The organism is Pseudomonas sp. NPDC079367 (genome assembly GCF_044542195.1).
Classification (GTDB): domain Bacteria; phylum Pseudomonadota; class Gammaproteobacteria; order Pseudomonadales; family Pseudomonadaceae; genus Aquipseudomonas.
On sequence record NZ_JBITTW010000006.1, the window covers coordinates 1 to 56702 of the forward strand.

Below are 56702 nucleotides of genomic sequence, written 5' to 3' on the forward strand. Positions count from 1 at the left end.
CAAGCAAGGCGGGGAAGCCGAGGTGTTCTACATCTCCGGTGGTTTCCTCGAGGTTCAGCCGAACATGGTCAAGGTACTTGCCGATACCGTGCAACGTGCTGCTGACCTGGATGAAGCTCAGGCGCAGGCCGCTCTCAAGGCTGCCGAGAATGCCCTGAACGAAAAAGGCGCGGACTTCGATTACGGCGCCGCTGCCACTCGTCTGGCCGAGGCAGCAGCTCAGCTGCGCACCGTCCAGCAGATCCGCAAGAAGTTTGGCGGTTAATCCGTCAGCCGCTTGTTGTGCGATTGATAAAAAAGGGTAGCCTCGGCTACCCTTTTTTCTTTTCCGAATTCAAACCCCGGTCGCAGTCGCTGACCACCCAGGATTGGTAGCCAGTCATGTCTCTTGAAATCGTTATCCTCGCGGCCGGTCAAGGCACTCGTATGCGCTCGGCGCTGCCCAAGGTGCTGCACCCGATTGCCGGCAACTCCATGCTCGGCCATGTTATCCACAGCGCTCGGCAACTGGATCCACAGCGCATTCACGTCGTGATCGGTCACGGGGCCGATGTGGTGCGTGAGCGCCTGGCGGCTGACGACCTGAATTTCGTGCTGCAGGACAAGCAGCTCGGCACGGGTCATGCCACCGCTCAGGCCGTGCCGTTCATCAATGCGGACACCGTGCTGATCCTTTACGGTGACGTGCCATTGATTGAAGTCGAAACGCTGCAACGTCTGCTCAAGCATGTCGTGGCCGGACAAATGGGCTTGCTCACCGTGCAACTGGATGACCCGACCGGTTACGGCCGCATTGTGCGCGATGCGGACGGCAAGGTTGCGGCGATCGTCGAACACAAGGACGCCAGCGAAGCGCAACGTGCGATCACCGAAGGCAACACCGGCATCCTCGCCGTGCCGGCCAATCGTCTGGCGGACTGGATGAGTCGCCTGTCGAACAACAACGCGCAGGGCGAGTACTACCTCACCGACGTGATCGAGATGGCTGTCAGCGACGGCTTGGTGGTGGCCACCGAACAACCCCACGACCCGATGGAAGTGCAGGGCGCCAATGATCGCAAGCAGCTTTCTGAACTGGAGCGTCATTATCAGCTGCGCGCCGGCCGTCGCCTGATGGCCCAAGGGGTGACCCTGCGTGACCCGGCGCGTTTCGATGTGCGTGGTGAAGTCAGCGTAGGCCGCGATGTGCTGATCGACATCAACGTGATTCTCGAAGGCAAGGTGGTCATCGAAGACGACGTTGAGATCGGCCCGAACTGTGTAATCAAGGACAGCACCCTGCGCAAAGGCGTGGTGATCAAGGCCAACAGCCATATCGAAGGCGCCATTCTGGGCGAGGGCAGCGACGCTGGCCCTTTCGCGCGTTTGCGCCCGGGCACGGTACTCGAGGCTCGCGCCCATGTGGGTAACTTCGTTGAGCTGAAAAACGCGCACATGGGCGAGGGTGCCAAGGCTGGCCACCTGACCTACCTGGGCGATGCCGAAATCGGCGCACGCACCAACATCGGTGCCGGCACCATCACCTGCAACTACGATGGCGCCAACAAGTGGAAAACCGTGTTAGGTGCTGACGTATTCATCGGCTCGAACAACTCGCTGGTGGCGCCTGTGGATATCTCCCACGGTGCGACTACCGCAGCCGGCTCGACCATCACGCAGAATGTGGATAACGCCCAGTTGGCGGTTGGACGAGCACGTCAGAAGAACATCGACGGCTGGAAGCGGCCGGAAAAAATCAAAAAGTCCTGATTTATCCACAGCCTCACTTTAGCCACGCCAATTCAGTGTGGAAGCGGGCTTCGCGAAGGCGTCATGTCAGTCAACACCAAGTTGAATGATCCACCGCTTTCGCGAGCAGGCTCGCTCCCACCTAATTTCAAGCATTCTGAATTTTTCTCCTTGCGACTTGACGGCAACCTTTCGATAGAGTTTCATTGCTTGCGTTATCTTTCGAATCGAAACTTAGGCCGCCATGTCCAAGCGCAATACTCCTCAGCGTCGCCATAACATCCTCGCCTTGCTCAACGAGCAGGGCGAAGTCAGTGTGGATGAGCTGGCCAAGCGTTTCGAAACTTCCGAAGTTACGATTCGCAAGGATCTCGCGGCGCTGGAAACCCATGGTCTGTTGCTACGTCGCTATGGCGGGGCGATCACCATGCCGCAAGAGCTGGTCGCGGAAACCGCGCAGAGTATTTCCAAGTACAAACAGGCGATTGCCCGTGCGGCGGTCAAACGCATCCGCGAACACGCACGCATCATCATCGACAGTGGCAGCACCACCGCGGCGATGATTCCCGAACTGGGCCAGCAACCTGGCCTGGTGGTGATGACCAATTCCCTGCATGTCGCCAATGCCCTGAGCGAACTCGAACACGAGCCGGTGCTATTGATGACCGGCGGTACCTGGGATCCGCATTCGGAATCCTTTCAGGGCCAGGTCGCCGAGCAGGTACTGCGCTCCTACGACTTCGATCAACTGTTCATCGGCGCCGACGGCATCGATCTGGTGCGCGGCACCACCACTTTCAATGAACTGCTCGGCCTCAGCCGAGTGATGGCCGACGTCGCGCGCGAAGTCATTGTGATGGTCGAGGCCGACAAGATCGGCCGCAAGATTCCCAACCTGGAGCTGCCCTGGAGCAGCGTCCATACCCTCATTACCGATGATCGCCTGCCGCAAGAGGCACGCGATCAGCTTCAGGCCCGCGGGATCACGTTGATCTGTGCGGCTGTCAGTCAGGAGAAATAACCATGTGTGGCATTGTCGGCGCTGTAGCTGAACGTAACATCACCGCCATCCTTCTCGAAGGCCTGAAGCGCCTCGAATACCGCGGCTATGACAGCGCCGGCGTGGCGATTTATACCAACGATGAAACCCTGGAACGCATGCGCCGTCCGGGCAAGGTCAGCGAACTGGAAACCGCGTTGGCCGAGCAGCCGCTGGCCGGCCGTCTTGGTATTGCCCACACCCGTTGGGCCACCCATGGCGCGCCGTGCGAACGCAACGCTCACCCGCATTTTTCCGGTGACATCGCGGTGGTGCACAACGGCATCATCGAGAACCACGAACCCCTGCGCGAACAACTCAAAGCGCTGGGCTACGCGTTCAGCTCCGACACCGATACCGAAGTGATCGCGCACTTGCTGACCCACAAGCTCAAAGAACAACCGGACCTGACCGCCGCGCTCAAAGCGACCGTCAAGGAACTGCACGGCGCCTACGGTCTGGCGGTGATCAATGCCCGGCAACCTGATCGTCTGGTTGCCGCGCGCAGTGGCAGCCCACTGGTGATCGGCCTGGGTCTGGGCGAGAACTTCCTCGCTTCCGACCAACTCGCTCTGCGTCAGGTCACTGACCGTTTCATGTACCTGGAAGAAGGCGATATCGCTGAAATCCGTCGCGACAGCGTGCAGATCTGGGACGTGAACGGCACCGCCGTCGAGCGCCAGACCGTGCAGTACACCGACGGCGCCGAAGCCGCTGACAAGGGCGAGTTCCGCCACTACATGCTCAAGGAAATTCACGAGCAACCGACCGTGGTCCAGCGCACCCTCGAAGGTCGCCTGAGCAGCAATCAGGTGCTGGTGCAGGCCTTTGGTCCCCAGGCCGCCGAGCTGTTCGCCAAAGTACGCAATGTGCAGATCGTCGCCTGCGGCACCAGCTATCACGCCGGCATGGTCGCGCGTTACTGGCTCGAAGAATTGGCCGGTATCCCGTGCCAGGTCGAAGTCGCCAGCGAATTCCGTTATCGCAAGGTGGTCGTGCAGCCGGATACGTTGTTCGTGACCATTTCACAGTCCGGCGAAACCGCTGACACCCTGGCCGCATTGCGCAACGCCAAGGAGCTGGGCTTCCTCGCCAGCCTGGCCATTTGCAACGTCGGCATCAGCTCGCTGGTGCGCGAATCCGATCTGACCCTGCTGACCCAGGCCGGCCGCGAAATCGGTGTGGCTTCGACCAAAGCGTTCACCACGCAACTGGTCGGCCTGTTGCTGCTGACTCTGTCGCTGGGGCAAGTACGTGGCACGTTAGCCAACGGTGTTGAAGCCACGCTGGTTGAAGAGTTGCGTCGCCTGCCGACTCGGTTGGGCGAAGCGCTGGCAATGGACAGCACCGTGGAGAAAATCGCCGAGCTGTTCGCCGAGAAAAACCACACGCTGTTCCTCGGCCGAGGCGCGCAATTCCCGGTAGCGATGGAAGGCGCCTTGAAGCTCAAGGAAATTTCTTACATCCACGCCGAAGCCTATCCGGCTGGCGAGCTCAAACACGGCCCGCTGGCGCTTGTGGATAACGACATGCCGGTGGTCACGGTCGCGCCGAACAACGAACTGCTGGAAAAGCTCAAGTCCAACCTGCAGGAAGTCCGCGCCCGTGGCGGCGAGCTGATCGTGTTCGCAGACGAGAAGGCTGCCATGACTAACGGCGAAGGCACTCACGTGGTGCAGATGCCGCACATTCACGACATCCTCTCGCCGATCCTTTATACGATCCCCCTGCAACTGCTGTCGTACTACGTCGCCGTGCTCAAGGGCACTGATGTCGACCAGCCTCGAAATCTGGCGAAATCCGTCACGGTGGAATAAGTTATCCACCGTAGATTGACGCTGGGTCAGGCATCCGGTTTTCATCACGAACAAGCATTGGGACATCGCGCAGTTGGTTTTTAACAATAAAGATTGACACAAAACAATAAAGTTTGACACTGGCGAACATAGATTGACACAAGGCTCAAACCCCCGTATCTACGGGGGTTTTCCTTTCCAGGCTTTCCCTTTGGTCTGGAATCATCGCTTCAACTTTCAGCGGGTGTAGTCTAGAAAACGTTTTGTATACGGCCGCTTTGCCGGTCGTGTCCTTCTACGACTTTTTCTCGGCGCGAGGTGAAGCGGTCCGCATCGACTGAGGAGGCGTGGGTTGCGAGGTCGTAAGTTTGCATCACAGCAGGACATTGAACGGCACATTGCAAATGGATTTGGCGAAGGCGCCGGGGCAAGCTACGTGCCTTGGCTGCGGGTACAAGATGTCCCGTCGATAGGTCGTTCGCACAAGATTCAAGGCGTGAAGATCGAGAGGATTCATCACCTCCTGTCAGATCTCGAGCGTTCGTACTTCCTTGTGTGTGAATTTTCTGAAGACGTCGTGGATATACGGGAGCAATACCCTTTACTACCCACAGAGCGTGCGCAAGCGATAGCGTCGGCGATCGATGTACGCTATCCAAGATACCCTAGAACAACACTGCCTTATGTGATGACAACAGACTTCCTGTTAACTGTTAAGGACCCGAGCGGAAACTTCAAATCGGTAGCTAGGACGGTGAAGTATCGTTCCGATTTAATTGGCAATGGAAGTAAAAGAACGCTTGAAAAACTTGAAATTGAAAAGCGTTTTTGGGAAAGCCAAGGTGTTGATTGGAAAATCGTAACAGACGAGTTTTTTACACGAGATTTGATTAAAAATCTTGGACTAATCAGGAGGTACTCGAAGCTCTCTCGTGATTTAATGAAAGCGCCGTTGCATTCGAGTTTTATCGAGTGCCTTGTAAACAGCCGGGAATATTCGTGGACCTTGGCCACCTGTCTAAGAAAAATAGCATCACTTCTGTCCATTTCCTATATAGACGCTCAAGCAATTTTCTTTCATCTGGTTTGGAACAAGATACTGAAAATCGATTTGGTTAACACTCCTCTCCACCTTACTGGTCTAGTTCCTGGCTTCGAAGTTTCACCGGGCCCTGTCCAAGTATCGTTGAAGGAGAAATTATCATGACTGTTCTCGTTAATGACGTTTTCGAGCCTGTAACCGATCTGTCGGTCATTGCTACGATAGCCAGGCTCCTTTACCAGGATGAAACGCATGACTTAGCAGTTTTGATGGATCTAGCTGACCCACCCCGGCAGCCGTACGCGGTTGGTCTGGATGAGCTGCGTCGCTCGATAGCGTCTGGTCACACCAAACCAGCAGCCATCACCACGCCCGAGTTTATGCTTGTGCTTGAGGAACAGTTGGATGAGAGAGCCAAGCAAGGCCGGGACGAAAAGTGGGCCGTCATCGCCCCTCTATTAGATCCTGAATACCCGGGACAAATATTTGTACGAGGTGAGTTAGGCCGGCTTGTTAGCAGACGGGCGTCAGAGCTCGGAATCCAGCGGAAAACGATCTATCGGCTTCTTTACCGATATTGGTTTTATGGTCAAGTTCGCAACTCATTGCTTAATAATTATACGGCGGTAGGTGTTGCCGATAGAAAATATGATCCGAGCAGGCCACCAGGGCGAAAGCCTAAATTTCAAGGCGTTCTTACTTCGCCTTCCAAGATGCTCAGTGCAGTTGATAAACGATGCATCCGTGTTGGATATGCTCTTTATGTAAGAGATAAGAAATCATCTATTTCGAGCGCATATGACGAAATGTTGAGACGATTCTACTCTGTTCGAGACATCTCTAAAAACAGTGAAGAAGAGCTTCGTTTGTTGCCTGGTTCAGAACTCCCCAGCTTGAGGCAGTTCCAATATTGGGGACAGATTTTTTTCGACGAGATTGAAACCGAGCGTGGCCGTAAAGGGTTGAGGAGGTGGTTAAAGGATTGCCGTCCGCTTTCAGGTACCGTTCGAGATTGGCTGCGTGGACCCTGTCATCAGTTCGAAATCGACGCAACGATTGCCGATATTTATTTGGTCAACAGCTACTCTAGACGGATGCTCATTGGTCGGCCCGTTGTTTATATCGTAGTGGATAGTTTCTCCGGAATAATTGCTGGTCTCTATGTAGGATTGGAGGGCCCTAGTTGGAATGGGGCGAGACAAGCGCTGTTCAACGCGTTTACCTCCAAAGTCGAGTTCTGCGCTCAGAACGGCGTTGACATCAATGCAGATGATTGGAATTGTCACCACCTGCCCCACCAGATTTACGCCGACCGGGGAGAGATGCTGTCACTCGCAGCAGAGGGGTTATCCTCAGGGTTGGGAATTGAGATGGGCACTGCCCCACCTTATCGGCCTGATTGGAAGCCTATGGTAGAAAGTCGGTTTGGCATTTTGAATGATTTGACGGGTATCAGGTGGCTACCTGGCGGGGTAGCTGCGCGGGACAAAGAGCGCGGCGAGCGAGATTACCGGCTCGATGCCACGCTGAACCTCAAAGAGTTCACCCAAATCCTCATCAATTGCGTGCTCCACTATAACCGTCACCATCGACAGCCTGACCGACTGACTCAAGCGATGATGAATGACGGCGTAGAACCTACGCCTAACGGTATATGGAATTGGGCCTGCGACAACGACCTGATCGAATCCAACAAACGTCCCGACGAGCTGGTTTATCTCCACCTTTTACCGCGTGAGCGCGCGACCGTTCAAAAGGGCGGAGTGATGTTTCGCGGCATGCACTACGTGTGTGATATGGCCATAGAGAAAGATTGGTTTGCCAAGGCTCGCAAAGGGGGCGTTTGGTCAATAGAGTGTTGGTTCGATCCGAACTCTGCGGCACACATTTGGATTCAAGGAGAGGCCAAGCAGTTTATCCGTTGTGATCTTCGACGATCGGATGCCGGTTACGCGAATTATCGCTCGGACGAGATTTTTGATCTGCTCGAAGCCTATCGCCAAAAACCGCCTACTCGCCGTCGAGCTGAGCTGGAAAGCCGTGTGCAGCTTAGCGATCAGGTCCACCAGATCATCAGTCACGCGCTCGCAGAACGAAAACAGGAACCTGCTCCGCCTACTAAGGCAGAGGCCACTGGAAACATCCGCGAGAACCGCGCAGAAGAACGTCTCCGCGAGCGTGAAAATGCGGTTGTTCCTGAAGGCGTCAGGGTGGAGCCAGCTTCACTTCAATCTGAAACGACACAGAAAGCGCATGATTCATATGCCGGTGAGCGCACCGCTCAGGTTATCGATTTGCTCAAAAGAATTCGGCCAGGACAGGCAAAATGAAAGGTGCACAGACGTTTGCCAATTACGTCAGACAGGACATTAGTGAGTATGCGGGTAACCCGCTTATCGAAGCTTTGCCTCCGATATTGTCGGAGGCGGCGGCTGTTGAACTGATTTCGAACTTTCCTCAGCCGGTGGATCCGAAAGAGCTGACGCTCGAAGGAGCCACTCGAATTCACTGTATCGACAGGCTGAGAACCGTCGTACAGCCGTTCTTGCTACATCTGGAACTGGAGGCCCTGTTCTCACTGCTCATCCGTCGAGGGTATGTCGGGCGTAACCCGATGTCGCCCGCTACCGTCCGGCATTTGCATTCTTTATCGGGAGCTCAGCGTTACCACGATGCGTTCAAGTCCACTGCAGAAACGTTTACGGTCGTCGGCCTGAGCGGCATTGGCAAGTCAACGGCACTCCACGCCATCTTGAGCCTTTATCCACAGACAATCCGTCATGAGCGCTATGAGGGAAAGCAGTTTGTTCATACCCAAATCACATGGCTGAAGCTTGACTGCCCTCGGGATGGATCGCTGGCTGGATTTTGCCAGCAGTTTTTTTATGCGGTTGGAGACGCTCTAGGAGACAAGGACTACCACAAGCGCTACCGGCATCGAAACATCAATGATGCGCTGCAACAGATGGAGCAGGTGGCCAGCACGTTTTTCATCGGCGCCTTGTTGATCGACGAGCTGCAAAACCTCCACCTGGCGAAAACCGGTGGTAAGGAGAGCATGCTGAATTTTTTCCTGCACTTGGTAAACAACATCGGTATCCCGGTGGTTTTCAGTGGCACGAACTCGACGATTAGCCTGTTCTCAGAAGCCATGCGGACTGCCCGCCGAGTTTGTGGTGCTGGTACGCTCGAATTCAAACGATTCGAAAAGGATGATGAGGAGTGGCGGTTGTTGGTCGAAAATCTCTGGAGCTATCAGTGGTGCAAACAGACGGCTGAGCTGACCGACGAGATTTTTGACACGCTGTATGAGCACACTCAAGGCGTCACGGATTTCCTGGTCAAGCTGCTGGTATTGAGTCAGCGTTATGCGGTCCAGAGTGGCTCGGAGTGTTTGACTGCCGAGATCCTGGTGAAGGTAAGCAACTCAAAAATGCAGATTCTAAAGCCAGCCCTTTCAGCTCTGCGTAGCCGTGATCCGAAGCGGATGCGACAGTTTGACGATTTGCTGCCGATTGAGGATCAGCTGAGCGAAATGATGGTTTTCGATGGATTGGCACGAGAGGATCGCCTCACCTTGCTTCGAAGCGTTGTATCCCGTGAGAAGCCGGTAGACCCATCTCCGACCATTTTTGCGAAAGATCACCCATCGCCGATTGCTACTGCTGTGGAAAACTCAGAGGCTAAAGCGCTTAGCGAACATGACGCTCCCCTCGACGCTCTGCGCGCTGCGGGCTGGCTCAACGAGGACCTGTTTGAGTTCTCACCGATGTATCACAAAGCGTGAGTCGGAGGGGGGGTGAAGTGCAACTTAAACTCCATTTCTTCCCCGCCGCGTTTCCCGACGAGACGCTGCACAGCGTGATTTCTCGTTATGCCCGTCTTTGCGGTGTTCGTAATTGCCAAGCAGCATTTGCCGGACTGAAATCGGCGGCAGCTTTTTCGCAAAATGTGGCATTCCCGAGTCATTTAGGGGATTTTGTCGATGCGCTACCCAGCGGTACTGAGCTATCGGTAGCCGAGGTCCTCATGCGCCACACATTATTACCCTACTATGCGCCGTTTTTGAGGATGAGCCAGGTCGAACACGCTCGGACGCTGATGACCGCTGATGGGAAAGGCTTGATGTTGAAGCTGGGCGTCAACGCGAGCCGTATTGGATTCGCCTCCCGAGTGCGGTTATGCCCAGAATGTATCGCACAAGATCAGGCTCAACGGGGAGTCGCTTACTGGCACAGGGTCCACATGCTTCCAGGCGTGCTGGTATGTCCGCATCACGGTACGTCACTCAGGATCCTTGATCCTCGCTGGTCCAGCCGCAGCTCTCGACAACTCAATCTGCCCAATGATGAGAATGTGCAAGCACACACAGTACTTCTCGACACCCCGTTGCGGTGCATGCCACCGCTTCACGAAATAGCGTTGCGCTCACTTCAGGTCCTCGAGTCTGACGTCACTGCTTTGTCGGCGGAGGCGGTGCGCTTCACGCTTTTACACAGGGCAACGCAGCTCAACCTTGCTTCTGATAACCATCGCTTGCACCTGCACATGCTGGCGCAGCACATGGCCGATTTTTTTGCTGCACTCCCGCGAGAATGGGAGTTTTCTATACTCGGAGATGTTCGTGCAGGTACACCCGCCTCATGGGTCACGAAGCTGCTTCGTACGCCTATAACCTCTCACCATCCGCTCAAATACATTTTATTGGCCGGTGCTCTGGGCGTTGAAATGGTGAGCTTGCTTCATGGTCAATGCCCAGTGAAAGAGGCGGTGGCATGTGATCCGAAAGCTCACATTCGGCTTCACGCGCGCCTTTCTCCGGTGATGCCTGGTGAAGGCCTGGACTGTTCGTCAGCCGCTGTGTGGCAACATGCTCTTGAAGGAGCTGATGCCAAAAAGATCGCTGCCGTTCTAGGCGTTTCATCAGCGTATGTCTATCGTCACATCAGAAATGTACCCGGCGGGCAAGATGCTTGGAGGGAGGCACGATTTCACACTGAGCTATGCGCAAGACGCGCGGCTTTCGAGGCTGATTATCGATTTTACAAAGCACATGCATGCAGGGGGTATGCGTGGCTGTATCGCCACGATAAGCAGTGGCTTTCGGAGTCAACTGCAAACCCAAGCCCCCATCGTACGCCTCGTCTAAATAGCACCGAAATGTTCGCTGCCCTCGATGCGAGACTGGCCGGCGAAGTCCGTCAGTGTGCCGACGCGCTTTATGCTCTTGCGGGTAAGCCTGTCCGCATTTCGCGTACCAGGATAGGTCGGGAGCTTCATGTTCTTTCTCGCTTCGAAAAGCAGCTTTGCAAGCTTCCTCTGTGTGCAGCAATGCTCGAAAAAGTATGTGAACCAATCGAAGGCTTTCACGATAGGCGTCTGCGATGGGCTAGACGCCAATTGCTCTCAGAGGGCAAGGCTGTATCACGTTCTTCGCTCTACAGGGTCGCGAGCATTCGACCCATGCTGTAATCCAGCTGGGCATTCCCCCTCCATCTAAAAAGTTCTAAATCAATTCACCATAAACCCATTATTTTTCTGTTAATGAAAAAATTCCCCTCCAGAATAGGTCCGGCATACGCTGGATCATCACGATCAGCATGTAAACGTACTAACCCGCGATCAACGGAAATAGTTTTGCAACCGGCATGGGCTGACCTACGCGGGTTTATCGATACGTGTTTTGTATTCGAGGAATACGGGCGCGGCAGGATTTAGATGAATTCACTACGATTCAAAGTTGAGCGGCTTGTCATTTCAAATCCAGACCGGATGCAGAATTTTAGGGGTTGCATATATACTGCCCCCGGATGCACATTCTCTTCGAGCCCTACCTTTAATCGGTAAATGATGTCTGATCTATTATTTTTCCCCGTTTCGATGCCGGATGAAATGCTTTACTCTCGTGTCACCCGATATCACTATCTGTCAGGTAACAGAACCGCGACGGAAACCTATCGCGATTTGTTCGCATCGAAACCCTTTTGCATCGGTGGCATCGTACCCAAGCAGATCGAGAGGCTCGCGCACAGGCTGCCGGGGCAATCGGAGAGCAATCTCGCAGAGTTGATCAGTAGCAATACTACTTTTCCTGCTTACCGGCCGTTTCTTGGCGTTAAGCAGGGGCCGGAGAACGACGTAGGGCCACTGGGTTATGACGGGGTGGTACGGGTGCCCCGCAGAGAAGAGTCCACCCATGGCAAGGCTAAGCTTTGTCCTACCTGCGTTCAGGAAGATCTGATTGAGCGGGGTTCTGCCTACTGGCATCGATCTCACCAGATACCCGGTGTTGCCGTCTGTTGGCGTCATGGCGACGCATTGATCCATGCCTGCCCCGAGTGCTCTCGCCCGTTCTACCGTAAATTGAAGCTGCTTCCCAATCTGACTGAGCCATGTGCATGCGGCTGGAGCCCGTTAAACAGCGCAGCAATACACAAGGGGTCAAAGATGGAACAGAAAGTCGCTCTGTTCGCACACGATATCCTGCAACGCAATATCCCTCCGATAGGCAGTACGGTATTGAGTTCGTGCTACGTCCGCCAATGCAAGAAGCGCGGATTCATTTTCGGAAAAAATGCGGGTATTGCAAAACTGTTCGACAGCATCCAAAGCGCTTACGGCGACGAGCTTTTGGCGCAAATTGATCCGGCCTATAACACCGGGAAGCATGAGCAATGGATCCGGCTCAAATCAGACAAAGGTCAGCTAAATATGCCGCTCGCGCGGCATTTGATCATTGCTCTTCACTTGTTTTCCAGTGCAGATGGCTTTGAAGAGGCTCTGAAAAATGAGTCTATCCTGCTGAGTGCCGCTGTTTCTCCGCGAGCGCCCAAAGTCGAAGAATCGCGTCTAAGCCAAAAAACTAGATATCGCCAAAAAATCGAGTTGCTTTTAGCGCTACGTACCGATGCCGATATCGAGTACCTCTGGAAGAAGGCGTACAAACCTACGCAATGGATTCTAGAAAATGATAACGCATGGTTAATGGCAAAACTCCATGCACCTAAAAAAGCTACAGTTAAGGTCGAAAAGTCCATCGACTCAAGAGACGACGCCTATGCAGCCCTTATCGAAGCGGGCGTAGATGAGCTGTATAAAGTTACGAAAGATCCGAAGAGAGTGAACATTCGGAATTTACAATCGCTGCTCCCAGGTTCGTTACCTCATGAGCTGGATCTACGCAAGCAGAGGTTCCCTCTTACTTATCAACAGATCAAGATTCATCAGGAGTCAGTATGGCATTTCCGTCTAAGAACTTTAGTGTGGACTGTCTCTGAACTCATCAGGATGAAGCTCCCCGTGAATTACTCGACGGTAAGATTGACCTCAGCGGTATCAAGCAAGGTTTTCCTGGCTTTTTGCAGTTTCTTCGAGTGGGATCTGGAAAGCCTGGCAAGAACCGGGGTCGACGCGGAGGTCCTGCTCAGGTCTACCGGCGTATCGAGGAATTGGGAGGGACCACCGGTTCAAATAAGCTTTTGAGGGCATCTTTGTTCCGTCACCGTCTGCCAACCTTGGGTGTTAACAAAAATCCTATCTGGCTTGAAAGCGTAAATGCGGGGTAGCGTCCACCTTTCACATTAGTAACCTTCGCGGCAGCTTTCTGAAAGCTTTCACTTGTTACTCTTTAACTCAGTAAATTGAGCTTTAGGAGAAAATCATGAAAGCAATGACAGCAGTGAAAGCGTTTTGCGCCGCTTCGATTTTGACCTTATCTTCATTAGCCATGGCTGAAGGAGGCGGTGACCGCGTGTATGGTCGAATGATGCAAGAGAACCAACAAGCAATGGAGCAATATGCCTCAAGGAACGGCAAGACTCCTCCTGAAGTTGTTCATTATGAATATGGTATGAACCTCGATATCCAGAAGGTCGTCAGTGTCACGCAAGCCAATAAAACCTGTGGGGTTGCTCCTTCACGCATGACCTATGAAGACTCTACGGGCAAGCTTAACACCGTGGAATATAAGGTCATGGCCGACAACTGCCCCCATGGAAGCTAGACAATGAAAATTATTTAAGAACTGCATAATTTTCCTTTGTCCGAAACTAGCTTACTGCTCGCTGACGTAGAAGTAATTTTCAGGAAAGCCTGAAGTTATCCACTTTATGAAATCATGTCCGTCAGTCGAGGGGTTTCTAACGTGCAGTAAACAATTGCTCGACCACCTGATACATCCCGCCTCCTTGTTTTTCCTTTGGTTTGGGAGGTGGCTTAGGCGCCCTAGTGGCGCCTTTTTTACGTTCGAAATGAGCTATGTCCTCTGCACGGCCATGACCTTCACCATGCAGGAGCGAGATTAGAAGATCAGTTTTCGGGGTATTCAGCGACGACGTGGTCTGTGCCTGCCTTTGACAAGCCGATTACCTTATACGCGTCATGTTTCCCGTCCACTTCCATTCCTGGGGAGCCGGCCGGCATGCCTGGAACGGCAATCCCGAGCAGGTCATCACGTTTGCTCATCGCAATGATTTGCTCGGCGGGCACGTGACCTTCAACAAACTTTCCGTTGATGGTTGCTGTGTGACAGGACGAGAGCTCAGGAGAAATTCCGAAACCGCGCTTGATCGCGCTCATGTTGGTTTCCACGTGATCAACGACGGTAAAGCCGCTGGCTTCAAGGTGCTGGACCCATTTCTTGCAGCACCCGCAATTAGCGTCGCGATGTACATCGATCGTCAATGGCTCTGCTGCGTGACTGGCTGAACTGATGAACAGAGCCACGAAAGCAGCGAGACGAAGTGCCCGTCTGCGACGAAGAGAATTATTTCGCATGGGTATGTTCCTTCCCATCAGTATGTGTATGTGATTTGGGCTGTACGGTTGGAGTCGGGGCCGCGTCATCTGAAGCTTCCCTACCCTTATGATCGGCGTGGTCAGCAGGCTCCTTTGCAGATGGCGCTGCGGAGGGGCCATGGGCATGTGCCGTGTTTTTCTCGTCATCATGAGCGCGGACTTCCGCCCTTTGGTCGGAAGCACCTGCGCCACTTTGCCCCTGGATCGTTCCATGCTGACCCTCATGGTTGTGCATCACGCTTTCGCCACCACCGTGTTGATGGCCACTGCTACTCGTGATCAGAGCTTTGTATTGCTCTGCATCCAGTGACGGAAGCTGCTGGAGAAATGCAACCATCCCCCATACGTAGGGATCGGCCATGCTTTTGCCCCACGCGGGCATGCCGGTGGATTTGATTCCGTGTTTGATGATCCAAAAAGCTGCAGCTGGGTGCCCGTCGACGCCCAGTTTCGAAAGATTCGGAGGTGCAGGGTAAAGGCTGTTACTCAGTTCGGTGCCTGCAAGCCCCGGAGCCAAATGGCAACCGACACACATCGAGTTGTAGTTGCCAGCACCTTCACGGATGAGAGCTTCTTGGCTCAGGTCGGGGACCTGAATGTCGCGCGAGCGCACGTGTATCGAGCGATCCCGAGCAATAGAAAGTAGCGCGTAGACGGGGGCAGAGTGGGGATCATCCGCCCCGACATTGATCACGCCGAAATACACCACGCCGGCAGCCGCTGCTACGGTGGCCAGACCAGCAGCTATTAGTGCCTTCAGTGTAATCTTCATGCCCGGTTCTCAGAACCACATCCGTATACCGGCGACAAAGCGTGCCTCGCTGGCATCTTCACCTTCCTCACGTGCAAAGTCTGCCGTATTGCCATAGGAACGGCTCCAACTCACCCCGATATAAGGGGCAAATTGGCGGACAATCTCATAACGCAATCGGAGCCCCACTTCGGTGTTGGCTAATCCGGACCCGATGCCGCGCTGAGGGTCATTCTTCCCATAAAAATTGACCTCGGCCGTCGGCTGCAAGATCAATCGATTCGTCAGCAGAATGTCGTAATCGCCTTCCAGTCGAGCAGCCGATTGACCGTTCTCACCGATGTAGGCAGTTGCTTCGGCCTCGAAGTTGTAGAGGGCCATGCCCTGAATGCCGAGTGCGGCCCAGGTTTGAGGGGACCCTGGTTTGAAATCCTGTCGTACACCGGTGACGACGTCCCACCACGGTCCGATGGAGTGCCCCCAGAGCGCGGATAATTCAGCGCTTTCCGTCACGCCATTGGTACGTTCGCCTTCCGAGCGCAACCACAGTCGATCAATGTCACCGCCGATCCATCCTTTCGCATCCCAGGCCAACGCACTACCGTTGTCAGCATCCTGGTATTCAAACTTATCCAGCAGCATGAAAGAGTTGATTGTTTTGTCGTGGACACCATGACCAGCGACATCTGGGAAGGCGGCTGCACGGTCAGCATCGGTAAGAACGGGGATAGGGGTTCGACTGGTTGTCGTCGTCCCTTCATCCATACTTTCCATGCCGGTCATTTGACCGTCGTCCATTTTCATCTTGCTGTGCTCCATAGCCCCCATGTTGCTATGGTCCATCGCTCCCATGGAGCCATGGTTCATCTTGGAGTGATCCATCTCTTCAGCGGCGTGAGCCACGGCAAAGAAGACAGGACTCGTAGAAACTGCCAATACCATCAACGTTGGGCGTAAAAAATTCCTGGTCATGATCTCAATCCGCCTTCTTGTTTTCTTGGTCATGATCCATCGACTCATGGCGCATCTTGGTATGAGGCATCGTCGCGTGATTCGGCGTTGCCTCGTTTGACGTGGTCGCAGTCTTGTTCGGCGCATCCGCAGAAGTAGCAGGTGAAGGATCACCACGTTCTTCGACTGCCAATGCTACGCAGGAGAATCCACCCATCAGGCCAAAGGCAAAGAGGCAACCGACCAGCGATTTACGATTTAGGTGTGTGCTCACAGATCGTCTCCTTTACTCATCAACCCGTACTTCACGGAACATGCCCATTTCCATATGGAAAAGCAGGTGGCAGTGATAGGCCCAGCGACCTAAAGCATCGGCGGTGACTCGATAGCTGCGCTTGGTACCCGGTGGCATGTCGATTGTGTGCTTACGTACCATGAACTTGCCGTTTTCATCTTCAAGGTCGCTCCACATTCCATGAAGGTGGATGGGGTGCGTCATCATGGTGTCGTTTACCAAGGTGATGCGAAGACGCTCCCCGTACTTGAGGCGAAGGGGCTCAGCATCAGAAAATTTGATGCCGTTGAAGGACCAGGAAAACTTTTCCATGTGACCGGTCAGATGCAGCTCAATGGTGCGATTGGGCTCTCGGCCATCAGGGTCCTGGAAAGTGCTCTTCAGATCTGAGTAAGTGAGCACGCGTCGACCGTTGTTCCGCAAACCGATACCTGGATCGTTCAGTTTTGGCGTTGGGTTCATGGCCTGCATGTCAACCAACGGGTTGTTGGTTTCGGAAGCTGGGTGAGATTGCATCTCGCCTCCCATGCCCCCCATGCCTCCCATCTGGCTGTGATCCATGCCGGCCATGTTGGGCATGTCACCTTTGTCCATCCCCGCCATCTTGCTGTGGTCCATGCCGGCCATGTTGGACATGTCACCTTTGTCCATACCTGCCATCTTGCTATGGTCCATGCCGGCCATATTAGTCATGTCACCACTGTCCATGCCGGTCATCCCGGTCATGCCACCTTCGTCCATTCCCTGCATCTTGCTGTGATCCATGCCAGCCATACCTGACATGTCACCCGGTTTCATATCGCCGCCGCCCATGCCAGCCATGCTGCCATGGTCCATGCCAGCCATACCGCCCATGCCCATGTCATCCATGGTCAACAGCGGACGCGGATCGATCGCCGGTACCGGTGCTTTCAGTCCTTCACGAACTGCCAAGGTCCCCCGCGCATAGCCGGTTCTATCCATGGACTGGGCGAAGATTGTGTAAGCCTCCTCGGTGGCAGGCTCAACAATCACATCATAGGTTTCCGCCACGGCGATGCGGAATTCATCGACACTGACTGGTTGGACATATTGGCCGTCGGCCGCCACCACGGTCATTTTCAAACCAGGAATGCGAACATCGAAATAGCTCATCGCTGAGCCATTGATAAAGCGCAGGCGCAGCTTCTCGCCAGGCTTAAAAATACCGGTCCAGTTGCCGTTCGGCGCTTGGCCATTCATGAGGTAGGTGTAGGTATCCCCGCTGACGTCTGCCAGATCAGTGGGGTTCATTTTCATTTCGGCCCACATTTTCCGGTCGGCGACGGCAGCAGACCAACCTTGCTTGCTGACGTCGTCGATGAAGTCGCCCACGGTACGTTTGTGGTGGTTGTAGTAGTCCGATTGTTTCTTGAGTTTGGCCATGACGCGACCAGGATCCTCATCGGTCCAGTCAGTCAGCATCACCACATAGTCGCGATTGTATTGAAACGGCTCAGGCTCTTTCGAATCGATGACTATTGGCCCGTAAACACCTGCCTGCTCTTGCAACCCAGAATGGCTGTGGTACCAGTACGTGCCGTTTTGATGCACCTTGAACTTGTATTCGTACATGCCGTCGGGCGCGATGCCGTGGAAGCTCAAACCCGGTACGCCATCCATGTTGGCAGGCAAAATAATGCCGTGCCAGTGGATGGAGGTGTCTTGATCCAGACGGTTCTTCACGCGCAGAGTGACCGTCTCCCCTTCGCGCCAACGCAGCAAAGGCCCCGGCAACGAGCCATTGATGGTCATGGCTGTGCGCGGCGAGCCAGTGATGTTTACCGGCGTTTCACCAATAAACAGATCAAATTCGTTGCCGGTGAGGACGCTCGGCAGGCCTGGACTGGTCACTGCCCATACAGGAGTGCGCCACAGACCAAGGCCGCCAAGGATGCCGCCGGCGGCCAGGCCTTTAACGAATGTCCGTCTAGAGGTTTTGGAATGCATGCCGTTTATTTCCAATCAGTCAAAAGGGAGCCGTTCAAATCAACCCGTGAGTTGGCAAGATGAGCTTCGCTTACCGAAAAAAAGACGAATTTTTCATTGCAGGCGAGCTTAGAAATTGCCACATCTAAACCACCTTCGTGATTACATTTCTGTCAGCTTGGCCGCGTGCCTAATCGTTCAGCAGTTTTTATGATCCATCGCTTTGGCTTTGCTTTCAGCGACAGGCGGTTGAGCGCTCTGCGTTTGAGCTACCTGGTACGATTCCATCGAATTCGTCCTGGCCACTTCCATACGTGCGAAAGTCCGGTCACCACCGCCTTCAGCCATGGCCAGAGTGGAAACAGTCAGCGCTGCGACGACGAACAAGGTTTTGATGGTGTTCATATGGGCTACCTCAGATGTGTGAAAATATCCCCTCTGAATCACATCATGGATTGGACTCTTTGGGGGTGAGCAATAGACTCAGTTGGACTATAAGAGACACCCCCTGTCAGGAAGCTTAGGCCAATATTACAGTTGTGTCAGTTTGGGATATTTTTCTTGAAGTACACGCTATTTAATACGTATGGTCTCCATCTTTTCGCATTGCGCGACTTTTATTGAATATAAGATTGAAGTGTAATCATTGCTTTGGGTTCCATTAATTCTCACGGAGGCGATGTTCTAGGTCTCTCCATTAAAATTAATAGGAGACTTGAATGCGCTGCTGCAACAGCTGAATGTTCAATGATCACAGAAGATAGTAATGCCACCGAGGGTGATTAATTGTGAGTATTAATTTTGAGAAAGCATTAGGCTCCGCAGAAAGAGCGTTAGTTTATCGTGGCCAAAGAGCTGAGATCTTGAGTAACAATATCGCGAACGCTGACACTCCGAACTTCAAAGCCCAGGACTTGGATTTTTCTACTGTGCTCGCCAGCCAAACCAAAGAACCTGCTACCACTGCGTTTTCTTTGAAAACAACAAACGCAAAGCATTTTCTTAAGAAAGAATCGGCGGTGGCTATATACGGGCGCGACTTGCTTTACAGCACGCCGGCTCAGCCTGCCTTGGACCAAAATACTGTCGATCAGCAGGTCGAGGTCGCCAAATACACAGAAAACGCAATACGTTTCAACGCGGCTTTTACTCGGTTGAATGGAGCATTCAAGGGTTTGCTCAAAGCTCTGCGCGGTGACTAGCAGCGCAGGCGCATGCGAGCCCATTTTGACCGACACAGCAGCTTAAGTACTCCTAGATTCAGAGGTATTCTCCTCCAGACGGCGCTCTACTTAGGAGCAGGAATCTCCGTTCAATGGCTGATCTTGGAAGGAAAGCCAACCGCCTCCACAGCTTTACGAAGCTGTTCCGCGTTTTCGCTACTTTCAACACTCACCTTACCGGTTGATCGATCGACTGAGACCGTAGCGTTGCCGTCCAGTGCCTGGATCGCTCTGGTGATTTTGCCGACGCAGCTGCCGCAACCAATGCCTGATACATCTAAGACGACCATGTTAATTATCCTCGTGCTGAGCGGTGTCTTTTCCCCGCAGCTAAAGCATCGACGTTGACACCGTGGCAAGGTCAACAATTATCTAATCAAGGCCGTGAGCGCAGATTTCGAGAAGTTTTACGGGACTTGACCACTCGGCTGCTAATTAGCTCGCTACCATTTGAACGGTTTCCAGGAGTGCGCCCTATTGTTCTCGTCGGTAAAGGTCGGCTAACGGCAACATTGCGGCTCTCTCGCTTGATCCAACGATTTTGTATGCCTCTCGTTTCGTCAACGGCTTTGATCTGTCCTCCCGCGAACCTTGCATAGGTATAGGGGGGAGGCCTATCATGCGACCCTATATAGGTAGGGGGGGTATAGCGTGGGTCATATCGCATCACACAAAGACGATCTTCTTAAACGTGTAAAACGTATTGCCGGGCAAATTCAAGCTGTTGAACGAGCATTGGAATCGGACTTCGACTGCGCCAAGACACTACATCTTGTTGCGGCCACTCGGGGTGCCATCAACGGGCTGATGGAGGAGATCATCGAGGATCACGCACGAGCACATGTCGCGAACCCCGCGCTCAGCGAAGAAGAGCGTAACAAGGGCGTCGAAGAGCTTCTTGAAGCTATCCGCCGGTACTCCAAGTGAATGCATCCAGGTAAACACGTATGAGCAGGACCGACATCGATTACACACACGACCACGTGTTTCTAGGCTCAGCGCACGATGAGAATGCCAAGCGTACGCTTTGGGTTGTAGCACTCACGGTGGTAATGATGATCGGGGAGATCACCGCCGGCTATATCACGGGTTCGATGGCGTTACTGGCCGATGGCTTCCACATGGCAACCCATGCCGGCGCATTGGGCATCGCGGCGGCCGCTTACGGATACGCAAAACGCCACGCTACCAGCCAGCGCTACAGTTTCGGTACAGGAAAGGTTGGAGACTTGGGCGGGTTCGCCTCGGCGCTGATTCTTGGCATGATTTCGTTGGGCATTGGCGTTGAATCGTTCATGCGTTTGTTGCAGCCAACACCGGTTCAGTTTGGCACCGCGACCCTCATCGCCGTTGTCGGTTTGCTCGTCAACATTGTCAGTGCCCTGCTGCTGGGTCATGGGCATGGGCATGGACATGGACATGGGCACGACCACGATCACCCTCATGCCCACAACGGAAACGACAACAACTTGAGGTCCGCCTATGTCCACGTCGTTGCAGACGCGCTGACGTCGATTCTGGCCATCGCTGCCTTGCTTGCCGGTCGATATCTGGGTTGGGTGTGGCTCGACCCGGTCATGGGTATCGTCGGCGCTATCGTTATCGCGCGTTGGGCCTGGACCTTGATGGGGGTAACTGCGGGCGTGTTGCTCGATCAGACCGACGCGCACGTTGCCGAGGAAATCCGCGAACTCGTTGAGAAACCTGGTGGCGCTACCATTACAGACTTGCACGTTTGGAGGGTGGGACCTCAAGCGTGCGCGGCGATCGTCAGCGTTCTAGGTGAAGCCACTGTGAACGCCGAGAGCATTCGTGAGCGTCTCAAAACAGTTCACGAAGTCAGCCACCTGACCGTCGAGTTCCGGCAGACATGACTCAGCGCCTGTCCAGCACAACCTCTATAGGACACACCGATGCCGCCCGGTAAACGTGAACTGGCTCGGATCGAGCGCCAGTTGATCGTCACGCTCACCGACGCGTGCGAAACAGCAAAGGACGAGATAAAGGGGTTTATTTGGCTCACTCACACCGCTGACCTAAGTGCGTTGGCTGAAACCCTGAAGGTCATCTGGGTGTTCGAAACCCTGGCTGACAGGAAGCGGGCCGAGATTGACGCGAAGGCCCGCATCTTTGAGTTGACGGCGATCGCCTTGAAAGAGGCCAATCTTGACCTGCCTGTTTCAGACCGCAATGTCCGCTTTGACTCGGAGCAAGAGTGCCAACGCACGCACATAGGCGACTGGAAACGTCGCGTGGCTCAACTACATAAAGCTAAGGGGGACTGACCATGGCAAAAGAAATCGAGAATCCTTGTATCTCGGTTTGCCAACTCAGTGGTGATCTGTGTGTGAGCTGCGGGCGGAATAAGGAAGACATCAGAAAGTGGAAGCGCATGAAGCGGCCCGAAAAAATGGCCGCTGTGCAAAGGGCGAATGCGCGCTTAAAGGGATTGAAGAAAGCACATGGATCGCCATTCCCCCCGAGTTAAAACCGCTGCAATTTTGAAGGTCAGTCAACTCGGGTATTCCTCAGCCTCAATGCATTGAAAACTACCGACGCGGAACTGACGCTCATGGCTATGGCAGCGATCATTGGCGACAGGAGGTGCCCCGTCAATGGATAGAGCAAACCAGCGGCAAGAGGTATACCCATTGAGTTGTAGAGAAAAGCAAAGCCCAAATTCTGGCGCATGTTTTTAACTGTGGCGACCGAAAGAGCTCGTGCTCGTAAGATCCCCATCAGGTCACCTTTGACCAGCGTGAGTTGCGCGCTATTCATCGCCACGTCAGTCCCCGTTCCCATGGCTATCCCCACATCTGCTCGCGCCAGGGCCGGAGCATCGTTGATACCGTCACCTGCCATGGCCACTTTTCGCCCGTGTTGCTGTAGGTCTGCCACCAGACGTTCCTTGTCTTGGGGTTTGACTTCACCGTGGACCTCTTCAATCCCCATCTCCCTGGCGACAGCCCGAGCGGTAGTAAGCCCGTCCCCAGTAGCCATGATGATTTTCACGTTGTGAGCCTTAAGCTTGGTGACGGCCTCTTTTGAGGTTGGCTTGATCGGATCTGATACGGCCAACAAACCTGCCAATGCGCCGTCGACGGCGAGGTAGATAATACTGATGCCGTCAAGTCGCAACACCTCAGCGCGCTCTTGTAGGGAGTTGGTGCTCACGCCTGCGGCTTCCATCAACGCTGTGTTCCCCAGCTGGAGCTTCTTGCCATCGACAACGCCACTGACGCCGATACCCGAATCCGACTCAAAGGATTCGGGCTTGGTGAGCTTTATGTTCTCGGCTCGGGCGTGATCGACGATCGCATGTGCTAAAGGATGCTCGCTGCCCTGATCAAGGCTGGCAGCCAGGTGAAGGACGTCGTCGGGATTGAAGGTGGGAGTGGCCTCCACGCTGTGAAACACGGGCCGTCCCTCTGTCAGGGTGCCTGTCTTGTCGACAATCAGCGTGTCGATTCTGCAAAGGCTTTCAATTGCACTGGCATCTCTGAACAAAACACCCATGCTGGCTGCTTTACCTGTCGACACCATGATCGACATAGGCGTAGCAAGTCCCAACGCACAGGGACAAGCGATGATCAGCACGGCGACAGCGTTGATTAGACCAAACACCCAACTGGGCTCAGGGCCGAAAAGCCCCCAACCGATAAATGTCATTATCGCAATCGCGATAACACCCATCACGAAGTAGCCGGCAATCGAGTCGGCCATTCGTTGCATCGGCGCCTTGGAACGCTGAGCTCTCGCGACCATCTGTACGATCTGGGACAGCATGGTTTCGGCACCGACCTTCTGGGCCTCCATCACCAGGCTCCCATGCGTATTCAGCGTGGCGCCGATCAGGCTATCTCCAGCTTTCTTCATTACCGGGACTGGCTCGCCAGTGAGCATCGACTCATCCACCGCACTTTCACCCTCAAGTACCGAACCATCAACTGGCACCTTTTCACCCGGTCTGACCCGTAAGTGGTCTCCCAGGTGCACATGTGTGAGAGGAATGTCTTCCTCCTGGCCATCGGCATTGATCCGGCGTGCAGTTTTGGGCGAAAGGCCGAGAAGAGACTTAATGGCGGCGGAAGTTTGTGATCGGGCTTTGAGCTCAAGGATCTGGCCAAGCAACGTGAGCGAGATGATGACCGCTGCCGCTTCGAAGTAAACGCCGATACGTCCATCTTGCATGAAATTGGAGGGAAAACTTTGGGGGAAGAGCGTTGCTATGACGCTGTACAGATAAGCTGCGGCGGTGCCCAACCCAATCAGAGTCCACATGTTGGGACTGCGATTTTTAACCGAGGCCAGTCCCCTTACAAAAAAAGGCCATCCTGCCCATAAGGTCACGGGTGTCGCCAGAGCGAACTCGATCCAGTTTTGAGCCGAACCATGAAGAAGTTGTAACGAGTGACCCGCCATCGCGAGCACGGTTACGACCACGGTTAAGGGCAGCGACCACCAGAAGCGGCGATTGAAATCCCGGAGTTCAGGATTTTCTTCTTCATCAAGCGCCGGCATGACAGGCTCTAGTGCCATGCCACATTTAGGACAGTTACCGGGGCCGGTCTGCCGTATTTCAGGATGCATCGGGCACGTAAATTCAGTGCCCGTTTGTACCGCAGACTCCGGCGTTGTGCTGCCTGACTCGTTGCGCACCACGTGGCCACTGTAGCGCTCAGGGTCCGCTCGAAACTTCTCCTGACATTTCAGGCTACAGAACCGATACGTCTGTCCTTGGTAAGTCTCAGCAAATTTACTCGACGAAGTGACTGCCATTCCACACACCGGGTCATGTAGATCAGCATCATCCCGGGAAGCAGCATGGGTGTGATTATGGTCGTGATGGCCAGAGGTGGTAGGCATGTCTATTCCCCTTGTAAGGTGCTACTAGAAATGAGCATATTCAGTACAACGCTGATTTGCGGCTCCACAGTGGTGCGGTGATGTTTCCGCACGGACCCCGGCTGAGAAGCGTTGCTATGTTACTTGCGACTTAGCGTAGCCAACTCTTGCGTCGGGCCGGCAGAAACAGCCGACTCCGGTTTATTTCAGATCAAATTCGCCGACCATTCCCGATTGGTAATGCCCCGGCACGTTGCAGGCAAACTGAAGCCCTGCACTGTCGTTGAAGGTCCAGATCAGCTCTTGGGTTGAGCCAGGCTCAATCAGGACACTGTTAGGGTCGTCATGCTCCATTGCGACCATCTTCATTCCGCCCATGCCGTGGCTCATGCCGCTCATCTTCCCGGTACCGGTAGGGCTTAATGTTCCGTTCTTGAACATGCTTGCCATTTCTTTCTGGTGTGCTGCATGAGCAGCGGCTTTGCCGATGTTGAACTCATGCAGCAGCGAACCCTCGTTGCGAAGGACAAAGCGGATTGTTTCACCAGGTTTTACGTCGATGCTTTTAGGCTTGAAAAAAATGTCGCCCATCTCGACCTCTACAGTGCGGGTAACGTCAGAGGCCACACCAGGCTGGCCTATGTCGTCTTGTCCATGCCCAGCATTAGCCATAGCCGTAGCAGCGAAAAAAAGGGTCATTGCTGCGATGAACGGGGTAGCGAGCGTAGTTTTCATGGTGACCTCAGGAATACGTGGGAACATTGGCTATGCTAATGATGCTCAGCTGCCAGCTAACTGACTTGGGCATTACTTCTTTGTCAGTTTTCTAAATAGATACGGCGTCCAATTGACGCCGCAACAAGATGCTGACAAGTACTTATCCTGGGGGCGTTTATTGATGGTTTTCTGAAAGCATCAATTTGTGCTCGCGCTGCATCTGGCGCAAAACGTCGTCAACAATTTTGTCGTGCTTCTCCATCCAGGCTAGATGCTGTTGGGGTGACATTGAGGCATCTGGGTGATCGTTGTGGAGCTGGCTCATGATGTCGCCAAGCATCTTCATGTGTTCTGCCATGTGGACGTGACGCTCTCCTTCAGGGGCTTGTTCAGCTTTCATCAACGTGGCCTCGGCCTTGTCGCGCAAACCTTCCATACGCTCAATCACACGATCTCCGCCGCTTTCAGCCCACACAGAAGCCGAGACCAGTATCGAGCTTACAAAAAACAGCATTTTCAGGTGGTTCATCGGGGTAGCTCCTCATGAGGGAATCCGACTTCCATACGATTCATCGCTCAGAGGTCGGTCGAGCACCAATGAAGTGCTCATGTCTGAACCCTAGCCAGCACTCGCTGACATCTACCTGAAGCCAAGATTACTTTTCTGTCAGTTGCTGGTTGGCTGCCAGTTTTCGTTGCAGACTCCGCTTAACCTTTATCTGAGAACGACCTCATGAGACTTCTTGTCGCTGAAGACGAACCAAAAATAGGTATCTATTTGCAGCAAGGGCTCAACGAGGCCGGGTTCAATGTCGACCGTTTCACGAATGGAAAAGAGGCGCTTCAGCACGCTTTGAGCGAAGCCTATGATCTGCTGATTCTCGACGTCATGATGCCGGGTTTGGATGGCTGGGAAGTCCTGCAGAAGGTGCGCGCTTCCGGGAAAGACGTCCCGGTGCTTTTTCTCACCGCCAGAGACCGCGTTGAAGACCGAGTGAAGGGACTTGAACTCGGTGCGGATGACTATCTGATCAAACCCTTCGCGTTTTCTGAATTGCTTGCTCGAGTCAGAACGCTGCTGCGTCGCGGTAGCAGCGCACCTTCGCAAACCTTTATGAAACTGGCTGACCTTGAAGTGGACCTGCTCAAGCGTCGAGCCATCCGAGGAGGCAAACGCATAGACCTTACGGCCAAAGAGTTCGCGTTGCTTGAGCTTCTGCTGCGTCGTCGAGGGGAGGTGCTGCCAAAGTCTCTTATCGCCTCCCAGGTTTGGGATATGAACTTCGACAGCGATACCAACGTTATCGAGGTTGCAGTGAGACGGCTCAGGGCCAAGATAGACGACGATTTTGAGGTCAAGTTGATTCATACCTCAAGGGGAATGGGTTACATGCTCGATGCACCAGATTCGGAGTCGTGATGAACCGGATGTCCCTGACGACTCGTATGAGTCTGATGTTTATGCTCGCGGTAACGGCCGTGCTCACGGTCGCCGGAGTCAGTTTCAATAACCTCAGCCGGCATCATTTCAAGATGCTGGATCAGCAGGCATTGTACGAAAAACTCCACTCGACCCAGCGGATCTTGTCCGGGCTGAGCAACATCGATCAATTCAGCGAGGCTAAACCGGAGTTAGAAGCGCTGCTGGGCGCACACCGTGATTTGACTGCGCTTATCATCGATGGCGACGGCAAGGTGCTGTTTGCGGATCCCGGCCCGGTCGACGTTCCGAAGGCGTTTCGAACAACCACAAACACAACCGTCTGGGAATGGCGGGAGCAAGAGCAGATGTTCCGTGGTGTGACTGCGCAATCCGTAGTGACGGGACAAGAAAGGCCATTAACTGTCATGTTGATTTTTGACGTTACGCAGCATATGTCCTTTTTCGAGACGCTCGAACGATGGTTTTGGATAGGGTTGGTGATCAGCGCATTGGTCAGTGCTGCACTCGGCTGGATGGTAGCTAGCAGTGGCATGCGGCCTATCCGCCAGGTCACATGGGTTGCTGCCTCCATGTCAGCAAAATCACTCAAGGAGCGTATTCCCCTGGCACCCGTTCCGAAAGAGCTTCAACAGATGGTGTTGTCGTTCAACGCCATGTTATCCAGGCTCGACGATGCATTTGTCCGGTTATCCAACTTTTCGGCAGACATTGCCCACGAACTACGGACCCCCGTGAGCAACTTGATGACCCACACTGAAGTGGTGCTTTCGAGAAAAAGAAACATCGAGGACTACGAAGACAATTTGTACTCCAATCTTGATGACTTGAAGCGCATGAGCCGGATGATTGATGACATGCTTTTTCTGGCGAAATCTGACAATGGTCTAATTACGCACGAGAGCAAGCCAATAGACCTGGTGGCTGTCGTGGAAAAATTGCTTGAGTACTACCGCCTGTTGGCTGATGAACGAGGGATCGAGCTCAAGGTTTCAGGACGGGGGAGCGTGCGAGGTGATGTTCTTATGCTCCACCGAGCGATTTCCAATCTGCTCTCAAATGCGCTGCGCTACACCTATGAAGGGACGTCAATCAGTGTCGATATTCAGCACAAGGATGCGTCGGTAACGGTTGTCGTGGAAAACTATGGTGAGCCCATTGCCCCCGAACACCTTGAAAAGCTGTTTGATCGTTTTTATCGCGTGGACCCAGCGCGGCGAGAAGGAAGTCCGAGCAACGCAGGGCTAGGTCTGTCAATTACCCGATCAATTGTCGAAGCGCACAATGGCAAGATCTGGTGTACGTCAGGCGACGGGAAAACGGCTTTTCATCTTGAGTTTCCGGCCGTCGATTCCACGGTTAGCTGAGCGACAAAACATTGGGACCAACGACGTCTTGGCGTTCTGCGTTTGCTACGCCTCTGCGGATTTTTCAAAGTGATTGAGCTCCCCTGTCCTGCGGTACGCCGTGTCTTTTCCAGGTCTTGCTACGCTCAACGATTAGATGCCAAACATCGGATCAAGCTGACTGAAATGTAATCGAACAGTTTGTGATCGTGTGGCATCGTGTTCTCGCACTGTGACGTTAGGGCTAGCGAGTTTCTCCTGTTCAACCTGGCGAAGAGGACGGGGGCTCCAAGTTAATCAACAGTGGTTTTTAAAGAAATTAAAAACTAGTTCCTCCCAAAAAACCTCGAATCAACAGCGCTTGCTGTGAGGAGTCTTGCATGTCATTCCTTAAAACTACGTCCGTGGCTGTTGCAATCACTGCTGGTTTGCTTCTGAGTGCAGTGGCCCAGGCACATCCAAAACTACTTTCTTCCACTCCGGCAGAAGGCTCGGATGCGGCGGCTCCGTCGAAAATCGAACTGCATTTTTCTGAGAATCTCACCACTCAGTTCTCCGGTGCAAAGCTGATCATGACCGACATGCCAGGCATGCCTAACTCACCCATGGGTGTAAAGGCCGCCGTCGCTGCTGGTGGTGATCCGAAAACCATGGTGATTACGCCGGCTGCACCGCTGACCACCGGCACCTACAAAGTTGAATGGCGTGCAGTGTCTTCGGACACCCACCCGATCACCGGCAACTTTTCATTCAAAGTGAAATAATCCATGAGCGACTCATTAAATATCGTGGTTCGCTTTGCTCTCTATTTTGACCTGATGTTGTTATTTGGACTGGCCATATTTGGCTTGTACAGCCTCAGGGGAAAGGAAAGGGTATCGGGCACGGTCTTGAACTTTGAGTCGCTTCTCTACGGTACTTCTGTTGCAGGTGTAGTTCTGTCCCTTGCTGCGATGTTGTTGCTTGCAAAAGCAATGAGCGGTGTATCGGAGCTTATGGAGCTACATCACCACATTTTTGAAATGGTCATCATGGGCACCGACGTTGGGCTGACCTGGATGGTTCGGATAGCCGCCTTGGTGGGGGCAATTCTGGGCGTCGCGTTGAATAAACGATATCCGACACCCAGCCTCTGGATCGTCACCGTCTGTGGAGCAATCGCGTTGGCCACGCTAGCCTGGACGGGGCATGGTGCCATGGACGAAGGCAGCCGCCGCTACTGGCATTTTCTCAGCGACATTTTCCATTTATTAGCGGCAGGTGGCTGGTTGGGTGCTCTAGCGGCCTTCGCTCTACTGCTACGGTTGAAATCGCTGAAGGGTGAGGAGGAAGCACGTATTCTTGCCCGCGTGCTGACTGGCTTTGAGTCGGCCGGCGGTGTGATTGTTGCGATCATAAGCGTTACGGGAGTAGTAAATTACCTTTTCATCGTCGGTCCCAACCTTGATGAGGTCATGCTCAGTACCTATGGCCAGTTGCTGTTTTTGAAGATCCTGCTCTTTGCCGGGATGATCGTTTTAGCGACGCTGAACCGCTTTCACTTAAGCCCGCTATTGGAGCGCTCGGTTCGCAATGGTCAATACTCTGTAGCGGTCAATGCCTTGCGCCGCAGCATGAAATTCGAATTCCTGATGGCAATCCTCATCATCTGTCTTGTCGCATGGTTAGGCACGCTAAGTCCTGAAATGGAAATGAGCGCGCAATAGAGGTTTCTGGCAGCTAACCCAGAAGCCTGGAGCGTGATTGTTAGCACCATTTCTACTGGCTACACTTCAGCCCATGACACGCTGTCTACGGCTTTGCCTGATTTTCCTGATTAGCCTGGCGCTTCCCCTCAGCGGGATGGCGGGTGTTCAAGCGCCGGAGAGCCATGTCCAATGAAACCCTTGGATGGCGGATGACAACATGGGCCAACGCTGCCGCCGTGACATGAAGTCCCCCGAACTCGGTGAACCCCGTAAGCCGAGCAAGGGTGCAAAACAGGCGGTAAGCTGCACATTTCAAAGCGGCAATGAATTTACCCTGTCGCACGGTTAAGCACTTTGCGTCAGAAATTTAATAAGCACGGAGGTGTCGGTGGTTCAATAATGATAACTGAGCACGGTTAACTTAGAGCTATTACCATCGATTTTCCCACATGTCGCCGCATGCGGTTTTAATGGGATGGCAAATTTGCGAACCACAGGACAATCCTAAGGCACGCATCCTGAAATAAACCAAGATAGCGGACTTTATTGCACAATGACGATTCTCACCTCGTACAATCTCTACGCACATGGAGTCTTTTGCCGCGTTAACTACGATTCGACAATGATTCAATGATGCGACATTGCTCTATAACACCACCGTGGCAGCAAACACTCAGTCGTGTCAGTTCGGCTTCTAAACCTCGTAAGTCCTGAATACGGATTCGAACTTGTTGGAGTTGCCCTTGCACTTTCGCATCCACAGCGGCGCAGGAAGCGTCGCGTCGGTCAGCCAGGCCGAGTAGATCGCGAATGTCATCGACGCTGAACCCAAGCGCGCGGCTGCGACGGATAAACAGCAGCCGGTTGCGCTCTTCATCTGTGTAAAAGCGATAACCCGACGGTGATCTTCCAGCAGAAGGCAGCAGCCCTGACTGCTCGTAATAGCGGATGGTTACGGCTTTGGTATCGGTCAGCTTCGCCAAGGCACCGATCGTGTACGTGGGCGCATTCATTTCTCTTGACCCTATAGTTGCTGGAATCCTCATTCTACTCGCGTCAGGCAACAAGCAAATCCTTGCTCACCGTTCTACCGATCGCCAGGCCTCTGATCGATGAAAACCCTCCCCGCCGATCTCTTCAACTCGAGTTTGGACGCTTTGCTCTGCACATGGCTGCTTACCTTCGTAGCAGAGCTTCTGTGCTGCTCGTCGGCCGCCGCATAGGGCAAGTGCCCTGTGTGCTTTGCTGTGAGGACGGGATGCCGCCTGATATTAGCGTCACGAAATAGGACGCCGTTGATGCCAACACCGTAGGCGCGAGGGGAAGCAGCATTTCCTATCTACTACCGGCCACTTACTCACTGTGATCACGTTGAACATGAATGGTCGCTGGTGGATGCCTTAAGGCATCGAAGAATCTCTTGACCTTATAGTGGCTATAAGGTGTTCACTCTCGCCATGAAAAGCGGAGAGCGTTCTCATGAAAAACTGTTGCGGTGACGAGCAAGCACCAAAAAAGCCAGCGGGCGTGGACGTTTTTGACCCTGTCGCATCCGGGAGCTGCTGTGCGACTTCCGCAACATCGGGTGAAGACGAAACCGATCGAGATCGAACTACCAGTTGCTGTTCTTCTAAGACCTCGGACGTGAATCCTGCGCTTTCAACAACCAAAAGTGCGGATGGCTGCTCTGCTGGAGGCAACGGCGGAAAGACAAGCTGCTCCACTTCATCTCCGACATCTTCTCAATATCCACCTACCGAACCGAACGAGCCCACCACCTCGGTTGTTACCGATGCATGTTGCTCTGCATCTGGAACGGATGGCCCAAGCGCGTGCGCATCCAAAGTGTCATCAGCCGTTGTCAACGACACGGCTCGCTTGAGTCGTTTCCGGATTGGGCAAATGTGCTGTCCTACCGAGCAGGCGATGATTGAGGGCAAGCTTGCAAAGATGCCTGGAATTCAGAAATTGGAATTCAACATGATGAACCGTACTCTAGGTGTCTGGCACGAATTGCCACATACCCTGGGAATCGAAGCGGCCGTGTCATCGCTTGGTATGCAGGCGGAACCGTTGAATGGCGCGGTCGACGTACCAGGCGCGGATAAGCAGCAAAGCCAGTTTGAAGCTGAATCACTGCGCAAAAGCACCTGGTGGCCGTTAGCGCTGTCTGGTATTGCTGCGGTAGGCGCGGAAATTTTGCATTTCACCCAGGCAGCCCCCGAATGGGTGATTGCTGCTGTAGCTTTAATCTCGGTAGCACTCTGCGGGCCCGCGACTTACAAGAAAGGTTGGATCTCTCTCAAAAATTTCAATCTCAACATAAACGCGTTGATGAGCATTGCGGTGACGGGAGCGGTCCTGATTGGGCAGTGGCCAGAAGCGGCGATGGTCATGTTTTTATTTACTGTTGCCGAATTGGTTGAGGCCAAGTCGTTGGATCGTGCACGCAATGCGATCAAAGGACTGATGGACTTGACCCCAAATCATGCAACGGTGCGCCAGGCAGACGGCAGTTGGCTGGACGTAGATGTCAAAACCGTCCAGATCAGCTCCTTGGTTCGAGTTCGCCCCGGCGAGCGCATTGGTCTGGATGGCAACGTGATCTCCGGCAACTCTACCGTAAACCAAGCCCCTATCACCGGGGAAAGCTTGCCCATCGAGAAAGCTGTCGGTGACCCTGTTTATGCCGGCTCGATCAATGAGTCCGGTTCCTTCGAGTACCGCGTGACGGCTGAGGCCAGCAATACGACACTGGCCCGGATTATTCATGCTGTGGAGGAAGCCCAAGGTTCACGCGCCCCGATCCAGCGGGTCGTCGATAAGTTCGCCAAGGTTTATACGCCATCGGTGTTTTTCTTCGCCCTTGCCGTTGCGATATTCCCGCCCCTGTTTATGGCCGGATTATGGGCTGACTGGATTTATCGGGCGCTGGTGCTTCTGGTAGTCGCTTGCCCTTGCGCACTGGTGATTTCGACCCCGGTGACCATTGTAAGCGGCCTCGCGGCAGCGGCGCGAAAAGGCATTTTAATCAAGGGCGGGGCGTACCTGGAAAGCGGTCGCAAGATCACCCATCTGGCCTTGGATAAAACTGGGACCATTACCCATGGCAAGCCCGTACAGACCGATTTCCTGCCTCTAGCTGATGGATTATCTAGAGATTATCGCATTGCCGCCGCGAGCCTTGCCCAACGTTCGGATCATCCGGTTTCGCGGGCTATTGCCAAACAAACGGCCCAGCAATCGCTGCGGTTGCTGGAAGTGGATAACTTCGAAGCGCTGCTGGGCCGAGGGGTCCGCGGCGAGATCGAGGGTAAGCGCTACCAGTTGGGTAACCATCGTTTGTTGGAGGAGTTGGGGTTCTGCTCACCTAATACCGAAGCCGCCCTGGGCCACCTTGAGCGGCAAGGGAAAACTGTAGTCATTCTGTCCGATGACAAACGGGCGCTGGCGTTGTTTGCAGTCGCCGATACGGTAAAAGCCACCAGCCGAGCCGCAATCGAGGAGCTTCACGCGTTAGGTGTGAAGACTGTGATGTTGACAGGGGACAACCCACATACCGCGCTGGCAATTGCCGCGCAGGTAAACATTGACGAGGCCAAGGGCAATCTCCTACCGATCGATAAGCTCAAAGCCATCGAAGCCTTGATCGACCATAAAGGCACCGTCGGCATGGTCGGTGACGGAATAAACGATGCCCCTGCGCTTGCTCGGGCTGATGTGGGCTTCGCGATGGGGGCAGCTGGCACCGATACGGCGATCGAGACTGCTGACGTAGCAATCATGGATGATGATTTGCGCAAGATTCCTGCCTTCATTCGTCTCTCCCGCCAGACCGGAGCAGTACTTACGCAAAACATTGCGCTCGCGCTGGGCGTTAAAGCCATCTTCCTAGCCGTTACGCTCACTGGTCACGCTACGATGTGGATGGCGGTATTCGCGGATATGGGGGTAAGCCTGTTGGTAGTACTGAATGGCCTGCGCTTGCTGCGCAAATGATACGGACACGATGCCTGCTTTGCTGTTCCAAGACCTGGATCCCAGTGGGTGATACCGCACGAGCAAGAGTCAGTGCTTTTCAAAAAATACCAGTTTCAGATGTACTGGAACGGTTACTACGGAATAGCCAATGAACGGTTTCCCAATGACAGCTCGTGTACAGCCGCCTACTTTGTGGTGGGGAATTGCAGCGGTCCTGGCGTTGATCGATCAAAGTCTAAAGCTTGGCGTCGAGCACCTTTATGAGCTGGGCTCATCGGTCGCCGTAGGCTCATTTTTCAACATAGTGCATGCACGCAATACCGGCGCCGCGTTCAGCTTCTTGGCTGACGCTGGAGGCTGGCAGCGTTACCTTTTCGTTGTTGTTGCGCTAGCCGTAGCATTGACGCTCGTCGCGATCCTTCAACGGGAACGTCACTGGAGCGAAGCCTTGGGCTATTGTCTCGTTTTGGGTGGGGCTGTTGGCAATCTTATCGACCGTTCTTTGCGAGGCTTTGTCGTGGACTATCTGGATTTTCACTATCAAGGCTGGCACTGGCCCGCGTTTAATCTCGCAGATATATGTATTGTCAGCGGCGCATCGTTTTTATTGGTCATAAGCGTGATTAGCCCCGCGTCGCCAAGCAAACGTTGACGATGGAGCGCCACCTTCCAGTACGTGTCCTAAGGTGGTCTGGTCGCGCATGGCTAACGCCTGGGTTAGCGGTTTTTGCTGGGCATGCTGGTCATCAAGATTGGCATCAGCATCAGGCTCACCAAATAGCTATAGGTATCGACGTGCCTGTAACAGTGGAATGCCTGCCGCGTCAGCACACCGAGTTTGCAGTGTTTATTCCAGCCGGTGTTCGGCATCGAATCAGCGGAGCCCTCATCGTTTCAATCTACTTGGACGTCTTGGCAGAAGAGGGCCAGGTTTTGCCGAAGACCATGACGCCGATTCCGATCAATATCGCCCCGGCTGACGCCGCACTAATTGCTGACTCCTTGAAGGCAGGCGCGGGAGACACTCGGTCCGCAGTGCGAAAAGCCCTACAGATAACCGATGCACCTCCAGTCGCCGATCCTCGCCTGGCAATAGTCAGCACGGCCATTTACCAGGGCATGGTACGACGTGAAGAGTTGGCAGCACTGGTACACCTGTCCCCAACTCGATTCTCGCATTGGTTCGTGGAACAAACCGGTTTGCCGCTGCGTAGCTATGCTAAATGGCTACGACTGACCCAAGCTGTTCGACATCTGGCATCCGGAGAACCTATAACCACCGCTGCGCACGCGTCAGGCTTCTCCGACTCAGCCCACTTTTCCAGAACCTTTCGCTCGCTGTTGGGTATAGATCCCTCATCGGCGCTCGCCGAAGTGAGCTTGCATTAAGCGACTAGGTTAGAGGCTTGCGGCCTTAGCTACAGGCCGCTCGCCGATTGGAATAGTTAAGCTTTTAGAGCCAGGATTCGACGTGCGCCGTTCAAAACGATCAGGCCAACGACCGTACCAATCACCAAGTCTGGGTACGGAGACCCTGTCCAAGCGACCAATGCTCCTGCAGCGATTACGCCAACGTTCGCAATCACATCGTTGGCTGAGAAAATCCAACTCGCTTTCATGTGTGCTCCTCCTTCGCGGTGGCTGTAGATCAGCCACAGGCAAGTGACGTTTGCCACCAGCGCGACGGCGCCTATCCCCATCATCAGCATCGATTCAGGTTCACTGCCATAGAGAAAGCGTCGAGCAACTTCCAAAAGCACACCCAAAGCTAGAATGATCTGAAACATACCTGCCAGGTGTGCTGCACGTACTTGCATTCCCGCGCTGCGGCCGACCGCAAAGAGGGCCAGCCCGTAAACGGCCGCATCAGCAAACATGTCCAGCGAGTCGGCAATCAGCCCCGTCGATTGGGCAATCAGGCCAGCACTCATTTCGGCGAGAAACATTGCACCATTGATGCCGAGCAATATTTTTAATGTGCTGGCTTCCTTTGAAGCGTTTTGCTCTTCATTGGCACTGTTGGCTGATACGGACTCTGGGCTGATGGGCTGCGTATCTAATAGCCTTGCCCCCAAGCCAAGTGACTCCAACTTGGTAGCGATCTGCTCTACGGCCCCTTCGTGAAAAACACTCACCTGTCTACCGGATAGGTCAAAAGAAAGTGAAGCTATTTCCTGCAAGCCATTCAGCGCGAGTCTGATCATCCGTTCTTCGGAAGGACAGTCCATTTTTGGTACTGAAAATTTGCTGATCCATGTCCCTTCATTTAATGGCTTAGCTGCTGCTTCTGGGCCTGCTGAAGCCGGGCCACAGCCACAGGATTTGTCACACGAACTCATGGGGCCGCTCCTCTAAATACACTTGATCCTGTCGATTACAAACCTTCTAGCCGCTATAAGGTCAAGCGAGGATATTCATCATTCGATTGTAGCTCTTTCGTTCAATCCAAACGCCAGCCTGTGACTTATCGTCTTCGCTTCCTAAAAGGAGGTGAGCGATGATCATTATTTTCCGATACGTCATACGTTGGATGAGCTATCCGCTCATATTTGGTGGCACCGCTGCGTTCATGGTTTGGGCGCTTTACACCGGGATTCCGCCATGGCCCACAACACTCCTGATCGCTATTGTGAGCTTGTTCACGATCGCCGCGCTGGAGCAATTCCAACCCTTTCGTCAATCCTGGCTCGAAGATCATCAAGACACCTCGACCGATTTATTGCATATGCTGGTCAACCTTTCTGTCATTCAGTTCACTGCTGAAGTCCTCGCCAAGCTTGGCGATGCGGTGCCGGCATCAGTTCGCCTTTTTCCCAGCGAGAGTCCCCTCTGGTTACAGCTGGTTCTGGTCGCAACCGTCCTCGATTTAAGCCTGTATGTCATGCATCGCATCAGCCATCGGGTGCATTGGCTGTGGCGTATGCACATGATTCATCACAGCGCTGATCGCCTTTATTGGATGAATGGGGAGCGCAGACATCCGCTGCATGCGGCGCTAATGGCCGGACCGGGGCTGGTGGTTCTGCTCGCCTCAGGTGCGCCGTCGGCCGTTATCGCGACTTGGTTCAGCATCTTGACCGTTCATTTAGCCTTCCAGCATTCGAACCTGGACTACTCGTTGGGCTGGTTACGCAACGTGATTGGAGTCGCCGAGACACATCGCTGGCACCATAAGCGAGAGTTCGAAGATGCCCAGGTCAACTTCGGAGAGTTTTTACTTATTTGGGATCACCTATTTGGAACCTTCTATGACGCAGCAAACAAGCTCGGTGATGCGCAGGTAGGGCTAAAAGAGCGAGACTTTCCAACAGGCTATCGTGCGCAGCTAATCGCGCCGTTTAGGCGCAAGCCTCAGAACCATATGATCTGAAGTTGCGTACCACGAAACGCCTATTCGCGCATTTACTGCCATGTGTTGTAGGGTCGTGTAGTGACGAACGTCGTAGGGTATGAGGAAGGTATGTATCGAAATTAGGGAGTTTATGTCTTTCGCATAAATTCCCTAATTTCAATACATACGCTGTGCTCAGCACCCCATTCCCAGCACTTGCCCAAAACGAATGCGGCCATCACTTCGTTTCGCTGAGTCACAAAGTGTCCGGTTCGAAGCCGATCCAGCGCCCATCACCCTCGAATCGCTCTTGAAATCAAAGCAAATGGCCTTAAGATGATCTTATCTTGCCATCATCGTTTTTAATCATGGATGTTTCTCGGGGGTAGGTCGGAATGGCAGAACAAGAAGATGCTAAGCCCGCAAGCGGGCGCTTCAACACAAATGAAGAGACGAAGCGGATCGTATGGACACAGACCGCTGGTCATTGTGAACTGTGCGGTACGGATCTGACGTTCGACTATCGTGCTGGCAAGCCAATGAGATGGGGCGAAGTGGCGCATATTCTGCCCGCCAGTCCCAAAGGCCCTCGGGGACGCGCGGATCATGATGCTGAGGCGCACACTAACGATACCGCTAATCTGATGCTCCTGTGCCCAGGTTGTCATGACAAAATTGATCGTGATGCAGACGGGTATCCTGAAAATGATTTGAGTGGTTTACACCAAGCGTACCTGGAACGCATCCGACTCGCCGCAACGACCCCCGATGGTGGTAGAGCCATTCCTCTCATCGTCCTGAGTCAGCATTTCCAGACGATCAACGACATTCCCGTTCGCGATCTGTTGACTGCGATGTCGGCTGAAGGACTAACGGCCTTCGATCAAGGCATTAAAATCACTTTCCCTGCACCCGGACCGCGAGGTAGGGACGCGACCTATTGGCAGAACATCAAAGACAGTGTCCAGTATGAGTTGGAGCAGCAACTCAAGCGTCGCGGCGGCACCTACGGCGATGCGCCTGCACTAGCTGTAGTGGGCTTGGCCGATATCCCGGCATTGATGATGTTGGGCCAGGGTATCGGCGACCGTTCCAAACGCTTGATCTTCTCCTTCCACCGCGAGCATCGGTTGCGCTGGCCCGATCAGTCCGCTGAGCCGCCCGCTTTTTTGTTTACACCTCCCTCCGACGGCGACGGGCCACTGGCGCTTGTGCTCTCCATTTCTGCGCAAGTCCCGGTTCGCGACGTGACCGACGCTCTGCCCGGTGCACGTATTGCAGAGCTGTCGATCCCAGAACCAAGCTATGCGATGGTACAGAACCGTCGGGTGATTCATGCCTTTCGTGACGCACTTCAAATACGGCTGAGCCAGCTTGAAGCTCTGACTCCTGAACCTATCCACGTCTTCGCCGCTATTCCTGCGGCATTGGCCATCGAGTTTGGTGCGTTGCTCACAACGCAGCATCAACATACGTACCTGATCTTTGATCGGGACAAAGAAAACCAAGATCGGTTTACGCAAACACTGCAATTGGGCTCGATGGCCCAGGAGGCTAGGTAAATGCTGTTGAGCAACGAACAGACCAAGCGCAGCAGTTGGGAATATTTTCTGCTTCGCGCCGCGCGGGAAATCTCGCTGTCGGAAGCGCAGTACCAGAAAATCAATGACCGCTACTCCCAACTGGAAAAAATCCTCTCGGCCTCCGACAACCCGCTCCTCGCTGAGGCCCATATCTTCGTTCAAGGCTCGATGCGGCTGAAAACGACCATCAAGCCAATCCCCGGTGCGCCTGCGGATCTGGACACCATTGATGCGGACGCGATTATCTGGCTCCCTCACGCTCAAGGCGCTAGTGCGAAGGAAGTTCTAGAAGCGATTGAGCAGCGTTTTAGGGAAGGCTCCCGCGTTCAGGAAGAAGTTAAGCAATTACGTCGTGGCATCCGGATTGTTTATGCCGACGAGAATCCAGGCTTCCACATCGATGTCACCCCCGCACGTGCGATCAACGGAAATGGCGAAGCCAACGGCGAGGGTAAACTGGAGGTTCCGGATCGGGTCACAGGGTGGAAAGCAAGCAGCCCTATCCCGTACTCGAATTGGTTACAGGTTGCCTCTGCCCAGGAAATTTCTCTGGAAAGCTTGGTAGTTGCCAAAAGCCAGCGGATGCTCGATGCCGCGACACAAGATCCTTTGCCGCATTATCAGGATTACATCGATCAAGATCCCCTGCGTGCGACCATAAAGCTGCTCAAGCGGCATCGCGATGAATGGGCCATCAACACAAGGAGCGCTGATACTCGCCCCATATCCGCTGTCATAACCACTTTGGCCACTCACGCATACCTGGATGTCGTGAAGGAATCACAGTCGAAGCCTTTGGCTCCGCTCGATGCAATTTTGGAAATCGTTCGTAGAATGCCGCAGCACATCGCGCATAGAGGTAACGATTGCTTTGTCTGCAACCCTGCCGATAACGGCGAAAACTTTGCAGAAAAGTGGAATCGACCAGGCGAGGGGCAAGGCTATCGACAAGCATTTGCCAAGTGGCATGCGGACGCCAGTGCATCCGTATCATTGGGTTTGGAAAGTTTTGAATCCAATGATTCCTTTGCAGAAGCAGTGAAAAAGAATTTCGGTATTGCACCGGCATTCATTTCGGCAGTGAACAATGAGATCCCTGCGAATTGGACCATGCCCGGCCGACCGGATGGCACTACTCGAAACTCTGCTTCGATGGGTTCGCTCTTCGGAGGAGCCAGCGGTGGCGGAACCTCTCAGTCGAGCGTAAAGCCAGTTGGACGCCTTGGCTGATCCTATTACGACGCCATTGCAGCGCGGAATCGCCGCACTGCGAAATACCCTAGGTCAGGATGCTGCCGATGCATTGCTCCAGCCCGCACCCATGCGGGCTGACGAAGCGGCGTCCTTTCACTTTCCCTTGCCCATCGATTACACGGGCCAGGAGCGGCGACTGCGTATTGGTTTTCCCTCCAACTTCCCCCGTGGGCTTTTGCGACTGAACGTCGAACCCTCTCCGTGGCTGGTCTGGCCGCATGCCACCAAGTCGGGGCTTTGCCTTCATGGCTTTCAGGAACGCCCCATTATGGGCTCCCCGGAGGTCGTTGTAGAGGACAGCCTTAATCGCCTAGCCCAGATCGTTTCGTTGTCCAAGATGGGATCAAGCCAGGCAACGCGCGATATCGAATTTCAGAATGAGATCACTACCTACTGGTCTTTCCAGCACGGTCAGTCATTCCAGAACCTCTTACTTTTGGATCGACCCCAGGCCGCCTCGCAATTGTTTGCGCTCAGCGATCCGCGCCGGGCTGTGCCATCCGGACAGGAAACGGTTTGGCTAGCATCGAACGTAGCTGCACTCAAAGGGCATTACCGACGGGTTGTCGGGCGCTCCGCTGTCATTCGCGCGGCCGAAACTCCCGGTTTTTACGTCAAGCTTCAGACCTATCCGGATATCCGCACCCCGGATCCAGAAGATCTAATGCTGTGGCTAACACCACATCTTCAACCAGACGATGCCGAGCAATTGCTGGCATGGTTTGAGCAGCATGGAACGTTGGCAAGTCGATGGATTGTTCTAGAGCTTCCAGGGGGGACGGATTCTCCAACTTATTGCCTCAATGTACGCTCGCTTGGCGTACAGCAGGAGCGGGGGGCAAAGTTTGGCTTGCGTACAGCGCGCCGCAGGCCAGCGATCGCAAATGCACATCCTCCGGCGCTCGTCCGAGCAACTGCCCTGGACGTGCTTGATCGAGCGTCCATTCTGTCCCGCGATAAAAGCGGCAATGCACAGCGCCTTGAAAATGCTCGGGTAGTTTGCGTTGGTGTTGGCTCGCTAGGCAGTGCGGTGGCAATACAGTTGGCACGATCCGGTGTTGGCCACCTTACCCTCATCGATCCTGACACCTTGGTGTCAGCCAATCTGGGAAGGCATGTTCTGGGAGCGGATAGCCTAGGGAGATTGAAAGCGTCAGCGTTGAGGGACAAGATTCTGTTAGATCTCCCGACGACAGAATGCACCGCTTATTCGACATTCGCCGAAGTGGTGATGAGCAGCAAACCAGAAGTGTTCGATAATGCAGATCTGGTGGTGATCACGACAGCAGACTGGCAGTCGGAGGTCACTGTATGGCGAGCCAAATCCAGCGGCGTTCCTTGGGGGGTCTTACAAGCCTGGAGCGAACCGTACACCCAGGTAGGCCATGCGCTATTCGCACCAGCCGGCACCTTTGATGGCCGTCATCTATTCACGGACGTCGGCGATTTCTTGCATAAATTTACAGAGTGGCCGGGAGGGGGTGTGGTTCCATTGCCCGCTTGTGGGGAGAGCTTTATCCCAGGCGGCTCGCTGGGGATGACCAATATCGCCTCTATGGTTTCGCACACGGCCTTACGCGCATTGACCGGCAACATTGCCACTGCATCTTGGGTCAGCAGTATCTACAGGCCTGAAGATGTGCCGAGCCTGGGAGGCCAATACCATGGGCCCGAACTGCCAGAGGGGGCGCAGCAAATTTTACTCGAGCGCGGATGGCCGGAAGATAAGGACGAAACGGTATGACGGATATTGCGTGGCGCTGGCGATGGCCGGAAGTTAATTCCGAGCTATTGGTGTCCCAAGCTGTCGCGGACATCTTGAATAGTCATCGGCAGGGCCTTTTTGGCGTGGAGCGAGGGGGACAGTTATTCGTCAATCCGGTTGATCCCAAAGGGTTGCTGCTGGCCTCGGCCACGTTGCCTCATCGCGCTGATCGGTCAGGCTGGTCTTGGCTAGAATTGGATGCGGAGCGATGCCGTCTGGAGATCCAGGCTGCCAACGAACAAGGGTTACGTCTAGTGGGCTATTGGCATACGCATCCCCAATCCATTCCAGTGATATCTCCGGCAGACATCGGAAGTTTTTCCAAATTTGCTGCACGTTACACGCAGGATCTGCCGCACCCCATAGCCGTTATTGTCGGCAAGTCCGAAAAACCAGAAGGTATCAAGGCTTGGTCATTCAGGGACGGCAGATACATTGAGGCAACCTGGGTCGGATGAGCTTCAAGTCCGTGCGGTGGAAGGCGGATCAGCGGTTACCTTTACCCGCTAACATTAGGGCGAAGAGCTCCGCCTGAAAGCGGGCATCATCCAATGCGTTATGGTTGGGTTCGCTGATTGGCTTCAGCGCAGCGGTCATTTTGGATGATTTTGTTTCCTGCCAATTGCAACCTACAGCGCCCATAAAGTAGGCCTTCATGTCGATAGCTGTGAAACCAAAGGGGTTGGTTTCCAAATATTTGTGGAAGTAGTAATTGACGAATGACCAGTCAAACGGTGCGTTTAGCCCTACGAAAATGACCTTCTGCCCCGTTTGGCAGGACGATTTCAGCCATTCACTAAGTGTCAGCATCGCCTCTCGCGGAGCGAGGCCCTCGTGCTCCAGCTTTTCCAGACTCAGCCCCGATACTGCCAGTGCTTCTGGATCGTGTTTTGGGCTATCAGGTCGCAGTTCAAGATAGATGGACGTTGCAGGTTGGTTTACAAGGCAAGCTCCAATGGAAAGCAGACTGTATTCGCCTGGTATAGGCCCAGACGTCTCGACGTCGACGGAAACGTATAGCTCATCAGCGTTCATGTCATATCCTTTTCGTGTAATTGCCTGATCACGCTACCAGCGTATTGCGCGTTCCTTTGGTCAGCTCTGCGCCCGAGCATAATGATGTGTGTCATTCTCTGATGGCTTTGATGAGGGCCAGGCGATCATGAGTGAAACTGAGCGGTGGGTAGCCAAATGCCAGAATACTGAGGACGGTACTGGCGACATCATCATTGAGCTGCCTCCAGAGTTGCTTGACCAAATGGGGTTAGGTATTGGGGACGATCTGGAGCTAACGGTAGCGAATGGCACAATAATGCTAACGCCCATGCACAACTTAACATCGGTGCTGCCCATGTTTGCTGGCATCCTGCGACAGGATGTCTATCATGCTTACCGCATGCGTCTGGAGGCCCTTCTTGATATCTCTGTCAATGCTTCGTGTCTGGACATTCACCACATGATAGTAGCTGGTTTCCCGGCCTGTCTGGTCCATGTGCTGTGTGATAGTGGGACCCTTAGCAATGAAGAACGCGACAGAATCGTTCAACCAAAAGCGCTCAAAACAAGGTTGGCAGCCAATCAGCTCTTGACGCTGCATGAGAGCGATCGCCTGTTCCGGTTTGCACACATCAGCGCCTTGGCCGAGGTGATCTTCGGTGACAAAGGCAAGGCCAAACAATGGCTTTCCAAGCCCAAAGCCCGTTTTTTGGGTGAAAGCCCATCAGCGATGGTCACTACAACCATTGGCACACATCTAGTCGAAGAAATGCTGATTCAGGTGTCTGAGGGCCTTTCATTCTAGTTCCACCGCAGCCGAGTGGAACCAACCCTAAGTAATTATGCGAGCACAGCACGCATTGCTAAGGCGGCGCGCTCCATTAAAGTCGGGCGCTACAGAATTGAATATTTTTCTCGCCGACCTTCAGATAGCGCGCTGATCCGTGCTGCGTCAAAAGGTAACTGAAAAAATAATGCAGGCTTAATGCTGATGGGCTTACATCGTGCGTTATTAAGCGGCTCGCATGCGCTAGCTGAAAGCCAGCGTTAATTAATTGTTCGCGCCAATTCTGACGGCTACACTCCAACCTCATGAAACGCTACCTGCGGTTTTGTCTTATTTTCTTGATCAGCCTGGCGCTTCCCCTCAGCGGGATGGCGGGGGTGCAGGCACCGACAGAACCGTGCCCGATGAAAGCCACGGGCATGGCGATGATGGACGACATGGGCATGGATTGTTGCAATGACATGAAGAGCCCGACCGAGCATGGGAAACCCTGCAAACCGGGTCAGGAGTGCAAGACGGGCGGGATGCTACAAGTTTCGATCGTCAAGCCGCCCGTGACTCTGCTCAGCCCCGTCGTGCTGGCCTTTTCCAGCGATTCCGTTCCTTTGTCCACCCCATCCGGTGTATGGCGACCGCCCCGCGTCTGATTCCTGTCCGTTATTGAACCTCATCCTGTTTTTAACGGGATGGCATGGCTGTGCGCAGGCCTTTTGAAGCGCTCAGCGGATCATCGCAGGAATCGCAAACATGAACCCCAAGTGCTTTTGCACAGGTTGGTCCCTAGTGGCCGGTCTGGCGGCAAGCGTACTGGCCTTGCCGAGCTTCGCTACCTCGCTGACGCTCGAAGAGGCCTTGCGGCTGGCCGAAAACACCGCGCCGTCGCTGTCTGCACAGGATGCAAAGATTCAGGCTGCCAGCAGTGCGGCCATTCCAGCGGGTGAGCTACCTGACCCGAAGTTGCTCGCTGGTCTGCAGAACTATCCCATCGGCGGCCCAGATCGCTGGAGCGTCAATGATGACTTCATGACCATGCAAATGGTCGGGGTCAGGCAAGACATGCCCAATAGTGACAAGCGCAGGGCGCGGATCGAGGTGGCGAACGCAGGGGTTGAGCGTGCCGCTGCCGAGCGTCAGGTCGAACGCCTGAACGTGCGCCAAGCCACGGCGCTGGCTTGGATCAGCAGCTATTCAATAGAGCGCAAAGACGCGCTGTTCCAGGACTTCTACAAGGAGAACCGCTTGCTGAGCGACACTGTCCGCGCGCAAATTGCCGGCGGTCGCGCACAACCGGCCGATGCCGTGACACCGAAGCAGGAAGCGGCGCAACTGGCCGAGCAGCAAGACGATCTGATACGCCAGCGTGCTCAAGCGCGCGCGGCGCTGAAACGCTGGATTGGTCCGGCCGCCAACGCAACGCCGGCGGGAAGTCTTCCGCAGTGGCCGATCGATACGTCAGGCTTGCCCCATAAACTGCAACATCATCCCGAGCTGGCCGCGTACGGGCCGATGACCCGTGAAGCGCAAGCCAAGGTGCGCGAGGCGCAGGCGGAGAAAAAGTCCGACTGGAGTTGGGAGGTGGATTATCAGCACCGTGATCGGCAGTTCGGCGACATGGTCAGCGTGCAACTTTCCTGGGATCTGCCGTTGTTTCCGCAGACCCGGCAAAACCCAAAAATTGCCGCACGAGAAGCCGAAGTCAACCAACTCGAATCCGAGCGCGAAGCCTTGTCACGCGAGCATACCGAGCAACTGGAAAGTGTACTGGCTGACTATGAACGGCTCAATCGTGCGGTCCAGCGCAATGCGCAAAGTCTGCTGCCGCTGGCCAAAGAAAAAGTCGAACTCAGCATGGCCAGCTACCGCGCCGGTAAAGGCGATTTGAATGCGGTTGTCGCCGCCCGACGTGAACTCATCGAGGCTCGTCTCAAACAAGTCGAAGTGGAGGAACAGCGAGCACTGATCAATGCACGACTGTATTTTGCGTATGGAGAGGCCAGCCAATGAGCCTTAAAAAGAGTGGGGTTTTGTTGGCAGGCGTTGCAATGGCAGTGGGGATCGCCGGTGGTTACTGGCTAGCACTTCAACGCGTCAGCGAAGTACGGGACGCTTCGTCTGAGCAAAATCAAAACGCACCAAATGAACGCAAAGCCATGTACTGGTATGACCCGATGTACCCCCAACAGAAGTTCGACAAACCGGGTAAATCGCCGTTCATGGACATGCAGCTGGTTCCGCAATACGCCAGTGGCGGCAACGATCAAGCGACGGTCAGCATCGATCCGAGCGTGGCGCAGAATCTCGGTCTGCGCTCGGCGATGGTCAGCCGTGGAGTGTTTGCATCCAGCCTTGATGTGAGTGGCATCCTCGCCTTTAACGAACGGGATGTTGCGGTTATCCAGGCTCGTACTCCAGGCTTTGTAGAGCGGGTCTACGCCCATGCACCCGGTGATCTGCTCAAAGCCAATGCGGCGCTGGCGGATATTCTGGTGCCCGAGTGGGCGGCGGCTCAGACTGAGTTCCTGGCCCTGAAAAATAACGGTGATCGCGACTTGCTCGCCGCTGCGCGGCAGCGCTTACTGCTTAGTGGAATGCCGCCGGGAGTGATTGCCCAGGTCGAACGTAGCGGTAAGGTCCAACCTTATCTGACTTTGACCAGCCCGATTGGCGGGGTGCTGCAAGAGCTCAACCTGCGCATAGGCATGACCGTCGCGGCAGGCGAGACACTGGCGCGGGTCAATGGTCTGAGCAGTGTCTGGCTGGCGGTGTCCGTTCCTGAATCCGACGCGGGTACCATCGCCGAGGGGCAAAAGGTCGAGGCGCAGTTGCCGGCCTTCCCTGGGACCAAGGTCAATGGCACTGTCAGCACAATTCTGCCGGACACCAATGCGGATAGCCGCACCCTGCGCGTACGGGTCGAACTACCCAATCCAGACGGTCGCCTAAAGCCCGGTTTGACGGCGCAAGTGCGCTTGAGCAGCTCAACTGAGCAGGGTGTGGTGTGGGTGCCGAGCGAGGCCGTCATTCGCACCGGTCGACGTGCCTTGGTGATGCTAGCCGAAGATGCTGGCCGATATCGCCCCGTTGAAGTGCAGCTCGGGCAGGAAAGCAGTGGCAAGACAGTAATTGTTAAAGGTCTGGATGAAGGTCAGAAGGTAGTTACCTCGGGCCAATTTCTGCTCGATTCGGAGGCCAGTTTAAAGGGTATCGTGGCCAGTTCAGCAGACGTACCACCCCGTATCGCAGCAGCCTCAGGTCTGCATGAGGCGGACGGGCAGATCGTCGAAATCGACGATAAAGAAGTCACACTCGCCCACGGCCCCTTCAAGACACTGGGCATGCCGGGCATGACGATGACGTTTCCACTTGCCAATCCTACCCTGATTCAGGGTCTGAAAACGGGCGACAAGGTTCGGGTCGCGGTGAGCCAAACCGACGATGGATTGCGTGTCGAACGTCTAGATAAAACGGGAGGTCAGCCATGATCGCTGCCCTCATCCGTTGGTCTGTTGCCAACCGCTTTTTGGTGCTGTTGGCGACACTTTTCGTCACAGCTTGGGGCATCTGGTCAGTTCAGAACACACCAATCGATGCACTACCGGATCTCTCCGATGTACAGGTGATCATCCGTACCCCTTATCCGGGACAAGCACCGCAGATTGTCGAGAATCAGGTCACCTATCCGCTGGCCACCACCATGCTTTCAGTACCTGGAGCCAAGACCGTGCGCGGGTATTCCTTCTTCGGCGACAGCTTTGTTTACGTGCTGTTCGAAGATGGTACCGACTTGTACTGGGCTCGCTCTCGGGTGCTGGAGTATTTGAGTCAAATACAAAGCCGGTTGCCAGCCAGCGCAAAGCCCGCATTGGGGCCGGACGCAACGGGAGTGGGCTGGATCTATCAGTACGCACTGGTGGATCGCACTGGTGGGCACGATCTCGCGCAACTTCGTGCGCTTCAAGATTGGTTCCTGAAGTTTGAACTCAAGACGCTGCCCAATGTTGCGGAAGTGGCCACCGTGGGCGGCATGGTCAAGCAATACCAAGTACAGCTCGATCCGCTCAAGATGGCCAATCTCGGGATCACTCAGGCACAGGTGACTGAAGCCATCGGCAAGGCCAATCAGGAAACCGGTGGTGCTGTGCTGGAAATGGCCGAAACCGAGTTTATCGTGCGAGCTTCGGGTTATCTAAAGACGCTCAACGATTTTCGGACGATCCCGCTGAAGTTGGAATCAGGCGGTGTGCCTGTAAGCCTTGGCGATGTCGCCACGATTCAGCTTGGGCCGGAAATGAGACGAGGCATCACTGAACTTGACGGGGAAGGCGAGACCGTCGGTGGCGTAGTGATTTTGCGCAGCGGTAAGAATGCTCGCGAGACCATTACGGCGGTGAAGAGCAAACTGGATGAGTTGAAAAGCAGTCTCCCAGCAGGCGTAGAAATCGTAACAACCTACGATCGCAGCAAGCTGATCGACCGCGCAATAGACAACCTCAGTTACAAGCTGCTGGAAGAGTTCATCGTCGTTGCCCTGGTGTGCGGGATCTTCCTCTGGCACCTGCGCTCATCCTTGGTGGCAATCATTTCGCTACCTGTGGGGGTGTTGATTGCATTCATTGTCATGCGGTACCAGGGCATCAACGCCAACATCATGTCCTTGGGTGGGATCGCTATCGCTATCGGTGCCATGGTCGATGCCGCAGTGGTGATGATTGAAAATGCACACAAGAAAATAGAATTCTGGCACACCTCTCATCCTGGGCAGGAGTTGAAGGGTGAGCAGCATTGGCATGTGATGACCGATGCAGCGGCCGAGGTCGGCCCCGCGCTTTTCTTTTGTCTGTTGATCATCACGCTGTCGTTCATTCCGGTGTTCACATTGGAGGCTCAGGAAGGAAGATTGTTTGGCCCACTGGCGTTTACCAAGACCTACGCCATGGCGGCAGCGGCGGGATTGTCGGTGACGTTGGTGCCGGTGCTGATGGGTTATTGGATTCGGGGACGAATTCCGAGTGAGCAACATAACCCTTTAAACCGCTGGTTGATACGGATCTACCAACCCGCGTTGGACGCAGTTCTGCGCCGTCCGAAAACTACTCTGCTGGTGGCGCTGTTGGTATTTGTCAGTGCGCTATGGCCAATGTTTCGCTTGGGTGGGGAGTTCCTTCCACCACTGGACGAAGGGGATCTGCTCTACATGCCTTCAGCCCTGCCGGGGTTGTCGGTGCAGAAGGCTGCACAACTGCTGCAACAGACCGATCGCCTAATCAAAACAGTCCCTGAAGTTGAACACGTTTTCGGCAAGGCCGGTCGTGCTGAGACCGCTACTGATCCAGCGCCGTTGGAAATGTTTGAAACCACGATTCAGTTCAAACCGCATGAGCAATGGCGCCCAGGCATGACCCAGGAAAAATTGGTGGAGGAGCTGGACCGCGTGGTACGCGTGCCTGGCTTGACCAATATTTGGATACCCCCGATTCGCAACCGCATCGACATGCTGGCCACAGGGATCAAAAGTCCCATCGGGGTGAAAGTTGCCGGCACTAACCTGACGGAAATCGATTCGGTCACCCAGGCGGTTGAAAAGGCAGCCAAAAATGTGCCCGGTGTCAGCTCCGCGTTGGCCGAGCGCCTGACCGGTGGCCGCTACATCGATGTGGATATCGATCGTAATGCAGCCGCCCGCTACGGCATGAATATCGCTGATGTGCAGTCCATCGTGGCTGGTGCTATCGGAGGCGAAAATATCGGGGAGACCATTGAGGGGCTCGCACGTTTTCCGATCAGCGTCCGTTATCCGCGAGAGTGGCGTGACTCACCGGGAGCCTTGGAACAATTGCCCATTTACACATCGTCAGGCATCCAGATCACCCTCGGTACTGTGGCAAAAATAAAAATCACTGACGGTCCACCAATGCTCAAGAGCGAGAACGCGCGGCCTTCGGGCTGGGTATACATCGATGTGCGTGGTCGGGACATTGCCTCCGTGGTCGCCGATCTTCGTCAGGTCGTCAATCAACAGGTCAAGTTGCAGCCTGGTATGAGCCTGAGCTACTCGGGGCAGTTCGAGTTTCTCGAAAGAGCTAACGCACGACTAAAGCTGGTCGTACCGGCCACGCTATTGATCATCTTCGTGCTGCTTTACCTGACATTCGCTCGATTCGATGAGGCCCTGTTGATCATGGCCACACTCCCTTTTGCTCTCACCGGAGGGGCATGGTTCCTCTATTTGCTCGGTTTCAATCTGTCGGTGGCAACGGGGGTCGGCTTCATCGCACTGGCCGGGGTTTCTGCAGAGTTCGGCGTGATCATGCTGCTCTACCTGAAGAATGCTTGGGCTGAACGTGTGGGCCTTGGCGATAACTCTGAACATGCACTAGTGGCGTCGATTCGTGAAGGCGCTGTGCAGCGGGTGCGTCCCAAAGCTATGACTGTGGCTGTCATCATCGCGGGCCTGTTGCCCATACTGTTGGGCAGTGGTACCGGCAGCGAAGTGATGAGCCGAATTGCCGCGCCAATGGTCGGCGGCATGGTAACTGCGCCCTTGCTTTCCCTGTTTGTCATCCCGGCGGCCTATCGCTTAATGCGTCGTCGAAATCTACCTAGCAAACCCGTAACTCTGAAAGGAAATGTCGTATGAAACTGACCCTTATTACAGTTGCCAGCACTGCGGTTGTGCTCTCTTTCGCTGCCCATGCACAAGACACGTCAGCAATGAAAATGGACGGTATGGAAGGCATGGAAATGAAGCAGGAATCAAGGCAGATGGCTGTCGCCGATGCCGAGGGCACGATCAAGGCCATTGATCCTGCGAAGCATACCGTGACACTCGCTCACGGTGCCGTCCCAGCTGTTCAATGGCCGCCGATGACCATGGCCTTTTCCGTGTCGGATGACCAATTGGCAGGGTTGAAGGTAGGAGATCGTGTGTCATTCACCTTTCGGGTCGAAGGAGGTAAAGGAACGATTGTTTCCATAAAAAAATGAGTTACTAATGCTGTCGGTTACCTGCACGCATCGTCACGCTGGTAACCGCGCTGTTCCAAGCGAAGCTCACGGATCTAACGCGACATTCTAAAGGGCTGAAAACCCGGCAAGTGGCAGCCCTTCAAACACGATTCTTTACGGGGCAGCAAAGAAAGACATGAACTACAAAGTGAGGGTTGCGACATCTGATGACGCATCTGCCGTCCAGGCCATCTATGCGCCAATGGTTTTGGACACAGTCATCTCGTTCGAGTTGATACCACCGACGGTTGATGAGATGGCAGCACGAATAGCCGCAACAGTGCCGATATATCCCTTTCTGGTCGCAGAGGTAGAAGGCAAGGTCGTTGGATACGCTTACGCAGGTCAGCATCGAGCCAGGGAAGCTTATCGCTGGTCGGTAGACGTCACCGTCTATATCGACCCTGCGGTACACAGAAAAGGACTTGGTCGTGCGCTTTATCAGCGACTTCTACCGCTCCTCGAAAAACAGGGGTTTCATGCAGCCTATGCCGGCATTGCCTTACCTAACGCAGGAAGCATAGGTATCCATGAAGCGCTCGGATTTACCCACATCGGCACCTACCCCGAAGTTGGGTACAAGCACAGCCAGTGGCATAGCGTGGGCTACTGGCGCAAACCGCTTTGTGCGGTGACGCCACCTAAAGAAATCATCCCATTCATTGAGGTAGAGGGAGTGTAAAGGTCAAGGGTGAGATGACGTTGCTGCTATTCGTCGGCATTGAAACCGGGCGGTTCACTTGGAGCTATGCTGATTGATGATTCTCGTTCGAGTCGGTGTATTGATCGACTGGAGGAACGGATGAATTTGGATGATTTTATCTCAGTGCTTTCCGCAGGTGAGGAAATAGGCGGGTGCCAACTCGCCAATTCAGATGCTGTGGCACTCGCCAATCTGCATTTTCCTTTCCGTGCCTATTGTCTTGTTTCTGAATGGGCGATATTAGATCTCGACGTTACAACGTCTCAGCGGCAAGCGATCGCCGATAGAGAGCTAATCCCTGCTCTGGTTTACGCTTTAACCGTTATCCAAGACAGCAGAGGCCGCTTCCAACCTGGCGATTGGGTCAGAACAACGTTGGGGGTTTCCTTCACTCACGCGTGCTTATTTGAGACGAAAAATACGGTTTATGTGCTTATTGGCGCCGGCCGTAGGGTGAGCACAGACTTAAACATCGCATTGAGCTTGTGTTGAAGGCCTCAGCTTATGCGATCCCCCTTCATGACTGCTTACATTAACTGTTCGTGTCAAACGATGTTGTGAAAAGCCGGACCCTGTATTTGAAGCTCAGTCCATCTGTGTCAGTCTATATTGCTGTTGTCTCTACCCCGAGTCGTTGTACAGACCCCGATTTACGCGAGGTGCTGTGTCAAACTATGTTGTTGTTAACCAGCAGTAGATGTTCCGAAATGCAAAAAGCCCCTGATTTCAGGGGCTTTTGTTTTTCACGCTTGCGGGCAGCGGATCGGTTACTGGTAATCGATTGTGAACACCACAGCACCGTTGGCAGGTCCTGGGGTCATGGTGGCGGCCGTCTGGATGTAACGCGCTTTCAACGGAATAACGTAGCTGGCGCCTTCCGTCGTGGTTGTTACGACCCCGCTTGGGCGAAGCGTTGACAGAGGCACCGGCACCGGTACTGCGTCCCCCGTCCCTATCTGGATGCCGATACCTGTGGCGGCTGGCAAGAAACCGCTCGGTGAAGGAGTCAGGCCAATGATGCCCTGTACCGGGTCAATAACGCTGTCGACAGGATCAAGACGGAAACGCAGGATATTGGAGGCTCGTCCTTGTTCAGTAGGGGTGTCAGTAGAGCCATCAAAGATCGGGCTGGTGGGACTTCCGGGAAATGTCCCATGGAACGCAGGGCAATTATTCAGACTGATCTGAAAACTTTGCCACGGCGTACCGGTGCCCACTCCGGCAAACTCATTGACTGAACGGGTGCCCAGTGGAACGTTGACGTCGGGCGTTACACAGGTGCGCGAGACGACATTCACGCTGCCGATGAAATTCACGTTTTGTAGATTCAATGTGTTGGTTGGGCTGATCCAGTCCAGTTGCACGCTCGGTAAGGAAGCCCCCTGAATAGTGCCTGGCGATACATCTCCGGTTTTTATGAACAACAGATCAAAGCCCAGGGTCGGGTTTTGCGTACAAAACCCGGTCCCACCACCGCAGTTACCTGATGTCGCAGAGTCAGGCGCTGCCTGACCCTCCGACCAGATGTAAACCCCAATGCCTGGAACCCCGGACTCATAGACCTTACCGGCGTACTGACCTGACCAACTGGAGAGCGGCAGCGGTGTGGACGACAGCGTCCGACTGCGGGTACGGTCATAGACGCCTGGGTCACACGTAACTCTCGAAAGATTGGTGGAAGTCGTAAAGGTCTGTTTGAAGAGTGTCGTCCCCAATGGTACGTCTCTGCCGACGGTAATATTCGTACCGATCAGCGCGACTGTTCTGTTGACCGTATTGGTGCCGTCGATGAAGACGCAATCGGCCATGGCCGTGCCGGAAAGCATTGTGAAGGCCAGCCCGAGCAAGCCATTTATCTTAGTACGTGTACGCATGGTGGCCTCTTTTGATTAATGGCTGGCGCTTGGCTTGGCAGGCTCAGCTGCTGTCGCACAGATAGCGGAGGCCGACGCTGCTTGTTTCTGCGAGCGCAAGGTGTTCAACGGGATCACACAGTTTTCCCCGGCCTTTTCACCAAAACGGATAATCAATGCCTCCGCCGTTGGCTGAACCCGAGCGAACAACTGACCCCCCTGACCGACTACGCCCACCGGGTTGCCTTTGTCATCGCTGACTTCTGTGCCAAATGGCAGGGGACGACCGTCCGCCAGCGTTGCACGCACGAGTACCGATTCACCCTGGCGGGTTTCGAAGTTCAATTTGACCACTGCGCCTGATCGCGGAGCGACTTGCTGGCTGGTCTCTTCCAGTTCTACATCCAGCGAGCTGCCGATCGGATCGAGTGCCACTTCGTTCAACTCATAGGGCCGCAAGTAAGGGATCACCGCATAACCATTACCGTCGACTTTCAAGCCAGGGTAACCGGCGACCCTTGCGTTCTCCGCACCTGCGGCATGGACGATCCCGATGGTGTCGCCGGTATAGGGTGTAAAAGTGACGCCACCGCCATGTGCGACGATCCCGCCGCTGATGCCCACCGACGCACTGTCGTAGGTGTCGCTCTGACTCATCGATGCATTGAGCATTGCTTTGGAGCTGGTGTAACCACCGTTCAGCGACGTGGTATTGGAACTTGTGGCACCGTCGTGGCCTACGGTCACGCCATATTGATACTGGCGTTCAGCACCGGCAGTTCCGCTGAGGGTTGCCTGCTCATTCATATCGCCGTTGTCGTTGCGGCCAAGGCGCATGGACAATTGCGGACGATTGAGTGTCTGGCCGAACTCAAGCGGCATGCTGACCGTGAACAGATAGTTGGTCTGCATGTCACCGGTGCCAAAACGCGCACGGTTGGCGCTAACGCCGAAATTGATCTGGCGGTAATTGGTGTAGTAACCGGCCTGGTATTGAAGGTCGTTACCCCCGCGATCCCAATAATCCTGGGTAAAACCCGAGAGCACTAGTTGACCATAACTACCGAGCCTCTGGTTGGCAGTGACGGAAAACCGGCTTTTCTGGCGACCAAACATCGACGTGTCCAGATTGCCCTCTTCCGCGTCGCGCAGGGTTAGCGCGTCATCAAGGTCAAGGAAGCCGCTGCTGGAAAAACGATAAGCCGCTACGGTGAAGTTACTACCGGTACTGAGGATGTTCTTGCTGTACGACAAGCGCACGCTTTGTCCGTTTTCCGTGCCTGAATTCAAACGAGTCTGGGCTTGGGTCATGTCGATGGCCATGGCGCCCACCGGAGTGCTGAATGCCATACCAGCCAATACGGAATTGTAGTCATCGGTCGCTTGCATACCGGTGTAGCCGGTAAACACGTTGTTAAGACCGCGTTGATAAGTGGCTTGCAGCAACTTCTGCTGGTTATCGATGTAACCGATCCGGGTTTCACCAGCAGTAACGCTGTAACGAGACGTCCCTGGGCGCAGCAATTGACTGACAGAGGCGAACGGTACGATAAACGTCTGGCTCGAGCCATCGGCCTCAAGCACCGTCACGTCCAGATCCCCGCCATAACCCGTGGAATAGAGGTCATCAATGACGAACGCACCCGGAGCCACGCTGTTTTCGTAAATCAGATTGCCGTTCTGGCGAATCGTCACCCGGGCATTGGTGCGGGCAATACCGCGAACCACAGGCGCATAGCCGCGCAGAGATTGCGGCAGCATGCGGTCGTCGGTCGCCAGTTGAGCACCACGGAATGACAAGGTGTCGAAGATCTCACCGGAAGTATTGCTTTCACCCAGGGTCAGTTGGCTACGCCAGGAGGTTATATCCCGTTGCGCGTACGTATTGAGCGCCTCGTACTTATGGCCGTTATCCTGATTCCAGCTCGAGGAACCGTTATGGCGCAGGCGCCAGTCGCCCATGTTGAAGCCGCCATTGAGGCTTAGATAAGCGGAATCGTACTTGCCGCCCACGTCGTTATTGGAGTGGTAAGCATTGAAGTTGTAGCTCAGCAGGCCTGCGGTGATTCCGCGATCCCAAAGTTCAGGGCTGACGTAACCGCGGGCATCACGACGAACAATGGCCTGCGGCAACGAAACGTTCAGTTCCTGCAAATTGGGGTCAAAACTCGCAGACGCATCGGGGATCAACGCAGCTAATTCAGCGCATTCCGGATTGGAATCCAGAAGGTTATTGGCAATCGGGCTGAGTTTTTCCATCTCGATGCCAATCAGCTGCATCAACTTTCGATCGAAGCAGACTTTCGAATTGGTGCCGTCGGGTTTACCGACGATACGGATTTCCTGGCGGCTCACCATTGAGCCGTTCACAGAGATATCAGCGCGATACTGGCCAGGAATAACCGGGTTACCTTTCTGGTAACGCGTCAGGTCAATGTTCTGCGAATCGGGTGAAAGAAAACTACTGTTGAATTCAACTTCTTCGTTCGCCGAAACCATGCTCATCAGCAAGGACGATGGCACACCAACTAGAAACACGGCCGCCCATGTTTTTCTGGCGAAAATGTCCCCGGCCCCCGGATAAATTCCGAGGCGAAATGTTCCGTTCATATTTATCTCGTAAAAAAATGGGCCGGAGACCAAGCGAACTGTTTACTTGTTCAATTCAGCTACAGTTTTGTTGTAGGCGCCGTAATCATTGATTGCTTCGAATTCAATCTTGCTCGAAGGCGACGGATTGCCCGTCAACCCTTTTATTTGAAATGATCTGGTTTCGCCCGGACCTACCATTGCCGGGGCGACTTCGTAGCGTTTACTACCGTCAACCAGCGTTATGGTGGCTTGCGAAACATGATAAGCCGAAGGGTTATAGGCTTTGAGCGCGTAACCCCCGCCAGCCGCAGCCGGGGCGATGCTCCATTTCACTTGTGCCGGAGCCTCGGCGGGCTTGCCAGCCAAATTCGCAGGTCGATAAAACAGTTTCACCCGTGAACGAAAGGCCATGTACATCTTGTTGTCACCCGGCGCAGCTTTGTCGGTCGGCGGGATCTCCAGTACATTCAGCCAGAAAACGCTTTCCTTGTCCGAAGGCAGCGTTGCACCTGTGAACATCAATCGCAGGCTCTGGCCCTTGTTCGGATCAATTCTTGAAACCGGGGGCGTCATAACAAAAGGAGCAGTGGAATTGGTTGGGCTCCCCTTTATATCTCCAGAGTCAATCCAGGATTGAACAAGGACTGGCGAACCACCGTTATTATTGAGCTTGACCGTAACTTCCTTCTGGCCTGCCGGGTAGATCACACGTGTACCGGTGATCACGACTCCTGCAACTGCTTGTCCGAAGGAAACAGATGCAACAATAACCAGGGCTAAGCCCCAACGTTTGCTATTCATACACGCCCCCTTTTTGGGCCGTGCGCTGCCATTGACTCAGCGCCCGCCAAAAAAATTACTGATAGTCGATCGAGAACGTGACCTGGCTTGTTACGAGACCCGGAGTTGTGGTGCCCGTAGCATAATATTCGACGGCGTAAGGCATGATGACGTTACCCGATGCATCAATTGTGTAGCGGGTATTGGTCGTCGTCTGAGTGTCACTGCCAATCTGGATAGGCGCGCCGGTCCCACCATCCAGCAATTGCAGTTCTACGTTCGCAGCACCACCAGCGTCAGTGTTACGCATACGTCCTGTCAGCGGATCTACTGTACTGCCCGCCTCGTAAAATGCGGTGACGCTATCTGGGGTCGCTGCACACCCGGTCAAGCCAATCAGAAACGACGTCGCGCCCGCTACTTGACCTGCAGCATTCAGGATACTGGTCGAAACCTTGGGAAGATTT

52 protein-coding genes and 1 pseudogene (1 of these 53 running past the window's edge) are annotated in these 56702 nt (G+C 54.2%); 36 read left to right on the plus strand and 17 right to left on the minus strand.

All coding sequences use genetic code 11. From position 1 onward, the window contains the following. The 10 genes from atpC to ACIGDJ_RS09090 form a co-directional block, all read left to right on the plus strand. The coding region (gene atpC, locus ACIGDJ_RS09045; RefSeq protein ID WP_397504541.1) for an ATP synthase F1 subunit epsilon at positions 1 to 265 on the plus strand (265 nt) is incomplete at its 5' end. 116 nt (positions 266 to 381) lie between these two features. Beyond that, positions 382 to 1749, plus strand: coding sequence for a bifunctional UDP-N-acetylglucosamine diphosphorylase/glucosamine-1-phosphate N-acetyltransferase GlmU (gene glmU / locus ACIGDJ_RS09050; RefSeq protein WP_313000303.1), 1368 nt, complete (start codon positions 382 to 384; stop codon positions 1747 to 1749). Between the two features lie 223 nt (positions 1750 to 1972). Then, the gene (locus ACIGDJ_RS09055; RefSeq protein ID WP_101159744.1) at positions 1973 to 2749 is read left to right on the plus strand and encodes a DeoR/GlpR family DNA-binding transcription regulator; all 777 of its coding nucleotides are present in this window, start codon (positions 1973 to 1975) and stop codon (positions 2747 to 2749) included. 2 nt (positions 2750 to 2751) lie between these two features. Beyond that, entirely contained in the window at positions 2752 to 4584 is a 1833-nt protein-coding gene (gene glmS, locus ACIGDJ_RS09060; protein ID WP_397478710.1) for a glutamine--fructose-6-phosphate transaminase (isomerizing), read from the plus strand. A 331-nt stretch (positions 4585 to 4915) separates the two neighbouring features. Continuing rightward, positions 4916 to 5770 carry a TnsA endonuclease N-terminal domain-containing protein gene (locus tag ACIGDJ_RS09065; protein WP_045061250.1) on the plus strand — a complete coding sequence of 285 codons (855 nt, stop codon included), beginning with the start codon at positions 4916 to 4918 and terminating at the stop codon, positions 5768 to 5770. Then, on the plus strand, positions 5767 to 7935 hold the full coding sequence (locus ACIGDJ_RS09070; RefSeq protein WP_045061251.1) for a Mu transposase C-terminal domain-containing protein: 2169 nt from the start codon (positions 5767 to 5769) through the stop codon (positions 7933 to 7935). Before ACIGDJ_RS09065 ends, ACIGDJ_RS09070 begins: the two co-directional genes overlap by 4 nt. Continuing rightward, complete coding sequence (locus ACIGDJ_RS09075; RefSeq protein WP_019816907.1) at positions 7932 to 9392, plus strand: ATP-binding protein; 1461 nt, start codon at positions 7932 to 7934, stop codon at positions 9390 to 9392. Before ACIGDJ_RS09070 ends, ACIGDJ_RS09075 begins: the two co-directional genes overlap by 4 nt. A 17-nt stretch (positions 9393 to 9409) precedes the next feature. Next, positions 9410 to 11077, plus strand: coding sequence for a TnsD family Tn7-like transposition protein (locus tag ACIGDJ_RS09080; RefSeq protein WP_082060923.1), 1668 nt, complete (start codon positions 9410 to 9412; stop codon positions 11075 to 11077). A gap of 378 nt (positions 11078 to 11455) precedes the next feature. Next, positions 11456 to 13087: a TniQ family protein gene (locus tag ACIGDJ_RS09085; protein WP_230082024.1), complete on the plus strand. Its 1632-nt coding sequence runs from the start codon at positions 11456 to 11458 to the stop codon at positions 13085 to 13087. Positions 13088 to 13274: 187 nt separating this feature from the next. After that, a complete protein-coding gene (locus ACIGDJ_RS09090; RefSeq protein ID WP_039593249.1) occupies positions 13275 to 13607 on the plus strand; it encodes a DUF2790 domain-containing protein in 333 nt (110 codons plus the stop codon). A gap of 305 nt (positions 13608 to 13912) precedes the next feature. On the opposite strand, the gene ACIGDJ_RS09095 is transcribed toward ACIGDJ_RS09090, so the two are convergent. The 6 genes from ACIGDJ_RS09095 to ACIGDJ_RS09120 all read right to left on the minus strand — a co-directional run bounded on the left by ACIGDJ_RS09095 (position 13913) and on the right by ACIGDJ_RS09120 (position 18750). Next, positions 13913 to 14380 (minus strand): DUF411 domain-containing protein, encoded by a 468-nt coding sequence (locus tag ACIGDJ_RS09095; protein ID WP_039593193.1) that lies wholly within the window; start codon positions 14378 to 14380, stop codon positions 13913 to 13915. Further along, entirely contained in the window at positions 14370 to 15173 is an 804-nt protein-coding gene (locus tag ACIGDJ_RS09100; protein WP_397478709.1) for a c-type cytochrome, read from the minus strand. Before ACIGDJ_RS09100 ends, ACIGDJ_RS09095 begins: the two co-directional genes overlap by 11 nt. A 9-nt stretch (positions 15174 to 15182) precedes the next feature. Further along, a complete protein-coding gene (locus tag ACIGDJ_RS09105) occupies positions 15183 to 16157 on the minus strand; it encodes a copper resistance protein B (RefSeq protein ID WP_039593195.1) in 975 nt (324 codons plus the stop codon). Beyond that, complete coding sequence (locus ACIGDJ_RS09110; protein WP_143170045.1) at positions 16129 to 16377, minus strand: hypothetical protein; 249 nt, start codon at positions 16375 to 16377, stop codon at positions 16129 to 16131. Before ACIGDJ_RS09110 ends, ACIGDJ_RS09105 begins: the two co-directional genes overlap by 29 nt. Before the next feature lie 12 nt (positions 16378 to 16389). Next, positions 16390 to 18366: a copper resistance system multicopper oxidase gene (locus ACIGDJ_RS09115; protein WP_101159749.1), complete on the minus strand. Its 1977-nt coding sequence runs from the start codon at positions 18364 to 18366 to the stop codon at positions 16390 to 16392. Positions 18367 to 18543: 177 nt separating this feature from the next. Then, positions 18544 to 18750 (minus strand): co-regulatory protein PtrA N-terminal domain-containing protein, encoded by a 207-nt coding sequence (locus ACIGDJ_RS09120; RefSeq protein WP_019816895.1) that lies wholly within the window; start codon positions 18748 to 18750, stop codon positions 18544 to 18546. 383 nt (positions 18751 to 19133) lie between these two features. Here ACIGDJ_RS09120 and flgB point away from each other — a divergent pair, with 383 nt between their 5' ends. Further along, positions 19134 to 19547 carry a flagellar basal body rod protein FlgB gene (gene flgB / locus ACIGDJ_RS09125; protein WP_034115527.1) on the plus strand — a complete coding sequence of 138 codons (414 nt, stop codon included), beginning with the start codon at positions 19134 to 19136 and terminating at the stop codon, positions 19545 to 19547. A gap of 110 nt (positions 19548 to 19657) precedes the next feature. Here the strand turns inward: flgB and ACIGDJ_RS09130 are convergent, their stop codons facing one another. Continuing rightward, positions 19658 to 19858, minus strand: coding sequence for a heavy-metal-associated domain-containing protein (locus ACIGDJ_RS09130; RefSeq protein ID WP_047292961.1), 201 nt, complete (start codon positions 19856 to 19858; stop codon positions 19658 to 19660). 361 nt (positions 19859 to 20219) lie between these two features. Between ACIGDJ_RS09130 and ACIGDJ_RS09135 the strand changes: the two genes are divergently transcribed. The 4 genes from ACIGDJ_RS09135 to ACIGDJ_RS09150 are packed head-to-tail and all read left to right on the plus strand — an operon-like array spanning position 20220 to position 22056. Beyond that, positions 20220 to 20495, plus strand: a complete 276-nt coding sequence (locus ACIGDJ_RS09135) for a metal/formaldehyde-sensitive transcriptional repressor (protein ID WP_019816892.1) — start codon at positions 20220 to 20222, stop codon at positions 20493 to 20495. A gap of 20 nt (positions 20496 to 20515) precedes the next feature. Then, positions 20516 to 21442, plus strand: coding sequence for a CDF family Co(II)/Ni(II) efflux transporter DmeF (gene dmeF, locus ACIGDJ_RS09140; protein ID WP_210703777.1), 927 nt, complete (start codon positions 20516 to 20518; stop codon positions 21440 to 21442). Positions 21443 to 21481: 39 nt separating this feature from the next. Continuing rightward, positions 21482 to 21853 (plus strand): hypothetical protein, encoded by a 372-nt coding sequence (locus tag ACIGDJ_RS09145; protein ID WP_045061253.1) that lies wholly within the window; start codon positions 21482 to 21484, stop codon positions 21851 to 21853. Between the two features lie 2 nt (positions 21854 to 21855). Beyond that, positions 21856 to 22056, plus strand: coding sequence for a DUF1289 domain-containing protein (locus ACIGDJ_RS09150; protein WP_019816980.1), 201 nt, complete (start codon positions 21856 to 21858; stop codon positions 22054 to 22056). 20 nt (positions 22057 to 22076) lie between these two features. Here the strand turns inward: ACIGDJ_RS09150 and ACIGDJ_RS09155 are convergent, their stop codons facing one another. From ACIGDJ_RS09155 to ACIGDJ_RS09165, 3 genes are all read right to left on the minus strand, one after another. After that, the gene (locus ACIGDJ_RS09155) at positions 22077 to 24434 is read right to left on the minus strand and encodes a heavy metal translocating P-type ATPase (RefSeq protein ID WP_024014913.1); all 2358 of its coding nucleotides are present in this window, start codon (positions 24432 to 24434) and stop codon (positions 22077 to 22079) included. A gap of 180 nt (positions 24435 to 24614) precedes the next feature. Further along, positions 24615 to 25148 carry a plastocyanin/azurin family copper-binding protein gene (locus ACIGDJ_RS09160; protein ID WP_019816982.1) on the minus strand — a complete coding sequence of 178 codons (534 nt, stop codon included), beginning with the start codon at positions 25146 to 25148 and terminating at the stop codon, positions 24615 to 24617. Between the two features lie 157 nt (positions 25149 to 25305). Further along, on the minus strand, positions 25306 to 25659 hold the full coding sequence (locus ACIGDJ_RS09165; RefSeq protein WP_024014911.1) for a co-regulatory protein PtrA N-terminal domain-containing protein: 354 nt from the start codon (positions 25657 to 25659) through the stop codon (positions 25306 to 25308). Positions 25660 to 25863: 204 nt separating this feature from the next. On the opposite strand from ACIGDJ_RS09165, the gene ACIGDJ_RS09170 reads away from it, so the two are divergent. The 5 genes and pseudogenes from ACIGDJ_RS09170 to ACIGDJ_RS09190 all read left to right on the plus strand — a co-directional run. After that, positions 25864 to 26550 carry a heavy metal response regulator transcription factor gene (locus ACIGDJ_RS09170; protein ID WP_019816984.1) on the plus strand — a complete coding sequence of 229 codons (687 nt, stop codon included), beginning with the start codon at positions 25864 to 25866 and terminating at the stop codon, positions 26548 to 26550. After that, positions 26550 to 27938, plus strand: coding sequence for a heavy metal sensor histidine kinase (locus ACIGDJ_RS09175; protein WP_397478708.1), 1389 nt, complete (start codon positions 26550 to 26552; stop codon positions 27936 to 27938). Before ACIGDJ_RS09170 ends, ACIGDJ_RS09175 begins: the two co-directional genes overlap by 1 nt. Before the next feature lie 359 nt (positions 27939 to 28297). Then, positions 28298 to 28681, plus strand: a complete 384-nt coding sequence (gene copC / locus ACIGDJ_RS09180; RefSeq protein ID WP_024014909.1) for a copper homeostasis periplasmic binding protein CopC — start codon at positions 28298 to 28300, stop codon at positions 28679 to 28681. 3 nt (positions 28682 to 28684) lie between these two features. After that, positions 28685 to 29623 (plus strand): copper homeostasis membrane protein CopD, encoded by a 939-nt coding sequence (gene copD / locus ACIGDJ_RS09185; RefSeq protein WP_019816987.1) that lies wholly within the window; start codon positions 28685 to 28687, stop codon positions 29621 to 29623. 73 nt (positions 29624 to 29696) lie between these two features. Continuing rightward, positions 29697 to 29920 (plus strand): annotated as a pseudogene (locus tag ACIGDJ_RS09190) (hypothetical protein); the annotation flags it as partial. A gap of 290 nt (positions 29921 to 30210) precedes the next feature. Here ACIGDJ_RS09190 and ACIGDJ_RS09195 read toward each other — a convergent pair. Beyond that, positions 30211 to 30618: a helix-turn-helix domain-containing protein gene (locus ACIGDJ_RS09195; protein WP_019816989.1), complete on the minus strand. Its 408-nt coding sequence runs from the start codon at positions 30616 to 30618 to the stop codon at positions 30211 to 30213. Positions 30619 to 31531: 913 nt separating this feature from the next. On the opposite strand from ACIGDJ_RS09195, the gene ACIGDJ_RS09200 reads away from it, so the two are divergent. From ACIGDJ_RS09200 to ACIGDJ_RS09210, 3 genes are all read left to right on the plus strand, one after another. After that, positions 31532 to 33604: a heavy metal translocating P-type ATPase gene (locus ACIGDJ_RS09200; RefSeq protein WP_232392676.1), complete on the plus strand. Its 2073-nt coding sequence runs from the start codon at positions 31532 to 31534 to the stop codon at positions 33602 to 33604. A 130-nt stretch (positions 33605 to 33734) separates the two neighbouring features. Further along, a complete protein-coding gene (lspA, locus tag ACIGDJ_RS09205; RefSeq protein WP_019816991.1) occupies positions 33735 to 34238 on the plus strand; it encodes a signal peptidase II in 504 nt (167 codons plus the stop codon). Between the two features lie 143 nt (positions 34239 to 34381). Then, positions 34382 to 34975 (plus strand): helix-turn-helix transcriptional regulator, encoded by a 594-nt coding sequence (locus ACIGDJ_RS09210; RefSeq protein WP_225568928.1) that lies wholly within the window; start codon positions 34382 to 34384, stop codon positions 34973 to 34975. 56 nt (positions 34976 to 35031) lie between these two features. On the opposite strand, the gene ACIGDJ_RS09215 is transcribed toward ACIGDJ_RS09210, so the two are convergent. Beyond that, positions 35032 to 35925, minus strand: coding sequence for a cation transporter (locus ACIGDJ_RS09215; RefSeq protein WP_032872266.1), 894 nt, complete (start codon positions 35923 to 35925; stop codon positions 35032 to 35034). A 158-nt stretch (positions 35926 to 36083) separates the two neighbouring features. On the opposite strand from ACIGDJ_RS09215, the gene ACIGDJ_RS09220 reads away from it, so the two are divergent. The 5 genes from ACIGDJ_RS09220 (at position 36084) to ACIGDJ_RS09240 (ending at position 41977) form a co-directional block, all read left to right on the plus strand. Further along, entirely contained in the window at positions 36084 to 36956 is an 873-nt protein-coding gene (locus tag ACIGDJ_RS09220) for a sterol desaturase family protein (protein WP_019816994.1), read from the plus strand. A 356-nt stretch (positions 36957 to 37312) separates the two neighbouring features. Then, positions 37313 to 38479: an SAVED domain-containing protein gene (locus tag ACIGDJ_RS09225; protein WP_019816995.1), complete on the plus strand. Its 1167-nt coding sequence runs from the start codon at positions 37313 to 37315 to the stop codon at positions 38477 to 38479. Continuing rightward, positions 38480 to 39730: a nucleotidyltransferase gene (locus ACIGDJ_RS09230; protein WP_019816996.1), complete on the plus strand. Its 1251-nt coding sequence runs from the start codon at positions 38480 to 38482 to the stop codon at positions 39728 to 39730. After that, the gene (locus ACIGDJ_RS09235; protein WP_397478707.1) at positions 39714 to 41498 is read left to right on the plus strand and encodes a HesA/MoeB/ThiF family protein; all 1785 of its coding nucleotides are present in this window, start codon (positions 39714 to 39716) and stop codon (positions 41496 to 41498) included. Before ACIGDJ_RS09230 ends, ACIGDJ_RS09235 begins: the two co-directional genes overlap by 17 nt. Continuing rightward, on the plus strand, positions 41495 to 41977 hold the full coding sequence (locus tag ACIGDJ_RS09240; protein WP_019816998.1) for a Mov34/MPN/PAD-1 family protein: 483 nt from the start codon (positions 41495 to 41497) through the stop codon (positions 41975 to 41977). The genes ACIGDJ_RS09235 and ACIGDJ_RS09240 overlap by 4 nt, the downstream gene beginning before the upstream one ends. A 28-nt stretch (positions 41978 to 42005) precedes the next feature. On the opposite strand, the gene ACIGDJ_RS09245 is transcribed toward ACIGDJ_RS09240, so the two are convergent. After that, positions 42006 to 42554: a 3'-5' exonuclease gene (locus ACIGDJ_RS09245; RefSeq protein WP_054916991.1), complete on the minus strand. Its 549-nt coding sequence runs from the start codon at positions 42552 to 42554 to the stop codon at positions 42006 to 42008. Positions 42555 to 42681: 127 nt separating this feature from the next. Here ACIGDJ_RS09245 and ACIGDJ_RS09250 point away from each other — a divergent pair, with 127 nt between their 5' ends. The 8 genes from ACIGDJ_RS09250 (at position 42682) to ACIGDJ_RS09285 (ending at position 51502) form a co-directional block, all read left to right on the plus strand. Beyond that, positions 42682 to 43320 (plus strand): antitoxin Xre/MbcA/ParS toxin-binding domain-containing protein, encoded by a 639-nt coding sequence (locus ACIGDJ_RS09250; RefSeq protein WP_082060922.1) that lies wholly within the window; start codon positions 42682 to 42684, stop codon positions 43318 to 43320. Positions 43321 to 43607: 287 nt separating this feature from the next. Further along, positions 43608 to 43949 (plus strand): hypothetical protein, encoded by a 342-nt coding sequence (locus tag ACIGDJ_RS09255; RefSeq protein ID WP_054916990.1) that lies wholly within the window; start codon positions 43608 to 43610, stop codon positions 43947 to 43949. Between the two features lie 100 nt (positions 43950 to 44049). Next, a complete protein-coding gene (locus ACIGDJ_RS09260) occupies positions 44050 to 45306 on the plus strand; it encodes a TolC family protein (protein ID WP_054916989.1) in 1257 nt (418 codons plus the stop codon). Then, complete coding sequence (locus tag ACIGDJ_RS09265) at positions 45303 to 46784, plus strand: efflux RND transporter periplasmic adaptor subunit (protein ID WP_054916987.1); 1482 nt, start codon at positions 45303 to 45305, stop codon at positions 46782 to 46784. Before ACIGDJ_RS09260 ends, ACIGDJ_RS09265 begins: the two co-directional genes overlap by 4 nt. Further along, positions 46781 to 49939, plus strand: coding sequence for an efflux RND transporter permease subunit (locus tag ACIGDJ_RS09270; RefSeq protein ID WP_062386182.1), 3159 nt, complete (start codon positions 46781 to 46783; stop codon positions 49937 to 49939). The genes ACIGDJ_RS09265 and ACIGDJ_RS09270 overlap by 4 nt, the downstream gene beginning before the upstream one ends. Continuing rightward, positions 49936 to 50286: a copper-binding protein gene (locus ACIGDJ_RS09275; protein ID WP_062386181.1), complete on the plus strand. Its 351-nt coding sequence runs from the start codon at positions 49936 to 49938 to the stop codon at positions 50284 to 50286. The genes ACIGDJ_RS09270 and ACIGDJ_RS09275 overlap by 4 nt, the downstream gene beginning before the upstream one ends. 157 nt (positions 50287 to 50443) lie before the next feature. Next, positions 50444 to 50989, plus strand: coding sequence for an arsinothricin resistance N-acetyltransferase ArsN1 family B (locus ACIGDJ_RS09280; RefSeq protein WP_062386180.1), 546 nt, complete (start codon positions 50444 to 50446; stop codon positions 50987 to 50989). Between the two features lie 120 nt (positions 50990 to 51109). Beyond that, positions 51110 to 51502: a DUF6957 family protein gene (locus ACIGDJ_RS09285; RefSeq protein ID WP_062386179.1), complete on the plus strand. Its 393-nt coding sequence runs from the start codon at positions 51110 to 51112 to the stop codon at positions 51500 to 51502. A 275-nt stretch (positions 51503 to 51777) separates the two neighbouring features. Here ACIGDJ_RS09285 and ACIGDJ_RS09290 read toward each other — a convergent pair whose 3' ends face one another. The 4 genes in view from ACIGDJ_RS09290 to ACIGDJ_RS09305 are tightly spaced (at most 55 nt apart) and all read right to left on the minus strand, a layout consistent with a single transcriptional unit that may run on beyond the window. After that, a complete protein-coding gene (locus ACIGDJ_RS09290; RefSeq protein ID WP_397478706.1) occupies positions 51778 to 52884 on the minus strand; it encodes a fimbrial protein in 1107 nt (368 codons plus the stop codon). A gap of 15 nt (positions 52885 to 52899) precedes the next feature. Further along, positions 52900 to 55473: a fimbria/pilus outer membrane usher protein gene (locus tag ACIGDJ_RS09295; protein ID WP_313000218.1), complete on the minus strand. Its 2574-nt coding sequence runs from the start codon at positions 55471 to 55473 to the stop codon at positions 52900 to 52902. A 42-nt stretch (positions 55474 to 55515) separates the two neighbouring features. Then, a complete protein-coding gene (locus tag ACIGDJ_RS09300) occupies positions 55516 to 56256 on the minus strand; it encodes a fimbria/pilus periplasmic chaperone (protein ID WP_313000215.1) in 741 nt (246 codons plus the stop codon). 55 nt (positions 56257 to 56311) lie between these two features. Continuing rightward, positions 56312 to 56702, minus strand: the 3' portion of a protein-coding gene (locus tag ACIGDJ_RS09305; RefSeq protein WP_313000211.1) for a fimbrial protein. It continues 149 nt past the right edge of the window; the window shows 391 of its 540 coding nt (coding positions 150-540); the start codon falls outside the window, past its right edge; its stop codon occupies positions 56312 to 56314.

What these genes read in the sequence shown, in the direction of transcription:
- glmU (WP_313000303.1), top strand. Translation starts at nt 382, where the DNA reads ATGTCTCTTGAAATCGTTATCCTCGCGGCCGGTCAAGGCACTCGTATG.
- ACIGDJ_RS09055 (WP_101159744.1), top strand. Translation starts at nt 1,973, where the DNA reads ATGTCCAAGCGCAATACTCCTCAGCGTCGCCATAACATCCTCGCCTTG.
- glmS (WP_397478710.1), top strand. Translation starts at nt 2,752, where the DNA reads ATGTGTGGCATTGTCGGCGCTGTAGCTGAACGTAACATCACCGCCATC.
- ACIGDJ_RS09070 (WP_045061251.1), top strand. Translation starts at nt 5,767, where the DNA reads ATGACTGTTCTCGTTAATGACGTTTTCGAGCCTGTAACCGATCTGTCG.
- ACIGDJ_RS09075 (WP_019816907.1), top strand. Translation starts at nt 7,932, where the DNA reads ATGAAAGGTGCACAGACGTTTGCCAATTACGTCAGACAGGACATTAGT.
- ACIGDJ_RS09085 (WP_230082024.1), top strand. Translation starts at nt 11,456, where the DNA reads ATGTCTGATCTATTATTTTTCCCCGTTTCGATGCCGGATGAAATGCTT.
- ACIGDJ_RS09090 (WP_039593249.1), top strand. Translation starts at nt 13,275, where the DNA reads ATGACAGCAGTGAAAGCGTTTTGCGCCGCTTCGATTTTGACCTTATCT.
- ACIGDJ_RS09095 (WP_039593193.1), bottom strand. Translation starts at nt 14,380, where the DNA reads ATGCGAAATAATTCTCTTCGTCGCAGACGGGCACTTCGTCTCGCTGCT.
- ACIGDJ_RS09100 (WP_397478709.1), bottom strand. Translation starts at nt 15,173, where the DNA reads ATGAAGATTACACTGAAGGCACTAATAGCTGCTGGTCTGGCCACCGTA.
- ACIGDJ_RS09105 (WP_039593195.1), bottom strand. Translation starts at nt 16,157, where the DNA reads ATGACCAAGAAAACAAGAAGGCGGATTGAGATCATGACCAGGAATTTT.
- ACIGDJ_RS09115 (WP_101159749.1), bottom strand. Translation starts at nt 18,366, where the DNA reads ATGCATTCCAAAACCTCTAGACGGACATTCGTTAAAGGCCTGGCCGCC.
- ACIGDJ_RS09120 (WP_019816895.1), bottom strand. Translation starts at nt 18,750, where the DNA reads ATGAACACCATCAAAACCTTGTTCGTCGTCGCAGCGCTGACTGTTTCC.
- ACIGDJ_RS09130 (WP_047292961.1), bottom strand. Translation starts at nt 19,858, where the DNA reads ATGGTCGTCTTAGATGTATCAGGCATTGGTTGCGGCAGCTGCGTCGGC.
- dmeF (WP_210703777.1), top strand. Translation starts at nt 20,516, where the DNA reads ATGAGCAGGACCGACATCGATTACACACACGACCACGTGTTTCTAGGC.
- ACIGDJ_RS09145 (WP_045061253.1), top strand. Translation starts at nt 21,482, where the DNA reads ATGCCGCCCGGTAAACGTGAACTGGCTCGGATCGAGCGCCAGTTGATC.
- ACIGDJ_RS09150 (WP_019816980.1), top strand. Translation starts at nt 21,856, where the DNA reads ATGGCAAAAGAAATCGAGAATCCTTGTATCTCGGTTTGCCAACTCAGT.
- ACIGDJ_RS09155 (WP_024014913.1), bottom strand. Translation starts at nt 24,434, where the DNA reads ATGCCTACCACCTCTGGCCATCACGACCATAATCACACCCATGCTGCT.
- ACIGDJ_RS09160 (WP_019816982.1), bottom strand. Translation starts at nt 25,148, where the DNA reads ATGAAAACTACGCTCGCTACCCCGTTCATCGCAGCAATGACCCTTTTT.
- ACIGDJ_RS09165 (WP_024014911.1), bottom strand. Translation starts at nt 25,659, where the DNA reads ATGAACCACCTGAAAATGCTGTTTTTTGTAAGCTCGATACTGGTCTCG.
- ACIGDJ_RS09170 (WP_019816984.1), top strand. Translation starts at nt 25,864, where the DNA reads ATGAGACTTCTTGTCGCTGAAGACGAACCAAAAATAGGTATCTATTTG.
- ACIGDJ_RS09175 (WP_397478708.1), top strand. Translation starts at nt 26,550, where the DNA reads ATGAACCGGATGTCCCTGACGACTCGTATGAGTCTGATGTTTATGCTC.
- copC (WP_024014909.1), top strand. Translation starts at nt 28,298, where the DNA reads ATGTCATTCCTTAAAACTACGTCCGTGGCTGTTGCAATCACTGCTGGT.
- copD (WP_019816987.1), top strand. Translation starts at nt 28,685, where the DNA reads ATGAGCGACTCATTAAATATCGTGGTTCGCTTTGCTCTCTATTTTGAC.
- ACIGDJ_RS09195 (WP_019816989.1), bottom strand. Translation starts at nt 30,618, where the DNA reads ATGAATGCGCCCACGTACACGATCGGTGCCTTGGCGAAGCTGACCGAT.
- ACIGDJ_RS09200 (WP_232392676.1), top strand. Translation starts at nt 31,532, where the DNA reads ATGATTGAGGGCAAGCTTGCAAAGATGCCTGGAATTCAGAAATTGGAA.
- lspA (WP_019816991.1), top strand. Translation starts at nt 33,735, where the DNA reads ATGAACGGTTTCCCAATGACAGCTCGTGTACAGCCGCCTACTTTGTGG.
- ACIGDJ_RS09215 (WP_032872266.1), bottom strand. Translation starts at nt 35,925, where the DNA reads ATGAGTTCGTGTGACAAATCCTGTGGCTGTGGCCCGGCTTCAGCAGGC.
- ACIGDJ_RS09220 (WP_019816994.1), top strand. Translation starts at nt 36,084, where the DNA reads ATGATCATTATTTTCCGATACGTCATACGTTGGATGAGCTATCCGCTC.
- ACIGDJ_RS09225 (WP_019816995.1), top strand. Translation starts at nt 37,313, where the DNA reads ATGGCAGAACAAGAAGATGCTAAGCCCGCAAGCGGGCGCTTCAACACA.
- ACIGDJ_RS09230 (WP_019816996.1), top strand. Translation starts at nt 38,480, where the DNA reads ATGCTGTTGAGCAACGAACAGACCAAGCGCAGCAGTTGGGAATATTTT.
- ACIGDJ_RS09240 (WP_019816998.1), top strand. Translation starts at nt 41,495, where the DNA reads ATGACGGATATTGCGTGGCGCTGGCGATGGCCGGAAGTTAATTCCGAG.
- ACIGDJ_RS09245 (WP_054916991.1), bottom strand. Translation starts at nt 42,554, where the DNA reads ATGAACGCTGATGAGCTATACGTTTCCGTCGACGTCGAGACGTCTGGG.
- ACIGDJ_RS09250 (WP_082060922.1), top strand. Translation starts at nt 42,682, where the DNA reads ATGAGTGAAACTGAGCGGTGGGTAGCCAAATGCCAGAATACTGAGGAC.
- ACIGDJ_RS09255 (WP_054916990.1), top strand. Translation starts at nt 43,608, where the DNA reads ATGAAACGCTACCTGCGGTTTTGTCTTATTTTCTTGATCAGCCTGGCG.
- ACIGDJ_RS09260 (WP_054916989.1), top strand. Translation starts at nt 44,050, where the DNA reads ATGAACCCCAAGTGCTTTTGCACAGGTTGGTCCCTAGTGGCCGGTCTG.
- ACIGDJ_RS09265 (WP_054916987.1), top strand. Translation starts at nt 45,303, where the DNA reads ATGAGCCTTAAAAAGAGTGGGGTTTTGTTGGCAGGCGTTGCAATGGCA.
- ACIGDJ_RS09270 (WP_062386182.1), top strand. Translation starts at nt 46,781, where the DNA reads ATGATCGCTGCCCTCATCCGTTGGTCTGTTGCCAACCGCTTTTTGGTG.
- ACIGDJ_RS09275 (WP_062386181.1), top strand. Translation starts at nt 49,936, where the DNA reads ATGAAACTGACCCTTATTACAGTTGCCAGCACTGCGGTTGTGCTCTCT.
- ACIGDJ_RS09280 (WP_062386180.1), top strand. Translation starts at nt 50,444, where the DNA reads ATGAACTACAAAGTGAGGGTTGCGACATCTGATGACGCATCTGCCGTC.
- ACIGDJ_RS09285 (WP_062386179.1), top strand. Translation starts at nt 51,110, where the DNA reads ATGAATTTGGATGATTTTATCTCAGTGCTTTCCGCAGGTGAGGAAATA.
- ACIGDJ_RS09290 (WP_397478706.1), bottom strand. Translation starts at nt 52,884, where the DNA reads ATGCGTACACGTACTAAGATAAATGGCTTGCTCGGGCTGGCCTTCACA.
- ACIGDJ_RS09295 (WP_313000218.1), bottom strand. Translation starts at nt 55,473, where the DNA reads ATGAACGGAACATTTCGCCTCGGAATTTATCCGGGGGCCGGGGACATT.
- ACIGDJ_RS09300 (WP_313000215.1), bottom strand. Translation starts at nt 56,256, where the DNA reads ATGAATAGCAAACGTTGGGGCTTAGCCCTGGTTATTGTTGCATCTGTT.